This is a genomic window from Streptomyces sp. CNZ287 (genome assembly GCF_007827615.1).
Window position 1 is genome coordinate 114302 of sequence record NZ_VISV01000016.1, and the last position, 56608, is coordinate 170909.

Sequence of the window (56608 nt, forward strand, 5' to 3'; positions counted from 1 at the left end):
CTGGAGCTGGCGACGGAGCTGGAGGGCCACCCGGACAACGTCGCGGCCTGTCTGCTCGGCGGGTTCACCCTGGCCTGGACGGACGACGGCACGGGCGGCGCGGGCACGGCCCCCGGGGACGCCCCCGCGGCGGTACGGGCCATCCGGCTGGAGCCCGCCGGGGGCGTGGTCCCGGTGGTCTTCGTGCCCGGCAACCCGCTCTCCACCGCGGAGGCCCGCGGCCTGCTGCCCCGTACGGTGCCGCACGCGGACGCGGCGCTCACCGCCGCCCGCGCGGCGCTCTTCGTCGAGGCCCTGACCAGGCGCCCCGAACTGCTGCTCACCGCCACCGAGGACCGGCTCCACCAGGACTACCGGGCGCCCGCGATGCCGGAGAGTACGGCGCTGGTGGCGCGGCTGCGCGCGGACGGCGTGCCCGCGGTGATCTCCGGCGCGGGGCCGACGGTGCTGGCGTTCGCCGAGGACGGCGCGGCCGAGAAGGTCGCCCGTTCGGCGGGCGAGGGCTGGGCCGCCAACCGGCTGGCCCTCGACCGGGAGGGGGCGAGCGTGCTGCCGCTGGCCTGACGGGCCGCGGCGGCCGGGCCACGCGCCGTACGCGGGCACATTGCGCAGGTCAGCGGGCCCGCGCGGACGGCCCGCGCACGGTGACCCGCACCACTGGCCGCACAACACGGAACCGGCCTCCCGGCACCGGGAGAGGGGGAATGTCTGCAGGATCCGATAGTGTTAACCTCAAGGCAGCACCAGCGCACTTCAGTCGTAGGTTCCACGCGGCCGTGCTGTGTGCTGGGGTCTCTCCGGGCCGCAGGGCCCGGGGGCAGGTCCCACAAGGGGAATTCCCCGCCGGGGCAGCCTTTCTTCCGGGAGCCTTCCACATTGCCTGAGCAGCCTGCCGGTGCAGTGACGCTCCCGAATCGGCACCGCTGTCGTGCGTGACACCCACCCGAGTGCCTCGCGCCATCAGCATGCCGACCCTGCACAGTCTTCACCGCCGTACGGCGGACCACCGCACCGACGCGGACCCGCGGACGCAAACGCACGGGCCGCAGCCGGAGAGCACGACCGGTCGCCGAGCCAGACAGGCCGACGCACCGCTCCAGGGAAGGACCCTTCGTGAGCGACACCACCGATCTGATGGGCGTCAACGCAGAGAACGCCGCCAGCCCAGCTTCTGGGGGTGCCTCCCAGCAGGAGACTGGGGGAGCTCCCGCAACCACCGCCGGTTCGACCAGGCGCCGTCGCGGCGCCGGCCTGGAGGGCATGGTCCTGGCGGAGCTCCAGCAGATCGCATCCGGCCTCGGGATCCGGGGCACCGCTCGGATGCGCAAGAGCCAGCTCATCGAGGTGATCAAGGAGAGGCAGGGCGCCGACGGCGGCAAGCCCGCCGAGGCCAAGGCGGAGAAGGCCGCCGACAAGGCGGGCAAGGACGCGCAGGCCGACGGCGGCGCGGCGCGGCCGAAGCGCCGGGCCACCTCCCGGGCCCGTACCGACGCGGCCGAGCAGGCCGAGGGCGACGGCCGCGGCGACGACGGCGACTCGCGGATCGACATTCCCGGCCAGCCCGTCAAGATGCAGGACGCCGGTGCCGAGCAGAACGGCGGCGAGAAGGCCGACAAGGCGGAGAAGGCCGACAAGGCCGACAAGGCGGAGAAGGCCGAGAAGGCCGACAAGGCTGCCGAGAAGACCGGCGACGCCAAGCAGTCCGGCGACGGCGGCCGGCAGAAGGGCGACCGCCAGGGCGGCGGCGACCGGCAGGGCGGCGGGCGCCGCGACCGGCAGAACCGCCGCAACAAGGGCGACGACGGCGGCGGCCAGGGCGGTGGCGGCGGCCAGCAGAACCAGGGCGGCGGCCGGCAGCAGCAACAGCAGCAGGACGACGACTTCGACGGCGGCAGGCGCGGCCGCAGGGGCCGCTACCGCGACCGCCGCGGGCGCCGGGGCGGCCGCGAGGACTACAGCGAGCCGCAGATCGCCGAGGACGACGTCCTGATCCCGGTCGCGGGCATCCTCGACATCCTCGACAACTACGCCTTCGTCCGCACCTCCGGCTACCTGCCGGGCCCCAACGACGTGTACGTCTCGCTGGCCCAGGTGCGCAAGAACGGTCTGCGCAAGGGCGACCACGTCACGGGCGCGGTGCGCCAGCCGCGCGACGGCGAGCGCCGGGAGAAGTTCAACGCGCTCGTCCGGCTCGACTCGGTGAACGGCCAGGGTCCCGAGCAGAGCCGTGGCCGGGCGGAGTTCGGCAAGCTCACGCCGCTCTACCCGCAGGACAGGCTCCGCCTGGAGAGCGACCCGGGTGCGCTGACGCCGCGGATCATCGACCTGGTCTCGCCCATCGGCAAGGGGCAGCGCGGACTGATCGTGGCGCCGCCGAAGACCGGCAAGACGATGATCCTGCAGTCGATCGCCAACGCGATCACCACGAACAACCCCGAGTGCCACCTCATGGTCGTCCTCGTCGACGAGCGGCCCGAGGAGGTCACCGACATGCAGCGGTCGGTGAAGGGCGAGGTCATCTCCTCGACCTTCGACCGCCCGGCGGAGGACCACACCACGGTCGCCGAGCTCTCCATCGAGCGGGCCAAGCGGCTCGTCGAGCTGGGCCACGACGTCGTCGTGCTCCTCGACTCGATCACCCGGCTCGGCCGCGCGTACAACCTGGCGGCGCCCGCCTCCGGCCGCATCCTCTCCGGCGGTGTGGACTCCACGGCGCTCTACCCGCCGAAGAAGTTCTTCGGCGCCGCGCGCAACATCGAGGACGGCGGCTCGCTGACCATCCTGGCCACCGCGCTGGTCGAGACCGGCTCGCGGATGGACGAGGTGATCTTCGAGGAGTTCAAGGGCACCGGCAACATGGAGCTGCGGCTCGACCGCAAGCTCTCGGACAAGCGCATCTTCCCCGCGGTCGACGTGGACGCCTCCGGCACCCGCAAGGAGGAGATCCTGATGGGCAGCGACGAGCTGGCCATCGTCTGGAAGCTCCGCCGGGTGCTGCACGCGCTGGACCAGCAGCAGGCCATGGAGCTGCTGCTGGACAAGATGAAGCAGACCAAGAGCAACGCGGAGTTCCTGCTCCAGATCCAGAAGACCACGCCCACGCCCAACGGCGACTGACGCGCAACCCGGCGCCGGTCCCACGCGAACCGGTGCAGGTCGGACGGTTTTCGTAGGCAAAAGCCTCCCCTTGGAACGAGGGGAGGCTTTTGCGCGTTCAGCAGTACGTGTGTAACCCTTTTAGGTGATCCCTGTCGGGGAATGTGGGGAAAAGTTCGGATATACCCGCGACAAACCAGGGACCTGAGCGGCTGAGGTGAGGAGCCGATGACGGAACCGTACGACGACGGGGATCCCGGCCACCGGCCGCGCGGCCGCCGCCGCAAGGCGGTCCTCGTGGCGGTCTGGACGCTCGTCGGGGTGATGGTCCTCGGCGGGGCCGGTTTCACGTACCTCTACTTCCGTCTCAACGGCAATCTGACCAGCGTCGACCTCGACGCCAAGCTCGGCGGCGACCGGCCGGAGGACCTGCCGAACGGCTCCACGGACATCCTCGTCCTCGGCTCCGACTCCCGGGCCGGCGACAACGCGAAATACGGCCGCGACGGCGGCGGCGCCCGCTCCGACACCGCGATGATCGTGCACGTCTACGAGGACCGGAAGCGCGCCAGCGTCGTCAGCATCCCCCGCGACACCCTCGTCGACCGCCCCGAGTGCAGCCGCGACGACGGGGACACCGCCCCCGCCGCGAAGCGCGCGATGTTCAACGAGTCGTATTCCGTCGGCGGCCCGGCCTGCACGGTCAAGACCGTGGAGAAGATGACCGGCGTGCGCATGGACCACTTCGTCGAGGTCGACTTCAGCGGCTTCAAGCGGCTCATCGACCAGCTCGGCGGCGTGGAGATCACCACCCGCCAGGACATCGACGACCCCGACAGCCACCTCGACCTCAAGGCCGGCACGCACACCCTGGACGGCGAGGAGGCGCTCGGCCTGGTCCGTACCCGCAAGGGCGTCGGCGACGGCAGCGACCTGGGCCGGATAGAGCTGCAGCAGGTGTTCGTCAAGGCGCTGGTGCAGCAGGTCGGCCAGGTCGACCTGCTGACCAGCCCCGGGAAGCTCATCGGGCTCGCCGACACCGCCACCAAGTCGATCACCACGGACGACGGTCTCGGCACGGTGAACAAGCTGCGCCGGCTGGCCGAGAGCCTGGGCGACATAGGCCCGAACGACATGCGGATGGCCACCCTGCCGGTGACGGCCGACAAGCAGGACAGCAACCGCGTGGTGCCGAAGGAGAAGGAGGCCGCGCAGGTCTGGAAGGCGCTGCGGGAGGACCGGCCGATACCGAAGTCCGCGCTGAAGGGGGACGCGGGCGGGCAGGGGGAACGCGACGTGGTCGCCGCCCCGCCGGCCCCCGGCGACGGCCTGGAGGAGGTCGCGCCCGGCGGCGGTGCACAGGCGGCGGCGGACTGACCCCGGAGCGTGAGCGCCCCCGGGACCCGCCCCCGCCGGCTCGGTACCGCGACCCGGCGGCCGCCGGGTCGCCGCCGCCCGCGGCGTCCGGCGTGGAATAAAGCGGGCCCGGGACCCGTTTTGGCGAGCACGACCGGTCCTCGTAGACTGGTACGTCGGCCCCGGTTCACGTGACGCATCCCGCCGATCGACCCGGAGCCCTCCCGAACCTAGGAGAATCCCTTGAAGCGCGACATCCACCCGGAGTACGTGGAGACCACGGTGAGCTGTACCTGTGGTAACTCCTTCACCACCCGGAGCACCGTCACCTCCGGCACCATCCGCGCGGACATCTGCTCCGCGTGCCACCCGTTCTACACGGGCAAGCAGAAGATCCTCGACACCGGTGGCCGCGTGGCCCGCTTCGAGGCCCGCTTCGGCAAGCAGGCCGCGGCGAAGAAGTAGCCCGTCCGCGTGCGCCGGGCCGGCCGCCCCGAAGAGGGGCGGACCGGGCCGGCGCACGTTTTTCGTCCCGCCCGGCCGGCACTTCTCCTCCCGCCCGGCCGCCCGCGCCTGGTCCTGCTACTTCCCCCTACGGAGCGCCCCACGATGTTCGAGGTCGTCAAGGATCTCATCGGCGAGCACGCCACCCTCGAGCGGCAGCTCGCCGACCCCGGCGTGCACGCCGACCAGCGCCGCGCCACCCGGCTCAACAAGCGCTACGCCGAGCTGACCCCGATCATCGCCGCCTACCGCGCCTGGGAGCGGGCCGGCGAGGACGCCGCCGCCGCCCGGGAGCTGGCCGCGGAGGACCCGGACTTCGCCGCCGAGGCCAAGAGCCTGGAGCGGGAGCGCGAGGAGCTCACCGAGCGGCTGCGGCTGCTGCTCGTACCGCGCGATCCCAGTGACGACAAGAACGTCATCCTGGAGGTCAAGGCGGGCGAGGGCGGCGAGGAGTCGGCGCTCTTCGCCGGCGACCTGCTGCGGATGTACCTGCGCTACGCCGAGCGGCAGGGCTGGAAGACGGAGCTGCTGGACGCCAACGAGTCCGACCTCGGCGGCTACAAGGACGTCTCCGTCTCGGTGAAGCTCAAGGGCGGCGCCGGTCAGAGGGCCGCCGAGCCCGGCCAGGGCGTGTGGGCGCGGCTGAAGTACGAGGGCGGCGTGCACCGCGTGCAGCGGGTCCCGGCCACCGAGTCGCAGGGCCGTATCCACACCTCCGCCGCGGGCGTGCTGGTGCTGCCCGAGGCCGAGGACGTCGACGAGGTCGAGATCGGCCCCAACGACCTCCGCATCGACGTCTACCGCTCCTCGGGCCCCGGCGGGCAGTCCGTCAACACGACGGACTCCGCGGTACGCATCACGCACCTGCCCACCGGCATCGTGGTCTCCTGCCAGAACGAGAAGAGCCAGCTTCAGAACAGGGAGCAGGCGATGCGTATCCTGCGGGCGAGGCTGCTCGCCGAGGCGCAGGAGGAGGCGGAGAAGGAGGCGGCGGACGCGCGCCGCAGCCAGGTGCGTACCGTGGACCGGTCGGAGCGCATCCGCACGTACAACTTCCCGGAGAACCGCATCTCCGACCACCGGGTCGGGTTCAAGGCGTACAACCTGGACCAGGTGCTCGACGGGGAGCTGGACGCGGTGATCCAGGCATGCGTGGACGCGGACGCCGCGGCCAAGCTCGCGGACGCGGGCTGAGCACCGCACGGGATACGGCCGAGGGACCGGAGGGAACGTGAACCTGCTGCTCGTCGAAGTGGCCCAGGCCACGCGGCGGCTCGCCGACGCCGGCGTGCCCTCCCCGCGGTTCGACGCGGAGGAGCTGGCGGCGTACGTGCACGGCGTGCCCCGCGGCGAGTTGCACCGCGTCGCCGACGCCGACTTCGACGCCCGCTACTGGGAGGCCGTCGCCCGCCGCGAGGCCCGCGAGCCGCTGCAGCACATCACCGGCGTCGCCTACTTCCGCTATCTGGAACTCCAGGTCGGCCCCGGCGTCTTCGTGCCCCGCCCGGAGACCGAGTCTGTGGTGGACTGGGCCATAGCGGCCGTCCGCGCCATGGACGTCGTCGAGCCGCTCATCGTCGACCTGTGCACCGGCTCCGGCGCCATCGCGCTGGCCATGGCGCAGGAGGTGCCGCGGGCCGCCGTGCACGCGGTCGAGCTGGAGGAGACGGCGCTCAACTGGGCGCGCAAGAACGCCGCGCACAACGACGGCGGCGCCCGCGTCGTGCTGCACCATGGAGACGCGCGCACCGCGCTGCCGGAGCTGAACGGCCAGGTCGACCTGGTCATCAGCAATCCGCCCTACATCCCGCTGACCGAGTGGGAGCATGTCGCCCCGGAAGCCCGCGACCACGACCCGCAGGCCGCGCTCTTCTCGGGCGAGGACGGCCTCGACCTCATCCGCGGTCTGGAGGTCGCGGCCCGGCGGCTGCTGCGCCCCGGCGGGGTGCTGGTCGTCGAGCACGCCGACACCCAGGGCGGCCAGGTGCCGTGGCTCTTCACCGAGGAACGCGGCTGGGCGGACGCCGCCGACCACCCCGACCTCAACAACCGGCCTCGATTCGCGACCGCCCGCAGGGTCCGTACCTGAGAAGGAGATTGACATGGCACGGCGCTACGACTGCAGCGATGCGGCCGATCGCAGGACCGGGCTGCGCGAGGCCGCGTCCGCAGTCCGCCGCGGCGAGCTGGTCGTCCTGCCCACCGACACGGTCTACGGCATCGGCGCCGACGCCTTCGCCGGCGAGGCGGTGGCGGCGCTGCTGGACGCCAAGGGCCGCGGGCGCAGCATGCCCACCCCGGTGCTCATCGGCTCGCCGAACACGCTGCACGGGCTCGTCAAGGACCTCAGTGAGGAGGCGTGGGAGCTGATCGACGCCTTCTGGCCGGGCGCGCTGACCGTCGTCGCCAAGCACCAGCCGTCGCTCACCTGGGACCTGGGCGAGACCCGCGGCACGGTGGCGGTGCGGATGCCGCTGCACCCGGTGGCGCTCGAACTGCTCAAGGAGGTCGGCCCGATGGCCGTCTCCAGCGCCAACCTCACCGGCCACCCCGCCCCCCAGGACTGCGACGCCGCCCAGGAGATGCTGGGCGAGTCGGTCTCGGTCTATCTCGACGGCGGCCCGACGCCGGCCGCGGTGCCGTCCTCGATCGTGGACATCACCGGCCGCACGCCGGTGCTGCTGCGCGAGGGCGCGGTGACCGCGGAGCAACTGCGCGAGGTCGCAGGCGGGCTCGAGGTCGCCAGTTGACCGCGCCCGAAGGGCGCACGGGGGACATACAGGGATTCCGGATCCTCCACGTCAGCACCGGCAACGTCTGCCGCTCGCCGATCACCGAGCGGCTGACGCGGCATGCCCTCGACGTGCGCCTCGGCCCGCGGCCCGCGGCGGGCATCGCGGTGGAGAGCGCGGGCACCTGGGGGCACGAGGGGGCGCCGATGGAGGCGCACGCGGCGACGGTGCTGCGGGAGTCGGGGGCGGACCCGGACGGGTTCGCGGCCCGGGAGCTGCGCGACGAGCACGTGATCCGGGCGGATCTGGTGCTCACCGCGACCCGGGACCACCGGGCGCAGGTGATCTCCATGGGCCACTCCGCGGGGCTGCGCACGTTCACGCTCAAGGAGTTCGCCCGGCTGGTACGGGCCATAGATTCCGCCACGCTGCCGCCGGCCCGCGAGGGCCCCGTGGCGCGCGCGCACGCGCTGGTCCAGGCCGCGGCGGCGCTGCGCGGCTGGCTGCTGGCGCCCAGCCCGGCGGCGGACGAGGTGTACGACCCGTACGGGGCGCCCGTGCCGTACTTCCGGCGCATCGGCGAGGAGATCGGCCAGGCGCTGGACCCGGTGGTGACGGCGCTCACAGGGGTGCCGGCGGCCGCCTGACGATGGCCGGATGCAACCGGTCGGGCGTCTGAGGGGTCTCTTTCTTCAGGGCCCGGACGGGCCCTGCGTCCGTACCCGGAGAACGGAGGGCCGGGAGCGGGCTAGTGTGTGTGGCTGAACGGAACAGCGAAACCTCTGGGGCAGCTTGTGCGTGAATACCTGCTGACGCTGTGCATCGCAGCCGCTGTCACGTATCTGCTGACCGGCCCGGTGCGGAAGTTCGCGATCGCGGCCGGCGCGATGCCGGAAATCCGGGACCGTGACGTGCACAGCGAGCCGACGCCGAGGCTCGGCGGCATCGCCATGTTCGGCGGGATGTGCGCCGCGCTGCTCGTCGCGTCGCAGTTGCAGGCATTCGAGCGGGTCTTCGAGCTCAACGAGCCGAAGGCGCTGCTCTCCGGCGCCGCGCTGATCTGGCTGATCGGCGTCCTCGACGACAAGTGGGGCGTGGACGCCCTGCTCAAGCTCGGCGCGCAGATGATCGCCGCGGGCGTCATGGTGCTGCAGGGCCTGACGATCCTGTGGATCCCGGTCCCGGGCGTGGGCACGGTCGTGCTGACGCCGATGCAGGGCACGCTGCTGACCGTCGCCCTCGTCGTCATCTCGATCAACGCCGTCAACTTCGTGGACGGCCTCGACGGGCTGGCCGCCGGCATGGTCGGCATCGCCTCGGCGGCGTTCTTCATCTACGCGTACCGCATCTGGTTCGGCTACGGGATCGAGGCCGCCGCCCCCGCCGCGCTCTTCTCCGCCGTGCTGCTGGGCATGTGCGTCGGCTTCCTGCCGCACAACGTGCACCCGGCGCGGATCTTCATGGGCGACTCGGGATCGATGCTGCTGGGCCTGGTGCTGGCCGCCGGGGCGATCTCCATCACCGGGCAGGTGGATCCGGACGCACTGAAGGTCTTCGCGGGCAGCGAGAAGGAGGCCGTGCGCTCGACGGTGCCGGTGTTCATCCCGCTGGTGCTGCCGCTGACGATCCTGGCGATCCCGATGCTGGACCTGGTGCTGGCCGTCGTACGGCGCACCTGGCGCGGCCAGTCGCCGTTCGCGGCCGACCGGGGGCACCTGCACCACCGGCTGCTGGAGATGGGCCACTCGCACATGCGGGCCGTGCTGCTCATGTACTTCTGGTCGGCGCTGGTCGCGTTCGGGATGGTGGCGTTCTCGGTGCAGGCCGACAACGTCTGGGTGGTGCTGGGCGCGGTCGGGCTGAGCGCCGCGGGGCTCGTGCTGTTGCTGATGCCGCGGTTCGCCCCGAAGACGCCGTCCTGGGCCAACAGGCTCGTACCGCCGCGCTACCGCCGCCCCGGGGACGCCGGTGACGCGCCAGGCGGCGAGGGCCCCGGCGGCGACCCGGCGCCGGCCGGCGGCACCGCGGTCAACGGGGCAAACGCAACAAGCACGGCAAGCGCAGCAGACGCTGCAAGCGGGGCGAACGGTGCGCAGGGGGCGCCCGGTTCACAGGGGCACGAGCTCATCCCCGCGGGCATCAGCGGTTCCACGGCCGTGGGGGAGCGCTCGCGCTGGCGCCGGACCGGACATTGACGCCGTAGCAGGCATATCTCCAGGTGAGCGGAGCGACGTGGCCGACATAGCCCTTTCGTGTGACGGGCAGCACACTTCCTGAGTAAAGCTCGGGTCAAGATGCTTGTGATACCGTTCACGAGAACCCGGTGCAGAGCCGAAGGACCGTAGTGCGACGGTTCTCTGGCGCGATGCCCCTCGACGCGGTGCACCCGCACCGGGGGACATGCTCGTCACCGTCGACCAGTTGCTCCCGACTCCCGCCGGAGACTCCTCATATGCAGGTCAACGACGCCCGGATCCTCCGTGGCGCCGCGATTCCGACCGCCCTCGCCGGCGTCGTCGCAGTGGTCATCAGCTCACTCGCGGCCGGTGTGAAGGGCGGTGTGGGAGCCGCCGCAGCCACCGTGGTGGTCCTTGCCTTCTTCTGTCTCGGCCTCTTCGCACTCCAGCACTTCTCGCGCAAGAACCCCGAGCTCTTCCTCGGGATCGCGCTGATCACCTACACCTCCCAGGTGCTGCTGCTCGCCGTCGTCATGGGCCTGTTCAAGGACACGACGCTCTTCAACACCAAGGCGTTCGGCTTCACGGTGCTCGCCGCGGCCCTGGTGTTCACCGCGGCCATGGGCCGTACCCACTTCCGGCTGAAGTTGCCGTACGTGGAGCCGGAGCGAGAAACCGGAGCGGGTGAACAGCGCTCCGGTACAGCCACCGAGGCCGGGCGATGACACCCGCCGGCCGAGCAGTGATCCGCGACTGCTATGGTCCCCCTGCCGCGCCGGTGCGCGCGTGCGCCGTGGGCCCCTGGGCCGCACCGCACCCCGCCGGCCGTATCCCGTCCTGTCACGTACCGCTCTCCAGCGGTGCACAACACCGACACATTGAGGTTGCCGTAGCCATGCGTCACGCCGAAGGAGCTCGCCGGTGAGTGCTGCTGATACGACGCTCGCTTTCGACGCGAGTTGCAAGATCTTCGTTGAAGGTGGTTGCGGCTTCCAGTCCCCCGGCCTGCACTCGTTCGTCTTCAAGCCGATGTTCACGATCGGCAGCTTCGAGTTCAACAAGCCGATCCTGCTGGCGCTGGTGACGACGCTGGTGCTCTGCGTCTTCTTCTGGAAGGCGTTCGCGAGCCCCAAGGTCGTCCCGGGCAAGCTGCAGATGGTCGCCGAGTCCGGCTACGACTTCGTCCGCCGCGGCATCGCGTACGAGACCATCGGCAAGAAGGAAGGCGAGAAGTGGGTGCCGCTGCTGGTCTCCCTCTTCTTCTTCATCTGGCTGATGAACCTCTGGTCGATCGTCCCGCTCGCCCAGTTCCCGGTGACCTCGATCATCGCCTTCCCGGCCGCCCTGGCGGGCGTGGTCTACGTGACCTGGATGACCCTGACCTTCAAGCGGCACGGCTTCGTTGGCGGGTTCAAGAACCTCACCGGCTACGACAAGTCGCTGGGCGGTGTGCTGCCGCTGGTCATGCTCATCGAGTTCTTCTCCAACGTGCTCGTGCGGCCCTTCACGCACGCGGTGCGGCTCTTCGCGAACATGTTCGCCGGCCACCTGCTGCTCGTGATGTTCACCATCGCCACCTGGTTCTTCATGAACAGCTGGGGCTTCGCCTACGCGCCCGTGGCCTTCGTGATGGTCATGGTGATGATCGCCTTCGAGCTCTTCATCCAGGCCGTCCAGGCGTACGTGTTCGTCGTGCTGACCGCCAGCTACATCTCGGGCGCACTCGAAGAGGCGCACTGAGCCACCGCACCACCCGCACCACCCCGATTCGTCCGGTGGCCAACCCCCACCGGCCCGTAGAAGAGAAGGAAGAAACACCCATGGCTGTCATGGAGACTCTCGCCGCCGTCGAGATCAAGGGCAACCTCGGCGCCATCGGCTACGGCCTCGCCGCGATCGGCCCCGGTGTCGGTATCGGCTACATCTTCGGTAACGGTGTGCAGGCCATGGCCCGCCAGCCCGAGGCCGTCGGCCTGATCCGGCAGAACATGATTCTGGGCTTCGCCTTCTGTGAGGCGCTCGCCCTCATCGGCATCGTCATGCCGTTCGTTTACCCGTCCTGAGCGGACTCCTTCCGACGAAAGGCACCGATGTGAACCTCCTGCAGATCGCGGCCGAAGAGGAGCAGAACCCTCTCATCCCGCCGATGCCGGAACTCGTCATCGGCCTGATCGCCTTCCTCATCGTCTTCGGCCTGCTGGCCAAGAAGCTCCTGCCCCGCATCAACGAGGTGCTGGAGGAGCGCAAGGCGGCCATCGAGGGCGGCATGGAGAAGGCCGAGGCCGCCCAGATCGAGGCGGAGCAGACGCTGGACCAGTACAAGGCCCAGCTCGCCGAGGCCAGGCACGAGGCCAACCGGCTGCGCGAGGAGGCTCGCGAGCAGGGTTCGGCCCTCATCGCCGAGATGCGGGCCGAGGGCCAGCGGCAGCGTGAGGAGATCATCGCCGCCGGTCACGCCCAGGTCGAGGCCGACAAGAAGGCCGCTTCGCTGGCGCTGCGCCAGGACGTCGGCGCGCTGGCCACCGAGCTGGCCGGCCGGCTGGTCGGCGAGTCCCTGGAGGACCACGCCCGGCAGAGCCGCGTCGTCGACCGGTTCCTGGACGAGCTGGAGGCCAAGGCCGCCGCCCAGTCCGGGACGAAGGCCGAGGCCGGGGCATGAACGGAGCGAGCCGCGAGGCGCTGGCCGCCGCCCGGAACCAGCTCGACGCGCTGACCGACAGCACCTCGGTCGACGCGGCGGAGCTGGCCGGGGAGCTGGCCGCCGTGACCGCCCTGCTGGACCGTGAGGTGACGCTGCGGCGGGCGCTGACCGACCCGGCGCAGCCCGGTGAGGCCAAGGCCGAGCTGGCCGGCCGGGTCCTCGGCGGGCAGATCGGCGGCGAGGCCGCCGACCTGGTCGCCGGGATGGTACGGGCCCGCTGGTCGCGGGCGCGTGACCTGGTCGACGTGCTCGAGGAGCTCGCCGACACCGCGGACCTCACCGCCGCGCAGCGGGCGGGGGAGCTCGACGAGGTGGAGGACGAGCTGTTCCGGTTCGGCCGGATCGTCACGGGCGACAAGCAGCTCCGCGGGGCGCTCACCGACCGGGTGGGCACCGGCGCCGCCAAGGCCGGGCTGCTGCACACGCTACTGGGCGGCCGGGCCAACCCGGTCACCGAGCGGCTGGTCGTGCGGCTCGTCGAACGGCCGCGGGGCCGTAGCCTGGAAGGGGGCCTGGAGGCCCTCTCCAAGCTCGCCGCGGAGCGCCGGGACCGGATGGTCGCGGTCGTGTCCACCGCCGTGCCGCTCAGCGACGGGCAGAAGGAGCGCCTGGGCGCCGCGCTGTCCCGGCTGTACGGCCGGGACATGCACCTGAACCTGGACGTGGACCCCGCGGTCCTCGGCGGGATCTCGGTGCGGGTGGGCGACGAGGTCATCAACGGCTCCGTCGCCGACCGCCTCGACGAGGTGAAGCGCGGTATGGCGGGCTGACGGTCACCGATCGTCACACACCAACTCCAGAGCATCACCAGCGGCCCGAGTTGGGCCGTGGACGCAAGAACTTACGGGCCCAACAAGGAGAGCAGGGAACCCAGATGGCGGAGCTCACGATCCGGCCGGAGGAGATCCGGGACGCGCTGGAGAGCTATGTCCAGTCGTACCAGCCGGACGCGGCCTCGCGCGAAGAGGTCGGCACGGTATCGCAGGCCATGGACGGCATCGCCAAGATCGAGGGGCTGCCCTCGGCGATGGCGAACGAGCTGCTGAAGTTCGAGGACGGCACCCTCGGCCTCGCCCTCAACCTGGAGGAGCGGGAGATCGGTGCGGTCGTCCTCGGCGAGTTCAGGGGCATCGAGGAGGGGCAGCCGGTCACCCGTACCGGCGAGGTCCTCTCCGTGCCGGTCGGCGACGGCTACCTGGGCCGGGTCGTCGACCCCCTGGGCAAGCCGGTGGACGGCCTCGGCGAGATCGCGACCGAGGGCCGCCGTGCGCTGGAGCTGCAGGCTCCCACGGTCATGCAGCGCAAGTCGGTGCACGAGCCGATGGAGACGGGTTACAAGGCCGTCGACGCGATGACCCCCATCGGCCGCGGCCAGCGCCAGTTGATCATCGGTGACCGGCAGACGGGCAAGACCGCCCTCGGCATCGACACGATCATCAACCAGCGCGACAACTGGCGCTCCGGCGACCCGAACAAGCAGGTCCGCTGCATCTACGTGGCGATCGGCCAGAAGGGCTCCACGATCGCCGGCGTGCGCGGCGCGCTGGAGGAGGCCGGTGCGCTGGAGTACACCACGATCGTGGCGGCCCCGGCGTCCGACCCGGCGGGCTTCAAGTACCTGGCCCCCTACACCGGCTCGGCCATCGGCCAGCACTGGATGTACCAGGGCAAGCACGTCCTGATCATCTTCGACGACCTGTCCAAGCAGGCCGAGGCGTACCGCGCCGTGTCGCTGCTGCTGCGCCGCCCGCCGGGCCGCGAGGCGTACCCCGGTGACGTCTTCTACCTGCACTCCCGGCTGCTGGAGCGCTGCGCCAAGCTCTCCGACGACCTGGGCGCCGGTTCGATGACGGGCCTGCCGGTCATCGAGACCAAGGCGAACGACGTGTCGGCGTACATCCCGACCAACGTGATCTCCATCACCGACGGTCAGTGCTTCCTGGAGTCCGACCTGTTCAACTCGGGCCAGCGCCCGGCGCTGAACGTCGGTATCTCGGTCTCCCGCGTCGGCGGTGCCGCCCAGCACCGGGCGATCCGGCAGGTCTCGGGACGGCTGAAGCTGGACCTGGCGCAGTTCCGCGAGCTGGAGGCGTTCGCCGCCTTCGGCTCCGACCTGGACGCCGCCTCCAAGGCGGCCCTGGAGCGGGGTCAGCGGATGATGGAGCTGATGAAGCAGCCGCAGTACGCGCCCTTCCCCACCGAGGACCAGGTCGTGTCCGTGTGGTCCGGCACCAACGGCATCCTGGACGACGTGCCCGTCGCGGACGTCAAGCGGTTCGAGCGCGAGCTCCTCGACCACCTGCACCGGGAGAACAAGGACCTGCTCACGGGCATCCGTGAGGGCGGCAAGATGCCCGACGAGACCATCGAGGCGCTCCGCGAGGCGGTCGAGTCCTTCAAGCGGCAGTTCGAGACCTCGGACGGCAAGCTGCTGGGCGAGGGCTGAGCATGGGCGCCCAGATGCGGGTCTACAAGAGGCGGATCCGTAGCGTCTCTGCGACCAAGAAGATCACCAAGGCGATGGAGATGATCGCCGCCTCGCGCGTCGTCAAGGCGCAGCGCCAGGTGGCGGCCTCCACGCCGTACGCGACCGAGCTGACCAGCGCCGTCACGGCGGTGGCCGCGGGCTCCGAGACCAAGCACCCGCTCACCACCGAGGTGGAGCGGCCGGTGCGGGCCGCGGTGCTGATGATCACCAGCGACCGCGGTCTGGCCGGCGGCTACAACTCCAACGCCATCAAGCAGACCGAGACGCTGACGAACCGGCTGACCGGCGAGGGCAGGCAGGTCGACCACTTCATCGTCGGCCGCAAGGGCGTCTCGTACTTCGGCTTCCGCGAGCGGCCGGTGGCCGAGTCCTGGACCGGCTTCACCGACAACCCGACCTACGCGGACGCGAAGCGGGTGGCCGCGCCGCTCATCGAGGCGCTGAGCAAGGAGACCTCGGAGGGCGGCGTGGACGAGATCCACATTGTCTACACCGAGTTCCACTCGATGATGACGCAGACCGCGGTGGACAGGCGGCTGCTCCCGATCGTCTTCGAGAAGACCGCCGCGGACTCCGCGGAGGTCTTCGAGGAGGCGCGCAAGAAGGAGCAGGAGTACCACGCGCTGTACGACTTCGAGCCGTCCGCGGACGGCGTGCTCGACGCGCTGCTGCCGCGGTACGTCGAGAGCCGGATCTACAACGCGCTGCTGCAGTCGGCCGCCTCCAAGCACGCCGCCACCCGCCGTGCGATGAAGTCGGCGACGGACAACGCCGAGGAGCTCATCAAGTCGCTCACGCGGCTAGCCAACCAGGCCCGCCAGGCCGAAATCACCCAGGAAATCAGCGAGATCGTCGGTGGCGCGAACGCCCTGGCCGACGCCTCTGCGGGGAGTGACCGATAATCATGACCACTGCTACGACCACCGAAGCGAAGGCCACGGCGACCGGCCGCGTCGCGCGGGTCATCGGCCCGGTCGTCGACGTGGAGTTCCCCGTCGACGCGATGCCCGAGATCTACAATGCGCTGACCGTCGAGGTCGCCGACCCCGCCCAGGCGGGCGAGATCAAGGTGCTGACCCTGGAAGTCGCGCAGCACCTCGGCGAGGGCCTGGTCCGCGCCATCTCCATGCAGCCCACCGACGGCCTGGTCCGCCAGGCCCCGGTGACCGACACCGGCGAGGGCCTGACGGTCCCCGTCGGCGACGTCACCAAGGGCCGCGTGTTCAACACCCTGGGTGAGATCCTCAACGACGAGGTCGACGAGTCGGAGATCCAGGAGCGCTGGGCGATCCACCGCACGGCGCCCCCGTTCGACCAGCTCGAAGCCAAGACCGAGATGTTCGAGACCGGTCTGAAGGTCGTCGACCTGCTCACCCCGTACGTCAAGGGCGGCAAGATCGGCCTCTTCGGCGGCGCGGGCGTCGGCAAGACCGTGCTCATCCAAGAGATGATCATGCGTGTGGCCAAGCTGCACGAAGGCGTCTCGGTCTTCGCCGGCGTCGGCGAGCGCACCCGTGAGGGCAACGACCTGATCGCGGAGATGGCCGAGTCCGGCGTGCTGCCGCAGACCGCGCTGGTCTTCGGGCAGATGGACGAGCCGCCGGGCACCCGGCTGCGCGTCGCCCTGGCCGGTCTCACGATGGCGGAGTACTTCCGCGACGTGCAGAAGCAGGACGTGCTGTTCTTCATCGACAACATCTTCCGCTTCACCCAGGCCGGCTCCGAGGTCTCCACCCTGCTCGGCCGCATGCCCTCCGCGGTGGGCTACCAGCCGAACCTGGCGGACGAGATGGGTCTGCTCCAGGAGCGGATCACCTCGACCCGCGGCCACTCGATCACCTCGATGCAGGCGATCTACGTGCCCGCGGACGACTACACCGACCCGGCCCCGGCGACCACCTTCGCCCACCTCGACGCGACGACGGAGCTGTCCCGTCCGATCTCGGAGAAGGGCATCTACCCCGCGGTGGACCCGCTGGCCTCCACCTCCCGGGTGCTCGACCCGCGCTACATCGCGCAGGACCACTACGAGTGCGCCACGCGCGTGAAGGCGATCCTGCAGAAGTACAAGGACCTGCAGGACATCATCGCCATTCTGGGTATGGACGAGCTCTCCGAGGAGGACAAGCTCACCGTCTCCCGCGCCCGCCGGATCGAGCGCTTCCTGTCGCAGAACACCCACGCGGCGAAGCAGTTCACCGGTCTCGACGGATCCGACGTGCCGCTGGACGAGTCGATCGCCGCGTTCAACGCGATCGCCGACGGCGAGTACGACCACTTCCCCGAGCAGGCGTTCTTCATGTGCGGTGGCCTGGAGGACCTGAAGGCCAAGGCGAAGGAGCTGGGCGTCTCCTGACGGATGCGCCCGCGGTTCTCACCGGCTCCGAGCCACCCGGGGGCGGGGTTCGCCCCGCCCCCGGCCCGCAAACCCGTTATTCTCTGCTAAACCCCAGTTGAGGAGCCATCGTGGCCGAGCTGCACGTCGAGTTGGTCGCCGCGGACCGTAGCGTCTGGTCCGGCGAGGCCACCCGGGTCATCGCGCGCACCCCGTCCGGTGACATCGGCATCATGCCCGGACACCAGCCGCTGCTCACGGTGCTGGAGTCCGGCCCCGTGACGATCCGTACGACGGGCGCCAGCGGCGAGGGCACGGTCCTGGCGGCCGTGCACGGCGGCTTCATCTCCTTTGCGGACAACAAGCTCTCGCTCCTCGCCGAGATCGCCGAGCTCTCCGACGAGATCGACGTGGAGCGCGCGGAGCGCGCCCTGGAGCGGGCCAAAGCCGACGCGGACGCGGGAGCGGAGCGGCGCGCGGAAGTGCGGCTCCTGGCCGTGGCGGGTCGCTGAGGCCACGCGAGAGGAGCGGCGAGGAGGTCTGTGGAGATGATCCTCGCTTTGCTGCTGGCCGGGGCGGTGGTCGCCCTGCTGCTGCTCGGCCTCTTCCTCTTCGGTTTGCGCCGCCGCCTCATCCAGCGGGCCGGCGGCACCTTCGACTGCAGTCTGCGCTGGTCAGCCCGCGCCGACCGGCCCGGGAAGGGCTGGGCGTACGGCGTCGCCCGCTACAGCGGTGACGTCATCGAGTGGTTCCGCGTCTTCTCGTACGCACCGAGGCCGCGCCGCGTGCTGCGGCGGGACGGCATCGAGGTGCTGGAGCGCCGGGCCCCCGCGGGCGAGGAGGAACTCGCCCTGCTCTCCGACGCCGTCGTGCTGGCCTGCCGGCACGACGAGGACCGGATCGAGCTGGCGATGAGCGAGGACGCGCTCACCGGCTTTCTCGCCTGGCTGGAGGCGGCCCCCCCGGGGCAGCGTGTCAACGTGGCGTAGCGCGTACGGCCACCCGTCCGTGGGAACGGGAAAGGGCCTGAACCCGGGGCGGGGAGGCGAGCGCACGCCGGACACCCCGGGCTCAGGCCGTCTGGGGCCCTAGCCGAGACCGTTGTGGACCGCGGTCATCAGCTCGCCGTTGGCGGTGTCACCGCTGAGTTCCCAGATGAACGCGCCGCCGAGGTTCTGGTTCTTGGCGTAGGTCATCTTGGCGGTGAGTGTCGCCGGGGTGTCGTAGCTCCACCACTGGTTGCCGCAGTGGGCGTACGCCGTGCCCGCGACCGTTCCGGTGGCCGGGCACCTGCCTTTCAGCTCCTTGTAGTCGTCGATGCCCTGCTCGTACTTGCCGGGTGCGGGTCCCGTCGCGCTGCCGCCGGGCGCGCTCTGCGTCACGCCGGTCCAGCCGCGGCCGTAGAAGCCGACGCCGAGCAGCAGCTTGGCCGGCGGGATGCCCATGCCCTTCAGCTTCTGGATCGCGGCGTCGGAGTGGAACGCGGCGATCGGGATGCCGTTGTACGAGGTGAGGGGCGAGTGCGGGGCGGTGGGGCCCTGGGCGTCCCAGGCGCCGAAGAAGTCGTACGTCATGACGTTGTACCAGTCGACGTACTGGGCGGCACCGGCGTAGTCGGCCTTGTCGATCTTCCCGCCGCTGGAGGCGTCGGCCGTGATGGCGGCGGTGACGAGCTTGTTGCCGAACGTCGCGCGGAACGCCTGCATCATGTTCTTCATGACGGCCGGGCCGCTGCTGTCACAGGTGAGACCGCAGGCGTTGGGGTACTCCCAGTCCAGGTCGATGCCGTCGAAGAGGCCCTGCCAGCGCGGGTCGTACACGAGGTCGTAGCAGGACTGGGCGAAGGCGGCGGGGTTCTGCATGGCCTGGGTGAAGCCGCCGGACCAGGTCCAGCCGCCGAAGGACCAGAGGATCTTGATGTGCGGGTGCTTCTTCTTCAGCTTGAGGAGCTGGTTGAAGTTGCCGCGCAGGGGCTGGTCCCAGGTGTCGGCCACGCCGTCGACGCTCTCGCCGGCGCCGTACGCCTTCTCGATCGCGGCGTAGGAGTCGCCCATGGTGCAGCGGCCGTTCTGGACGTTGCCGAAGGCGTAGTTGATGGTGTTGATCTTCTGCGCCGTGCCGGAGATGTCGAGGTTCTTCGCGTGGTAGTTGCGCTGGTAGACGCCCCACTCGGTGAAGTACCCCATCTTGATCTTGCCGCCGCCGGGGCCGCCGCCGCCCGTCGTGGTGACGGTCCGCGAGCCGCTGGCGGGGCCGACCTGGTCCGCGGTGTCGCGGGCGCGGACGCTGTAGGTGTACGGGGTGCCGGCGCTCAGGCCGGTGTCCGTGTACGTGGTGCCGGTGACCGTGGCGACCTTGGTGCTGCCGCGGTACACGTCGTAGTTCTTGATCCCCTTGTCGTCGGTGGCCGCCGTCCAGCTCAGCGCGATGGAGGTGTCGGTGATGTTCCCGGCGCTGGGCGTGCCGGGAGCCGAGGGCGCGCCGTCGCCGGGGATGCCGCCGCCGTCGCAGGGGTCGCCGTTCAGGGTGCAGTCGGTGACGTTGCCGCCGCCGCTGCCGGAGCCGTTGAAGCCGAAGGTGAGGCTGGCGCCGGGGGCGAGGCTGCCGTTGTACGACTTGTTCTTGGCGGTCCAGCGGGTGCCGGTGTTGGTGACGTCCGCGTCCCAGGCGGACGTGACGCTGGTGCCGGCGGGGAAGTCCCAGGAAATGGACCAGGAGCTGAGGGGCGCGGTGCCGGTGTTCTTCACCGTCCACCTGCCCTCGAAGCCGGTGCCCCAGTCCGATGCCTTCTGGTACGTCGCGGTCGCTCCTGCCGCCTGGGCGGGGCTGGCGAGTCCGACCATGGCGGCGAGCGGGATGGCCACGGCGGCCACGATGGCCGTGGCGCGTCTCAGCAGGCGACTGCCGGTGGGGGATCTCAAGGTGTGTCTCCCTCGTCGAGTGCCGTTCCGTCAGGTGCGGGCGGCGCGTCCGCGCGTACGGCCGCCCGTCGTACATGAGCCGGGTACTTGTTCATGCCATGACACTCACTCGCCAGGGAGGTTATTGGTACATACCAATGCGGTCAAGAGGTCTGGACCAAATGGAAGAAGCCCGGGTCGGTGGGGGCGACACCACCGTCCCGGGCTCCGGCCGGCGCGGCGGCCGGCCGAACGGCCTCAGCCGAGGCCGCTGTTGACGGCGGACATCAGCTCGCCGTTGGCGGTGTCACCGCTGAGTTCCCAGATGAACGCGCCGCCGAGGCCCTGCTCCTTGGCGTAGGACATCTTCCCGCCGATGGTCTGCGGGGTGTCGTAGCTCCACCACTGGTTGCCGCAGTGGGCGTACGCGGTGCCGGCGACGGTGCCGGTGGCGGGGCACTTGCCCTTCAGCTCCTTGTAGTCGTCGATGCCCTGCTCGTACCTGCCGGGTGCGGGTCCTGTCGCGGTGCCGCCGGGCTCGGCCTGGGTCACGCCGGTCCAGCCGCGGCCGTAGAAGCCGATGCCCAGCAGCAGCTTGTTCGCCGGGACGCCGGCGGCCCTGAACTTCTCGATCGCCGCGGTGGAGTCGAAGCCCTGCTTCGGGACGCCGTCGTACGAGGTGAGGGGCGAGTGCGGGGCGGTGGGGCCCTGGGCGTCCCAGGCGCCGAAGAAGTCGTACGTCATGACGTTGTACCAGTCGACGTACTGGGCCGCGCCGGCGTAGTCGGCCGCCTCGATCTTCCCGCCCTCGGAGGCGTCGGCGGTCACGGCCGCCGTCACGAGCTGGTCGCCGAACTTCGCGCGGAACGCCTGCATCATGTCCTTCATCACCGCGGGGCCGCTGCTGTCACAGCTCAGCCCGCAGGCGTTGGGGTACTCCCAGTCCAGGTCGATGCCGTCGAAGAGGCCCTGCCAGCGCGGGTCGTTGACCAGGTCGTAGCAGGACTGCGCGAAGGCGGCGGGGTTCTCCATGGCCTGGGTGAAGCCGCCCGACCAGGTCCAGCCGCCGAAGGACCAGAGGATCTTGATGTGCGGGTGCTTCTTCTTCAGCTTGAGCAACTGGTTGAAGTTGCCGCGCAGGGGCTGGTCCCAGGTGTCGGCCACGCCGTCGACGCTCTGGTCGGCGGTGTAGCTCTTCTCCGTGGCCGCGAAGGAGTCGCCCATGGTGCAGCGGCCGCCCTGGACGTTGCCGAAGGCGTAGTTGATGGTGTTGATCTTCTCCGCCGTGCCGGAGGTGTCCATGTTCTTCACGTGGTAGTTGCGGTCGTAGACGCCCCACTCGGTGAAGTAACCCATCTTCACGCCGGCGGCCCTGGGGCCCGCGGGGGTCGTCGCGGCGCCGGCGCTGCTCGACGGCGCCAGGGTGGCCAGCACGGTGAGCGGAATCGAGAGCGCCAGGGTCAGCAGGATGCCGATGACGCGCGTGCGGGTGCGTACGTGGGGGGATCTCAAGGGCGTGCTCCTCGAGCTAGGTCCGGATACGTGTGGGGGTGGGACCTGCGTCGCCCGGTGGGCATGTGAATGTCATGCTCACCGCAGTGAGGGGGGAGCGTAGGGAAGGTCTGCACCAATCGTCAATAGGTCTGGACCACGGGGAGTTTGCGCGGTCCGCCGCGACCGGTGCCGTACGGGCAGGTGGGAGTGGGTGTCAGTGGCGCGGTGCGCCGGGTGGTGCCGGTGGTGCGGGCTGTCAGTGGCGCGGGGCGTTCCGAGAGCGCTGCGGCCGGGTGCCGCGGCGGTCGCGCGCGTTCCAGCAGGCCGTGTGCCAGTGCCGGCGCAGGTCCGCGCCGCGGTGCTCGGGCCAGGCCACCACATGCGGCGTGCCGGGGCGGATCTCCTGGTCGCAGCCCGGGCAGCGGTAGCTCTTGTCGGTCGCGGAGCCGGCGACGCGGCGGACGAGGTACTCCTCGCCCCCGTAGTCCGCCGCGTCGGGCGTGCCGATGCGGCCGGCGAGGTCGTCGTCCGCGGACGGACGGGCGGCGCCGCGGGAGCGCGGCTTGTTCCGGCGGGGGGACACGTCGGCACCTCGGAAGATCGTCGTGAAGGAGATCCCTACCAGGGTAAGGGCGCGAAGTCCAGCCCTGGGCACAAAGAATGACGATTCACCCCTCGATCGCCAACAATGAAGACGACTTCGGGGTTGCCCCCGTCGCCGCAGGTGACGGGCCGCCGGTACCCCGCGCACGACAGCGCCATCGGTACACAGGGGGCAGGATGCACATCGGCTCGTTCGTGCTCGGCGCCCAGTTCCCCGGCCAGGGACAGGGCGACGCCCTGCACCGCGCCGTGCGGACGGGCGTCGCGGCGGAGGAGGCGGGTCTCGACTCCGTCTGGCTCGCCGAGCACCACTTCATCCCGTACGGCACCTGCCCCTCGGCCGTCACCCTCGCCGCGCTGCTCCTCGGCCGCACCAGCCGTATCAGCGTCGGCACCGCCGTCAGCGTGCTGCCCACCCAGCACCCCGTCGCCCTCGGCGAGCAGGCCGCGCTGCTGCACCATGCCGCGCAGGGGCGCTTCGTCCTCGGCGTCGGGCGCGGCGGGCCGTGGGTGGACCTGGAGGTCTTCGGCACCGGGCTGGCGGCGTACGAGAGCGACTTCCCCGAGTCGCTGGACCTGCTGCTGCGCTGGCTGCGCGAACCGCGGGTCGGGGCCGGCGGCGACCGCTACGCGTTCCGCGAGGTCGCCGTCGTGCCCCGGCCGGCGGAGGCGCTGCACGGCGCGGGGGACGTACCGGTGCTCGTCGCCTGCACCTCGCCCGGCACCGTCCGGCTCGCCGCGGGCCGCGGGCTGCCGATGCTGCTCGGGATGCACTGCGGCGACGAGGAGAAGGCGGAGATGGTGCGGCTGTGGCGGCGCACCGCGCGGGAGGCCGGGATGAGCCCGGAGGCGATCGACGCGGCGGGCCACGTCTCGGCCGGCGTCGCCCAGGTCGACGACACCCCCGAGGACGCGGCGAAGCTGCTGCGCACGGCCCTGCCGGGGGCCTTCCGCAGCGGCGTGGGGGCGATGGAGACGGTGGACGGCAGAAGGCGCCCGATGCGCGATCCGGAGGCGTACACGGAACTGCTGTGCGCGCTGCACCCGGTGGGCCCGCCACGGCTCTGCGCCGACCGGCTGGCGGCGACCGCGGAACGTACCGGCATCACGCGCTTCGCGCTGCTCGTCGAGGGTTCGGGGGAGCTGGGCGCCACCGAGCGGAACGTACGGCGTATCGGTGCGGAGGTGCTGCCGCTCCTCGCTCGCTGACCGGTGGGGCGGCGCGAGCGGACGGCGTGGGGAGCGGCAGCGCGGGGGGTGTCCTGGGGCCCGTCAGCAGTCACGCAGCTCCGGTGACTGGTTGAGCAACTGCGCCCGCACGGAGGTGAAGCGGGTCAGGGGCTCCTCTGCCGAGGCTTCCAGGGGGAAGACCGCCACGCGATGACAGTTCTGGAAAGCGAGCCGGACGCCGAAGTGGCGCTCCAGCGCCCCCCGTATCGCATTGCTGGCGAGCGCGCGCAGGAGCTGGCCGCGGGCGTGCTCGTCCGGGGGCGGTACCTGGTTGTCGGCGAAGTTTCCGCCGTCGACCTTGAGTTGTGCCACCAGGGAACTGATCATGTCCCAGGCATAGGGGAGCGAGGTCCGGACGCAGTCGACAAACTCGCGTTCGTCGACCTCGCCCCGCTCAGCTTGATCGAGCAGAGCAGGTGGGACGTCCAGCGACATGGATTCTCCTCTCGCAGCCCCGCGGGGTTCGGGCGGGGCCTGACCGGACAGATAAGGCGATCACCACTCTCGGTGTCCATATGGCGACCGCCTGCTTCCACCGTAGGGCGGAGGATGCCGCTCCACCACAAGAACGCGTACACAACTGGCCATTGCCGAAAGGTGCATCAGGGGTCAGATCGCTGGGTGCGCCGGGAGTCGAGTAGCGTGGTGCGCCATGCGCCTCGTCATCGCCCGCTGCTCCGTCGACTACGCCGGGCGGCTCACCGCCCACCTCGCCTCCGCGCCCCGGCTGATCCTGGTCAAAGCCGACGGCAGTGTCTCGGTCCATGCCGACGACCGTGCGTACAAGCCCCTCAACTGGATGTCACCGCCGTGCACTCTGAAAGAAGGTGAACAGGACGGTGTCGCTGTGTGGACGGTCGAGAACAAGGCAGGCGAAAAACTGATCATTACGATCGAGGAGTTGCTCCACGACTCGTCCCACGAGCTGGGCGTCGACCCGGGCCTGGTCAAGGACGGGGTGGAGGCGCACCTCCAGGAACTGCTCGCGGACCGCATGGAGGCACTGGGCGAGGGCTGGACCCTCATCCGGCGCGAGTACCCCACGGCGATCGGCCCCGTGGACATCCTGGGCCGCGACGAGAAGGGGACGACCGTCGCGGTGGAGATCAAGCGCCGCGGCGAGATCGACGGGGTGGAGCAACTCACCCGCTATCTGGACCTGCTCAACCGCGACCCGCTGCTGGCGCCGGTGCGGGGGGTGTTCGCGGCGCAGGAGATCAAGCCGCAGGCGCGGGTGCTGGCGGCGGACCGCGGGATCGAGTGCGCGGTGCTGGACTACGACGCGCTGCGCGGCACGGACGACGGCAAGCTGAAGCTCTTCTGACGCGGGCGCCCGCCGCGCCCGCCGGCGGCCCCGTACGGCTTCGCGGGCGGTACGGGGCCGTTGGCGTACCGGACCCGCCGGGCTGCGGGCGTACGGGGCCGTCGTGGGGGTGTCAGGCCGTCTTGCCGGGCGGGGCGCCGGCCGCTTCGCCGGAGGCCGCCGAGTCGGTGCCGGTGGTGGTGCCGCCCTGGGGCGTCGTGCCGCCGTCGTCCGTCGTCGTGCCGCCGTCGTCCGTGGTCCCGCCGTCGTCGGTCGTTCCGCCGTTGTCCGTCGTGCCCCCGTCGTCGGTCGTCGTCCCGCCGTCGTCGGTGGTGCCCCCGTCGTCGGTCGTGCCGCCGTCCTGGGCCGTACCGCCGTCGGTCGTCGTGCCGCCGTTCTGCGTGCCGCCGGCGCCGCCCGTGTCCGTACCGCCGCCGTTCGACGAACCGCCCTTCGAGGACCCGCCGTCCGACGACGAGCCGCTGTCCGACGGCGTGCCCGGCGAACTGCTCGACGGGCTCTGCGGCGGCGCGCTGCTCGTCTCGTCGCCCGGGTCCGTCCACGCCTCCGACGGCTCCGGAGCCGATGACTCCGGCGACGGCGGCGCCGACTCCGAGGACGGGCCGCGGGACGGCTCCTCGGTGGGCAGCCCGTCGTCGTCCGCGGCGGCCGAGCGCTCCACCTCGACCCGGTCGGCGGGCGGGTCGTCGCCGCCCGCCATCCCCAGGGTGACCACCGTGCCGAGCACCGCGACGAGCAGCGCACCCGCGCCCGCCGCGATCAGGTTGCGCTTGGACGCGGACGCCGCCTCGGCGCCGGGCCCGCGGACCGTGGGCGTCACGGTCGTCTCCGTACCCCCGGAGGACGGGGAGATGAGCGCGGTGGGCCGCTCGGCGCCCGCGCCCGGCTCGTCGAACGCCGCCGCCCCCTCCGGTACGGGGCCGGTGCCGGCCGGCACCACCGGCAGCGCCGCCGTCACGGCCTCGCTGCCGGCACCGTCCGTGACCAGCGCGAGCGCCCGCCTGCTGGCGATCTCGCCGCCGCGGTCGGAGATCGCCCCGCGCAGCGCGAGCGCCGCCTCCAACTCGGCCCGCGCCCGGGCGGTGTTGCCCGTGCAGAGCGCCAGCACGCCCAGCTCGTGGTGGAAGTACGCCTCCGCCGCGACCTCGCCCGCGCGCCGGGCGGCCTCCTGCCCGTACCGCAGCGCCCGCTCCCAGGCGCTCCAGCGCAGCGCCGCGGCGAACGCGGGTGCGGCGGCGCGTGCGAGCAGCACCGCGGTGGAGGCGGTGGCACCCTCCCGGTCGGCGACGAGGCCGCCGAGCGCGGCGAGGATGGCGTCCGCGTCGTCGGCGACCGTCTCGGGGGTCACCGAGCGGTGCGCGGACCACCAGGCGTAGTGCTGCGCGGCGGTGAGCGCCGGGTCCTGGCCGCCCTCGGCGGGCCGGTCGTAGCCCGCGGCGGTCAACTGGGCGGAGACGCCCGCGGCCAGCCGGTAGCGGCCGAGGCCGCCGGAGACCAGACCGCAGCCGGCGAGTTCGGCGAGCGCGGTGTCGGCCAGCGCCTCGCCGGCGAGCGCGGGCAACTGCGCGTGGTGCGGGAAGACGCCGCCCAGCGCCACGGCGAAGCGCAGCGCGGTACGGGCCGCGTCGCTGAGCCGCGACGCCAGCAGCGCGGCCGGCGCGGCGCTCTCGGCCAGCGTCGGCAGCGGCTCGCCCGCGCCCGGACCGGCGAGCCGCAGCACCGCGCCGGCCTGGACGAACCGCAGCGGCAGCCCCTCGGACTCGAACCACAGGTCCGCCGCCCAGGTGCGCTCCTCGTCACCGAGCGGCAGCCGCCCGGCGCGCTCCAGCAACTGCATGCAGGCGGCCCGGCCGAGGCCCGGCAGCGCGACCTCTTCGAGGTACGAGGCGGCCGTCGGGCCGGTCACGTCGGGGGTGACGGCGATCAGGTACGCGCACTCGGGGGTGGCGTCCAGCAGCTCTTCGAGCGCGGTGCCGCCGAACTCGGCGTCGTCGAGCACCACGACCGCGCCGATCTGCGGCAGCAGCTCGGCCAGTTGGCCGGGGCCGGGCCGCCGGCCGGTCAGCTCGTAGACGGCGGCGCAGAGTTCGTACCGCAGATCGGTGGGGGTGCGGCCGCGGCCGTTCAGCCGGATGACGCCGTCCGGCGCCAGCTCGGCGCAGTCGGCGGCGACGGCCTCGAGCAGCACGGTGCGGCCGGAGCCCGGGGGACCGGTGAGGCGGACGGACCGGCCGCGGGAGAGCAGGCGCACCAGCCGCTCGCGGATCTCGTCGCGCTCCAGCAGCGGCAGTTGCGGCCCCGCGGGGCCCGGCGGCGGCGACGGCGGCCGGCGGTGCGCGGCGCGCTCCTCCGGGGTCATCCGGCGCGGCGGCCCCGGGCGCTCCGCAGGAGGGCACAGCTCGGCGTGGGTGCCGTCGACGGGGTTGACCGTGAGCCGGTACTCGCCCGCGATGACACGGGCCGTACGGGCCGGTCCCGGGCGGGCGCCGGCGGCGGGGGTGAGGCCGTCGCCCGGCCGCCCGCGCCCGGCGGCCCTGCCGCCGGAGCCGGGGTGCGGGCCGGGGAAGGAGCCGGGGGCGGAGCCGGCGGGCGGGCCGTCCGGCCCGGCCGCCGCGTCGGGTTCCCCGACGTAGGGGCGGAGCGCCTCGTCGGCGTACGGCCGCACCGGCTCCTCGCCGGGGAACGCCCCCGTGCCGTCGTCCCCGAACCCGCCCGCGCCGCGGTCGTCTTCCGGGTACATGGCCCCCGGTTCTTCCGGATCGGGGTGCGTGTGCGCCGGCTCGCCGGGGTACGAACCCGGGGAAGCGCCCGCGGGCGGAGATATGCCCTCGGGTGTGTCGTCCTGTCCATGGCCCGTGTTCGGGTCCATCGCGAAGCCCCCTGCCCGCCGTCCTGCGCCGTGCCGCTCCCCGGCCCGGAAACCCTATGACCTCCGCCGGGCGATCTCCGAGGGGGGACGGCCCGACGACGCCGTTTGTTCACTGAATCGTGAGGATGCGGTGGAGTCGCGTGGCCACCAGCAGCCGCTGCATCTGCGGGGGCACCCCGCGCAGCACGAGCCGGCGATCGGCCCGTCCCGCCCTGCGGTGTGCCCCCATGATGACACCGAGCCCGGTGGCGTCCCAGGAGTCCAGGTCGGTGAGGTCGAGGACCAGGTCGCCGCGGCCCTCGTCGACGGCGCGGTGGAGGGCGACCCGGGCGTCGGCCGCGCTGCGCACGTCGAGGCAGCCCCCGACGGTCAGTTCCGCGCAGTCCCCTTTGATGTACGCGGGCGCCCCTGCGCCCGTGCCGTCCGGGGCGCCGTCCCGGACGGGGCGGCGGGCGGTCCTGCGTGCGGGGCCCGCACGATGGCGGGCCGGGTGGTGGTAGGGCGGGGCGCTGTCGCGGCCCTCCGCCTCAAACATGTGCGCTCCCCGTCTGCGGGTTCTCGTTGTGGTGATGCGTCGTGATGCCGAGTCCGTGCCGGCTCCTCTATGGATATGACTGTCCCGGACGGTGCCGGGTTGCCGTCTGTACGGGTATCCGTACCGATTTCACCCCTGCGGGGGACGCCGGTACCTACCCACGGCCGCACCGGGCGGCCGTGGGCGGCGGACGGCCCGGGGTCAGTGCTCGTAGAAGCCGCGGCCGCTCTTGCGGCCGATGTCGCCGGCGTCGACCATGCGGCGCATCAGCTCCGGCGGCGCGAACTTCTCGTCCTGGGTCTCGGTGTAGATGTTCTCGGCGGCGTGCAGCAGGATGTCGACGCCGGTCAGGTCGGCGGTGGCGAGCGGGCCCATGGCGTGGCCGAAGCCGAGCCGGCAGGCGACGTCGATGTCCTCCGCGGTGGCGACACCCGACTCGTAGAGCTTGACGGCCTCGACGACGAGCGCGGTGATCAGCCGCGTGGTCACGAAGCCGGCCACGTCGCGGTTGGCGACGATGCAGGTCTTGCCGGTGGATTCGGCGAAGGCCCGGGCGCGGGCGAGGGTGTCGTCGCTGGTCTTCAGGCCCCGTACCAGCTCGCAGAGCCCCATCATGGGGACCGGAGAGAAGAAGTGCGTGCCGACGACGCGTTCGGGGCGGGCGGTCACCGCCGCGATCTTGGTGAGGGGGATCGCGGAGGTGTTGGAGGCGAGCACCGCGTCGTCGCGTACCAGGCCGTCGAGCGTGCGGAAGATGTCCTGCTTGACGTCGAGCCGTTCGAAGACCGCCTCGACCACGATGTCCGCGTCGGCGGCGGCGTCGAGGTCGGTGGTCGTGGTGATCCGGGCGAGCGCCTCCTCGGCGGTGGCCGCGTCCAGCTTGCCCTTCGCGACGAACTTCTCGTACGAGCCCTTGATGCCGTCGGTGCCGCGCGCCAGCGCCTCGTCGGTGAGGTCGCGCAGCACGACGTGCCAGCCGGCCTGGGCGGCGACCTGGGCGATACCGGACCCCATGAGTCCGGCTCCGACGACGGCGAGCTTTCCGGCGGATTCCACGGTGGTTCCCTCGCTATACGGCTCGTTCACGTGCTCTGAAGCGGACACTAGCGCTCCCGGCCCGTTCGCGGAGCGCTTAGAGATGCGCGTCACGTCTCAGATGACGGACATCACACGTGCGGGGCTCAGTCTCCGGTCCTGCGTGCGTAGTTGAGCACCTTTTCGCCCAACAGCTCCTTCATCTCGTCCAGCAGGCCGAGCGCGTCGCGCGAGACGGCCGCCGGGTCGCGGCCGGCGGTCATCTCGCGGCGGATGAGGGCATGGAGCGTGTTGTCGGCCCAGGAGAGCTGACCGGCGATCAGCTCGGGGAGCGGGTCGTCCGCGTCGCGCCTCCGGGGCGGTGACGCTGGGCACACGCGGGTTCCGCTCCGCCGGGGCGCAGGGCCGCGGGCATACGCTGGGCGCATGGTCAACCTCACGCGGATCTACACCCGTACCGGAGACAAGGGCACCACCGCCCTCGGCGACATGAGCCGGGTGCCCAAGACCGACCCGCGGATCTCCGCGTACGCCGACGCCAACGAGGCCAACGCCGTCATCGGCACCGCCCTCGCGCTCGGCGGGCTGTCCGAGGAGGTCGCCCGCGTCCTCACCCGGGTGCAGAACGACCTCTTCGACGTCGGCGCCGACCTCTCCACGCCCGTGCGGCCCGACCCGGAGTTCCCGCCGCTGCGGGTCGAGCAGGAGTACGTCGACCGGCTGGAGGCCGACTGCGACCGCTTCCTCGCCGGTCTGGAGAAGCTGCGCAGCTTCATCCTCCCCGGCGGCACCCCGGGCGCGGCGCTGCTGCACCAGGCGTGCACGGTGGTGCGCCGGGCCGAGCGGTCGACGTGGGCCGCCCTGGAGGTCCACGGCGAGACCATGAACCCGCTGACGGCCACGTACCTCAACCGGCTATCGGATCTGCTCTTCATCCTTGCGCGCACCGCCAACAAGGCGGTCGGGGACGTGCTGTGGGTGCCCGGCGGCGAACGCTGAGCCGTCCCGCCCGTCCTCCGGCTCCACCGCGCCCGCGGGACGCTGCTTGGGGAAGACCGTGTAGCTCACGGCGATGACCAGGTTGATGCCGATGACGAAGAGCATCCGCATCTGCCACGCCCGCAGCGACTCGGTTCCGCCGTCGTCGCCCACGTACCAGACGGCGCCCTGCAGCAGCGCGATCGCGATGCCGCTCGCCAGGATCCAGCGGACGGCGACCGACCACTCGTGCCGCGCCCGCGCCATCCCGTACCTCGGCGGCTTCACCGGCGGCGGCCCGCCCGCGAAGCGGTGCGCGAAGCGGGCGTCGACCCAGCGGATCGTCGACGGGCCGAGCGCGACGGAGAAGCCGATGTACACCGCGGCGAGACCGTGCTTCCAGTCCGGCTCCGCGCCGTTCTTCAGGTCGATCGCCGTGACGACCAGCAGCACGACCTCCAGGAGCGGCTCGCACAGCAGCACGGCGGCGCCCAGCCGCGGCTTCCGCACGAGATAACGCAGCGCGAGCCCGGCCGCGAGCAGCACCCAGAAGGCGACCTCGCAGACGATGATGAGCGTGACGACCACGGTGTGCTCTCCCTTCCCCGTCCTCCCTTCCAGGCTCCCGCCCGCCGCGCGCGGGCACGTCGTCGTACGCGACGATCCCGGACTGCATCCTTCGATGTAGCCCCCGCCCGCCCGAAGCCGCCCGCGATACGGAGGCCGCCGGGGCCCCGGCCGTGTTTGATGGGGGAGTGACCAGCGCACGCCCCTCGCTCCGGCCGCACCGCGACGACGTACTCATCGCGGTCGCCGGCCTGCTCGGCGGGGTGGCGCTGTGGGCGCTCGGGCTGCACACCCAGGGCGGGCGGCCGTTCCACGACTCGCGGCTCACGCTGATCCCGCTCGCCGTCATGTGCGGCGCGGAACTGCTGCGCCGGAGCCGGCCGGTGACCGCGCTGGGCATCGCGCTCGTCGCCGTCGTCGCCGACCAGTTCACGTGGGGCACGCTGGCCACCATCCTGATGTTCACGGACCTGATGTACGCGGGCGTGCTCTACGGCACCGCGACCGCGGCCCGCTGGATCCCGCGGGCCTCCGCCGGGCTCACCGTGGTCTCGACCATCGTCGTGCTGGCCGTCTTCCAGGACCGGGCCGCGATCCTCATCGGCGTCGCCGTCGGCCTCATCACGCTCGCCCCCGCCACCACCGGCGTCGCCGTACGCTCGCACCGCCAGGCCGCCGACGCCGCCCGGCTGCGGGCGCAGCAGACCGCGCTGCTCGCGGAGCTGGACCGGCGCGAGGCCGTCGGCGCCGAGCGCGCCCGGATGGCCCGCGAGCTCCACGACATGGTGGCCAACCACCTCTCCGCCATCGCCATCCACGCCACCGCCGCCCAGTCCATCGACGACCGGACGGCGTCCCGGGAGGCGCTGTCCGTCATCCGCGAGAACAGCGTGCAAGGGCTGGCGGAGATGCGCCGCCTCATCGGCCTGCTGCGCGCCGCCTCCGACGCCGGCGGCGCGGATGCCGCGCCGGCGGCGGCCCCGACGCTGGCCGGGCTGGCCGCGCTGGTGGAGCAGGCCCGCGTCAACGGCGCCGCCAGCGGCCTCGGCTTCGCCCTCGACGACGCCCGCGACCCGGGTGCGCCGCTGCCCGCGCCGGTGGAGCTGGCCGCGTACCGCATCGTGCAGGAGTCGCTGACGAACGCGCTCAAGCACGCCGCCCCCGGGGAGGTACGGGTCGCGCTCGCCGGGCCCGAGCCGCTGACGGTGGCGGTGACCAGCCCGCTGGGCGAGGGGCGGCAGCAGGACGGGCGGCCGGGCGCCGGGCCCGTGCCGCGGGCGCCCGGCTCGGGCGCCGGGCTGATCGGCATGGAGGAGCGCGTGGCCCTGCTGGGCGGCTCGTTCACCGCCGGACCGGAGGACGGCGGCGCCGGACCCGGCGCCGGCAAGCGGTGGGTCGTGCGGGCCGGGCTGCCCACCGGCGAGGACACCACCGCACCGCAACGGAGGAACCATGGCTGAGAAGTCATCCGCAAACCCCCGGCGTTCGCCCGGAGGGCGGGCGCCGCAGGGGGCACCGCCCACGCACCCCGGGTGTAGGGGGAGTCTGGTGCCGTGCATCGCAAGGCGGAGGGTCGCCCTCATGCCGGGCGTATTCGGGCGATCCAGACAAGGCGGCGAGGTGCGGTGCCAGGCGTCGCGGCGCAGGCGGGGGTTTGCGGATGGCTTCTGACGCCGCCCCGCCCGTCCGGATCCTCGTCGCCGAGGACCAGCGGGCCGTACGCGCCGGGCTCGTGCTCATCCTGCGCTCCGCCGCGGGCCTCACCGTCGTCGGCGAGGCCGCCGACGGCGAGGAGGCCGTGCGGCTGGCCCGCGAACTGCGGCCGGACGTCGTGCTGATGGACATCCAGATGCCCAAGCTCGACGGGGTGGCCGCGACCCGGCGGATCAGCGCCGAGGGGCTGGCGGACGTGCTGGTGCTGACGACGTTCGACCTCGACGAGTACGTCTTCGGCGCGCTGCGCGCCGGCGCCGCCGGCTTCCTGCTGAAGAACACCGAGGCGGACGCCCTGGTGGAGGCGGTACGCACCGTCGCCCGCGGCGAGGGCCTGATCGCCCCGGCCGTGACCCGGCGGCTGATCGCCGAGTTCGCGGGCGGTCGGCGGGCCCCGTCGCCGGACGGCCCCGACCCGGCGGTCCTCGACGCCCTCACGCGGCGCGAGCGGGAGGTGCTGGCCTGCCTGGGGCAGGGCATGTCCAACGCGGACGTCGCGGCCCGGCTCGACATGGCGGAGGCCACGGTGAAGACGCACGTCAGCCGGCTGCTGGCGAAGCTGGGGCTGCGCAGCCGGGTGCAGGCGGCGGTGCTGGCGCAGGAGCTGGGTGTCTGAGCGGCCGGAAGCGGATCCCTTACGGCCGTTCCCGTACGGTCTCCGCCCCCGGCCGTCCGCGTGCGGTCAGACGTCGCGCTTCGACAGCAGCGCGAACGCCAGCAGGAGCATCCCGCCGGTGACGGCGGCCAGCAGGCCGAGGAGCCCCCAGCCGCCGATGTCCCCGTCGTCGAAGAACGGGATGCCGTAGAGCGAGGCGAGACCGCTGAGCGGGGAGAACTCGATCAGCTTGCGCTGGACGTCCCGCAGGCTCTCGGCCTGCATGAAGAGCGCGATGATCAGCGGCAGCAGGATGAAGCCGACCATGGTGGTGATGGCGCCCGCGGAGTGCCGCAGGATCGCGCCCACGGCCAGCGCGAGCAGGCCCAGCAGCGACACGTACAGGGCCGCGCCCACGGTGGCGTCGAACCACTGGCTGCTCGTGGCGATCAGCTCGCCGCTGTCGGAGACCGAGTCCTTGAACATCGGCTCGTTCATCTCGTACTCCGGCACGGTCTGGCCGCCGAGGACCGCCGCGTGGACCAGCGCGGTGATCGCGCACGCCGCGGTGGTCAGCACGAAGGCCAGCACGAAGAAGACCACGGCCTTCGCCGCCAGCACCCGCCAGCGCTGGGGCGAGGCGGTGAGCGTGGTACGGATCATGCCCGTGCCGTACTCGGAGGTGATCACCAGCACGCCGAGGGTGACGATGCAGATCTGGCCGAGCATCAGGCCGAAGAGGCCGCCGGAGAGCAGCGGTGCGCCCACCCACTCGTCGCTGCTCATCGCCAGCGCGATGAGGAAGCCGACGCCGACGACGAGCAGGAGCATGACGCCCAGCGTCCACATGGTGGAGCGCACCGAGCGGATCTTGGTCCACTCGGAGGCGAAGGCGTGGCCCAGGTGCGTCCTGACGATCGGGATGGGCGAGGAGTAGCCGCCGCCCGGGGGCGGGCCGGCCGGCGGCGCGGCGCCGGGGACGGGACCGGGAGCGGCGCCGGGCACCGGGGGCGCGCCGGGGGCGGGGGCGGAGGGCTGCGGAGGGTAGCTCATCGGGGGGTCTCACCTTCGCGCGGGGCGGGAGCGGCGGCGCCGGCCGGGCCCTGCGGCGCGGCCGGGGGTGGCGGCGGGGCGTACCCCTGCGGCGGGGGCGGGGCGTAGCCGGGCTGCACGCCGGGCGGCGGCATGCCGGGGCCGCCCTGCGGCATCCCGGGGGCGCCCATGGGCGGCGCGTAGCCGGGGCCGGGGGGCGTGTAGCCCTGCGCGGGCACCGGGCCCGCGGGCTGCTGCAGACCGGCGCGGTGGTCGACGGTGGAGCGGAAGTCCACCGCGCCCTGCGTCATCCGCATGTACGCCTCCTCCAGCGACGCCTCGTGCGGCGACAGCTCCCACAACTGGATCCGCGCGTCGTGAGCCAGGTCGCTGATCCGCGGCAGCGGCATCCCGCCCACGCGCAGCGCCCCGTCCTGCTCCTGCTGCACCTGCGCCCCCTCCTCGGTGAGCAGGGCGGTCAGCTTCTCCCGCAGGCCCTGCTCCCGGTCGGGGACGCGGACCCGGGCGAAGCTCGCCGAGTGCGTGCTGATGAAGTCCCGCACGCTCATGTCGGCCATGAGCTGGCCGCGGCCGATGACGATGAGGTGGTCGGCGGTGAGCGCCATCTCGCTCATCAGGTGGCTGGAGACGAAGATGGTGCGGCCCTCGCTCGCCAGCCGCTTCATCAGGTTGCGGATCCACAGGATGCCCTCGGGGTCGAGGCCGTTGACCGGCTCGTCGAAGAGGAGGATCTGCGGGTCGCCGAGGAGCGCGCCGGCGATGCCGAGGCGCTGGCCCATGCCGAGCGAGAAGCCCTTGGAGCGGCGCCCCGCGACCTCGCGCAGCCCGACCACGTCGAGCACCTCGTCGACGCGGCGCTGCGGGATGCCGGAGAGCTGGGCGACGCAGCGCAGGTGGTTGCGGGCGCTGCGGCCGCCGTGCACCGCCTTGGCGTCGAGCAGGGCGCCGACCTGGCGGGGGGCGTTGGGCAGCTTGCGGTACGGGTAGCCGCCCACGGTGACGCTGCCGCTGCTCGGCTCGTCGAGCCCGAGGATCATGCGCATCGTCGTCGACTTGCCCGCCCCGTTGGGACCCACGAAGCCGGTGATGACGCCCGGTTTGACGGTGAAGGAGAGGTTGTAGACGGCGGTCTTCCCGCCGTAGGTCTTCGTCAGACCCTGTGCTTCGATCATGTGGCCCCCTGCGTCGGACACGGGGGCGCAGCGACTTCCCGTCCCCCCTCAGGCTAAGAGGTTATCGGGACGCCTCCGGTTCCCGGCGGGCAGCCCGCCGGGCTGCCGGAAGAGGCATCGGGGGAGCGGCGAGGGGGCGACGGCCGGGGGTCAGGCGTCGCGCTTCTTCAGCACGAGGTACCCGCCGATCAGCGCAGCCGCCGTCCACGCGCACATGATGCCGAAGCCGCCCCACGGCCCGTACGGCGTCTCGTCGCTGTTCAGCGCGCCGGGCACCACCTGCATGACCCGCGATCCCGCCTGGTCCGGCAGGTACTGCGCGACGTCCCTGGTGGCCGGGACGCCCGCAAGGATCGAGGAGATCAGGAAGAAGAAGGCCATCAGCAGGCCGAGGGAGAGCACGGTGCTGCGCAGCATCGCGGCGACGCCCATGGAGAACATCGCGATCACGCCCATGTACAGGCCGGCGCCGATGACGGCCCGCAGCACGTGCTCGTCGCCGATCGACGCCGCGTGGTCGCCGAGCAGGGACTGGCCGAGGAAGAACGTGAGGAAGCTGGTGAGCAGCCCGACGATCAGGGCGAGCAGGGTGGCGACGGCGATCTTCGAGACGTAGAACGTGGCACGCTGCGGTACCGCGGCCAGCGAGGTCTTGATCATGCCGGAGCTGTACTCGGTGCTGATCACGAGCACGCCGAAGACGACCATCGCGAGCTGGCCGAGCATCATGCCGAAGAAGCTCACCAGGGTCGGGTCGAAGGTGAGCCGCTCGGCCTCCGAGAGGTCGTCGAAGGTGGCGTTCATGACGCCGGAGAGGAGCGCGCCCACCGCGGCGGTGAGGACCAGCGCGGCGGCCAGCGTCCAGATCGTGGAGCTGACCGTGCGGATCTTGGTCCACTCCGACTTGAGCACTGCCGAGGGTGCTGCCATGGCCGTCAGTCTCCCTTGCCCCACTGCGGACCCGGTGCGGGCGGCGCGTTCGGCGCGGGCGGCCCCGGGGGCGCGGCCCCGGCCGCCGCGGCGGCGTCCGGGTCGCTCAGATCGTGCGCGTGGTACTCGACCGCCTGGGCGGTCATCTGCATGAAAGCCTCCTCCAGGGAGGCCTGTTGCGGGCTCAGCTCGTGCAGCGTCACCCGGTGCTGCGCGGCCAGCTCGCCGACCGGCTCGGCCATGTCGGCGCCCTCGACCTCGAACGCGCCGTCCTCGCGGAGGCTCACGGTCATCCCCGCCGCGCTCGCGGCGTCCTTGAACTGCTCGGGCTGCGGGGTGCGCACGCGCACGTACGACCGCGAGTTCTCCCGGATGAAGCCGGCCATCGAGGTGTCGGCGAGCAGCTTGCCCTGGCCGATGACGACGAGGTGGTCGGCGGTGAGCGCCATCTCGCTCATCAGGTGGCTGGAGACGAAGACCGTGCGGCCCTGGGCGGCCAGGCTCTTCATCAGGTTGCGGATCCAGTGGATGCCCTCGGGGTCGAGCCCGTTGACCGGCTCGTCGAACATCAGGATCTCGGGGTCGCCCAGCAGTGCGTACGCGATGCCGAGGCGCTGGCCCATGCCGAGCGAGAAGCCCTTGGACTTCTTCTTCGCCACCGCCGTGAGGCCGACGGTCTCCAGCACCTCGCTCACCCGGGCGGCCGGGATGCGGTTGCTCTGGGCCAGGCACAGCAGGTTGTTGTACGCGCTGCGGCCGCCGTGCATGTTCTTCGCGTCCAGGAGGGCGCCGATGTACTTCAGCGGCTCCTGGAGCTCGCGGTAGTGCTTGCCGTCGATGCGCACGGAACCGGACGTGGGGTTGTCGAGGTCGAGCATCATGCGCATCGTCGTCGACTTGCCGGCGCCGTTCGGACCGAGGAATCCGGTGATCATGCCCGGCCGCACCTGGAAGGTCAGGTGGTCCACGGCGAGCTTGTCGCCGTACCGCTTGGTCAGCCCCTCCAGTTCGATCATGCGCTAACCCTAGGCGGCGAGGTCATCGAACGCATCTCCTGGGAGCAATCGACACAACCGGATTGGCGCCCTCCGCCAGTGGGGCGGAGGGCGCCGGAGACGTACCGTGCGGCCGGGCGGGGCGATCCGCCCGGCCGCACCGGACTCAGCGGGACTGCTGGGCGGGCACGCCCGGCTTGTCCTCCACGTCGTCCATCCCGGTCTGGGCGGCGACCTGCGCGCCGGTCAGCGTCGCCAGCATCTCGCGGACGTTGGTGAGCTGGGCGTTGATGCTGTCGCGGCGGTTGGTGAGCGCCGCCAGCTCGCGCTCCGACTCGCTGCGGATCCGCTCGGCCTTGGCGTTCGCGTCCGCCACGATGTCCTCGGACTGGCGCTGCGCGGTCTCGACCGTCTGCCGGGCACGGCGCTCGGCGTCGGTACGCAGCTTCTCGGCCTCCAGGCGGAGCTGCTCGGCGCGGTGCTCGATCTCCGCGAGCCGCTTCTCGGCCTTGGCCTGACGGGAGGCGAGGTCGCGCTCGGACTGCTCCCGGCGCTTGGCGAGGTTCGTCTCGAAGTCCGCGGCGGCCTGGGCGGCCTTGGCGCGGGTCTCCTCGAAGAGGGTGTCCGCCTCCTCGCGCTTCGACTGCGCGTCCTTCTGCGCCTCGGCACGCAGCCCGCTGGCCTCGCCCTTCGCCTTCTCGACGATCCGGGCGCCCTCCTCCTCGGCCTTCGCCTTGCGCTCGGCGGCGAACGCCTCGGCGTCGTTGCGCACCTGCTGCGCGGCCGACTCGGCGAGCTCGCGGTGCTGGTCGGCGGCGCGGCGGGCCTCCTCGCGCAGGTCCTTGGCCTCTTCCTCGGCGAGCCGCAGGATCTTCTCCACCCGGGCACCGAGGCCGGCGTACGACGGCTCGGAGTCGGCGATCTGCGCCTGTGCGTTCTGCGTCTCGAGGTGAAGCTCCTCGATCCGCTTCTCAAGAGAGGTGATGCGCGAGAGGGCACTGTCGCGGTCGGCTACGAGCTTGGTGATCCGTTCGTCCACCTGCTCGCGGTCGTATCCGCGCCTTGCGAACTCGAAACCGAAGGGGTTGGCAGTGTCGCTCATGGGGTTCCTGTCGAAAGAGACCGAGTGAGGTGATAAGGGGAATCCTAGGGGTGCTGACGGCGTGTCACAGCGTCAATCCAGGTTTGATCTGGAGAATGTCCGCTCAATCGAGTGGTCTGCCACCGGACTGTTTGCCCCCCGACCGGGCCGCGGCGGCGGCGGGGGCCTTCCCGCCGCCGTCCTTCCCCTTGCTGACCTGGCTGTTCTTGCCCTCTCTGGCGTCCTTGCCGTTCGCCCCCGCGGTGCCAGGGCTCTCGAAGGACTCCAGGGCTTCGAGGACGTCCTGCACGCGGGAGATCTCCGCGTTGATGTCCTCGCGTCTGCGGGTGATCAACTCCAGCTCGCGGCGGCCCTCGTCGACCATCCGCCTGGCCTCGGCGCGCGCCTCGGCCTTCGTCCGCTCGGCCGCGTCGAACGCCTCCGCCTGCTTCTGCTCGGCCTCGTTGAGCAGTCCCTCCGCCTTCTTCACCGCGGCGATACGGACCTTGCCGGCCTCGCCCTTGGCGTCGGCGAGCATCTGCTGGGCACGCGCCTCGGCCGCGTTGAGCTGCTCGTGAGCTGCGGCGACGAGCTTGTCGACGCGCTCGCCCGCGGCCTTGGTGGCCTCGGCGGCCTCGCGCCTGGCGCGGTCGTGCAGCGCGTCGGTCTCGGCCTCCGTGCGGGTACGCAACTCCTCGGCCCGCTCGCGGATCGCGTGGGAGTCCCGGCGGGCCTCCTCCAGCATCCGGTCGGCGTCGGCGCGGGCCTTCTCCACCAGACCGCTCGCCTCCGAGGTGGCGTCGCGCACCAGCCGGTCGGACTCCTTGCGGGCGGCGGCGACCATCACGTCGGCCTGCTCCTCGGCCGCCGCGGTGGCCCTGGTGGCCTCCTCGTGCGCCTTCTCGACCAGCTTGTCGGCCTGTTCCGCGGCCTCCGTGCGGCGCTTCGCGGCATCGCTGCGGGACTCGTCCCGGACCCTTTCCGCCTCGGTACGCAGGCGTTCGGCTTCTGCTAGCGCGTCGTTGACGGTCGATTCCGCCAACTCCTTGGCGGCGTCGGTCTCTTCCTTGGTCTCCCGGCGCAGCGTGGCAGCCGCGTGCTCCGCGGCCGACCGCAGGCCCGCGATCTCCTCGTCGGCCTGCGCCCGCAACTCGCTCACGGAGTCCCGCACCTGCCGGGCGGTCTGCTCGGCCGCGGTCACCAGCTCGCGCGCCCGGCGCTCCGACTCCTCGGTCACCCGGGCGGCTTCGGCCTGCGCCTCCTCGACCCGCTTGCGCGCCGAGGCCAGCAGCTCCTCGGCCTGCCGGGTGGCCTGCGTACGCTCGCGCTCCGCCTCGCCCCGGGCGGCGGTCAGCATCTCCTCCGCCTCGCGCCGCCGGCGCGCGGCCTCCTCCTGCGCCGCCGTCAGCGCCTCCTGCGCCTCCGCCGCCAGCCGCTCGGCGGCGGCGGACGCCTCCGAGCGGATCCGGTCCGCCGCCTCCTGGGCCTCGCGGCGCAGCCGCTCGGACTCGCCGGTGGCGTCCTCGTGCAGCCGCTGGGCGGCGGCCTCGGCCTCGGCGCGGGTCGCGGCCGTCTCCGCGGCGGCCTCCTCGCGCATCCGGGTCGCCTCGGCCTGCGCCTGCTGCTGGAGCGTACGCAGCCGCTCCGCGGCCTCCGCGCGCAGCCGCTCGGTCTCCTCCGCGGCCTCCCGGCGGATCCGCTCCGCCTCGCCGCGGGCCGCGGCCAGCGCCTCGTCGGCGGCCGTGACCCGGGCGGCAGCCTCCTGCTGGAGCCGGTCCAGCTCCGTCTGCACCTCGGCCCGGCGGGCGGCGACGGCCTCGTCGGCCTCGGTACGGGACTTCCGCGCGGCCTCCGCGGCCGCCTCGGTGATCTTCGCGGCCTGCGCCTCGCCCTCGGCGCGCAGCTCGTCGGCCTCGGTGCGGGCCTTGGCCAGCGCCTCCTCGGCCCGCTCGCGCAGCGTCGCGGCCCGCTCCGCGGCCTCGCCGCGTACCCGCTCGCCCTCGGCCGTGGCGGCCTCGCGCAGCTCCTCGGCGTCCGTGCCGGCCTTCGCCAGCAGCTCCTCGGCGGACTTCGCCGCCTCCTCGATCTGCGCGACCGCGTCCCTGCGGGCCTCGCCGCGGATCCGCTCGCCCTCGGCGGTGGCCTCCGCGCGCAACTGCTCGGCCTCGTCCCGCAGCCGCCGCGCCTCGCCCTGCAGCTCGACCGTCTTGGCCCGGAACTCCTCGGTGTCGTCCTTGGCCGCGCCCTTGAGCTGCTCGGCCGCCGCCGCGGCCTCGTCCCGCAGCCGCTCGGCCTCGGCCTCCGCCTCCCGGCGGATCCTGTCGGCCTCCTCGCTTGCGGCCGCGGTGGTGTCCTCGGCCTGCTTGGACGCCTTGTTGAGCACGTCCTCGGCGGTCTTGGCGGCCTTGGCGATGGCGTTCGCGCTGTCCTCCGCGGAGCGCGTACGGGCCGTCTCCTCGGCCTCCGCGATCAGGGCCTCGGCCTGGGTACGGGCGTCGGCCCGCACCTGCTCGGCCTCCGCCTTGATCGCCTCGGCCTCCTTGGTGGCCTCGCCGACCAGCCGCGCGATCTCGTTGCGCGTGGTGCGCATCCGCTGGTCCGCGCCCGCCTCGGTCTCGGCGATCTTCTTGGTCGCCGCCTCCTGGGCCTGCGCCACCAGCCGGTCCGCCTCGGTGCGCGCGGCGCGCAGCGCGGTCTCGGCCTCCGCCAGCTTCTCCTCGGCCCGGCGCTGCGCCTCGGTCGCCTCCCGGCGGGCCTCCTCCGCCTCCCCGGCCGAGGAGCTGCGCAACTGCTCGGCGTGGGTGGTGGCCTCCTGGGCCTGGGTGGACGCGGCGCTCAGCAGCCGCTCGGCATCGGCGCGGGCGCGCCGCAGCAGGTCGTCGGCCTCCGCCCGGGCGGCCTCGGCCTCGCTGCCGACCCGCTGGCGGGTCTGCTCCGACTGGCGCTGCGCCTCGGCCCGGGCGGCGGCGATGAGCCGGTCCGCCTCGGTCCTGGTCTCGTCCATGAGCCGGCGGGCCTGCGCCTCCGTACGGGAGCGCAACTGCTCGGCCCACGCCACGTTCTCGTTGACGTGGGTCTCGACGGTGGTGCGGCGCTCCGCCAGCTCCTCGTCCAGCCGCTGCCGCCGGGCGATCGCCTCGGCGTGCAGGTCCGCCTCCATCCGCGCCTGGCGCTCGGCGTGCTCCTGGAGCAGCCGCTGCGCCTGGGCGCGCGCCTCGCGCAGCTCGCGCTCGACGTCGGCGCGCAACTGGTCCGCCTGGGCCTGGGCGTTGCGCAGCAACTGCTCGGCCTGGTGCGAGGCGCTGTCGAAGGAGGTGCGGGCGCCGAGTCCGCGGCGCGCCTCGTGCAGCTTGGCGCGCAACACCTCGACCTGGTAGCCGAGGTCCTCGGCGTGCTGGACGGCCTTCTCCCGCTCCTTCTTCAGCCGCTCGATCTCGGCCTCGAACTGCGAGAGCCCGTCCATGACGGCGTCAGGCTCGTAGCGGTCGTAGCCCCGCACTGCGCGGTCCCATCCGTCCCCGGGTCGTTTCTGCCTGCTGGCAATGGCGATGACGTGTGCTGCGTCGTGTGCTTTTCGTGTGCTGGTATCGATGGTGTCAGATGATCGGGCCGCCCGGGACGCGGGCGGCCCCCTGCACTCTACCGGCCACGGGAATCAAAGGTCAGTGTGCGCCCGGGGCCGATGCCGAAGTGACCAATTCTGTCAGCACGCCGTGGCAGTCCTTGGGGTGCAGGAAGGTGATCCGCGAGCCCATCGAGCCGCGCCGCGGCTCGTCGTAGAGGACGCGAACGCCCTTGTCACGGATGGCGTCGGCGTCGGCGTCGACGTCCGCGGTGCCGAAGGCGATGTGGTGGACGCCCTCGCCGTTCTTCGCCAGCCACTTGCCGACCGCGGAGTTCTCGCGGATGGGTTCGAGCAGTTGCAGGTACGAGGCGCCGCCGTCGGACGTCTCGTTGATCTTCAACATGGCCTCGCGGACCCCCTGCTCCTCGTTGACCTCGGTGTGGAACACCTCGAAGCCGTAGGTGGCGCGGTAGAACTCGACGGTGGCGTCCAGGTCATGACAGGCGATTCCGATGTGGTCGATGCGCGTCAGCATGCGCACAGTCCACCGCCGCCGGGAAGGTTACGCAACGTGCGCACGGTCACACCGAACGGACCGTGACCCGGGCGCGAACCGCTCAGTACGCTGAAGTTAACCCTCATTCACTCCTCCCCGAAGGGGACGCGCATGACCGGCAGCGGCACTTCAGGCACCACGTCCGTGATCGTCGCGGGCGCCCGTACCCCCATGGGGCGCCTCCTCGGCTCCCTGCGGGCCTTCTCCGGCGCGGATCTCGGCGGCTTCGCCATCGAGGCGGCCCTGGCGCGTGCGGGCGTCGCGGCCGACCAGGTGGAATACGTGATCATGGGGCAGGTGCTCCAGGCCGGGGCCGGGCAGATCCCGGCGCGGCAGGCCGCGGTGAAGGCGGGCATCCCGATGACCGTGCCCGCGCTGACCGTGAACAAGGTCTGCCTCTCCGGGCTCGACGCCATCGCCCTGGCCGACCAGCTCATCCGCGCCGGCGAGTTCGACATCGTCGTCGCCGGCGGCCAGGAGTCCATGACCAACGCCCCGCACGTGCTGCCGAAGTCCCGCGAGGGCGTGAAGTACGGCGCCCTGCAGATGCTCGACTCCATGGCGCACGACGGGCTCACCGACTCCTTCGAGGGCATCGCCATGGGCGAGTCCACCGAGAAGCACAACGCCCGCCTCGGCATCGCCCGCGAGCCGCAGGACGCCTTCGCCGCCGCCTCCCACCAGCGGGCCGCCGCCGCGCGGGAGCGCGGGATCTTCGCCGAGGAGATCACCCCGGTCGAGCTGCCAGCGCGCCGGGGTGCGGCCGTCGTCGTCGACACCGACGAGGGCATCCGCCCGGACACCACCGCCGAGGGCCTGGCCAAGCTGCGCCCCGCCTTCGCGCCCGACGGCACGATCACCGCGGGCACCGCCTCGCAGATCTCCGACGGCGCCGCCGCCGTGGTCGTCATGAGCCGCGCCAAGGCCGAGGAGCTGGGGCTGACCTGGCTGGCCGAGATCGGCGCCCACGGGAACGTGGCGGGCCCGGACAACTCCCTGCAGTCCCAGCCCTCGAACGCCATCCTGCACGCGCTGAAGAAGGAGGGCATCGACGTCGGCGACCTCGACCTCATCGAGATCAACGAGGCATTCGCCGCCGTCGCCGTGCAGTCCATGAAGGACCTCGGCGTCACCCCCGAAAAGGTGAACGTCAACGGCGGCGCCATCGCGCTGGGTCACCCGATCGGGATGTCCGGCGCCCGGCTCGTCCTCCACCTCGCCCTCGAACTGAAGCGCCGCGGGGGCGGCACCGGCGCCGCCGCCCTCTGCGGCGGCGGCGGCCAGGGCGACGCGCTGGTGGTGCGGGTCCCGCGGGCCTGAGGCCCGGCGCCACGGGCGCGGCGGCCCCGGTCCGTACGGTGACCGGGGCAGGGGAGGGGCCGGGGAGCAGGCCCCGCACGGACGCAAGGAGCGATCACACATGCCAGCCGCAGACGTAGCCGCGCTCGTGGCCGCCGCCCGCGAGGGCGGCCCGCGGGCCGTCGCCCGGCTCATCACCCTGGTCGAGGGCGCGTCGCCGCACCTGCGGGAGGTGATGGCCGCCCTCGCCCCGCTGGCCGGCCGCGCCTACGTCGTCGGGCTCACCGGAGCGCCCGGCGTCGGCAAGTCCACGTCCACCTCCGCCCTGGTCACCGCGTACCGCAGGCGCGGCAAGCGGGTCGGCGTGCTGGCCGTCGACCCCTCCTCGCCGTTCTCCGGCGGGGCGCTGCTCGGCGACCGGGTGCGGATGGGCGTGCACGCCTCCGACCCCGGCGTCTACATCCGCTCCATGGCCACCCGCGGCCACCTCGGCGGGCTCGCCTGGTCCGCGCCGCAGGCGATCCGCGTGCTGGACGCCGCCGGCTGCGACGTCGTGCTGGTGGAGACGGTCGGCGTCGGGCAGTCGGAGGTGGACATCGCCGGGCAGGCCGACACCTGCGTGGTGCTGCTGGCGCCCGGCATGGGCGACGGCATCCAGGCGGCCAAGGCCGGGATCCTGGAGATCGGCGACGTGTACGTGGTCAACAAGGCCGACCGCGACGGCGCCGACGCCACCGCCCGCGAGCTGAACCACATGCTCGGCCTCGGCGAGGCCCGCGCCCCCGGCGACTGGCGCCCGCCCATCGTCAAGACCGTCGCCGCCCGCGACGAGGGCACCGACGAGGTCGTCGAGGCGCTGGAGAAGCACCGGGCCTGGATGGAGGAGCACGGCGTGCTGGCCGCGCGCCGGCTGCGGCGGGCGGCGGGGGAGGTCGAGACGATCGCGGTCACGGCGCTGCGCGAACGGATCGCCGACCTGCACGGCGACCGGCGGCTGTCGGCGCTCGCCGAGCGGATCACCGCGGGTGAGCTGGATCCGTACGCCGCCGCCGACGAACTGCTGGAGGGCCTCACCGGCGGCTGACGGCGCGGGGTCCTCCGGGGCGCGTACGGACCGGGCCTCCGGTCCGTACGCGCCCCGCCGCCTCCGCTACCTGCCGTACGCCGCAGGCGTGCCGCCCGGCACGCCCTGCTGATGCGGCACGGCACCCGTCGCCAGCCCGGCCTGCATCGTCTCGGTCGACTGCAGCAGCACCTGCCCGGCGCCCGTGAACTGGAACTGGTGCTCCTCGCCGGACGCGCCGCCGATGCCGGTCATCGCCCGGATCCCGCCGAGGAGGCCCTGCATGTACCCGTGGTCGTAGTGGTGGCACGGCGACGGGCAGTCGGCCCACCCCACCAGCGCCTGCGGGTCCACCCGGATCGGCGGCTCGACGAAGACGACGGCGCCGTTGGAGACGGCGACGAACTTGCCCGTGCCGATCAGCGTCAGGAAGCCCGGCACGATGGACTGCTTCAGCTCCAGACCCGGCTCGAAGGCGAGCAGGTTCCCGGAGCGGATGGTGAGGTTGCCGTCGTCCAGGTCGAAGGAGTTGACGTCGAACGCCCGGTCCGCGAGCACCATCACGCCGCTGCCCCGCGCCACCACCCAGTCCGCGGCGTGCAGCGGCGAGTGGAAGCTCCCGGCCACCAGCCCGTCGAACGCCCCGTGGCCGACGCCCTCGAAGGAGATCTGCCCGTAGTAGGCGATCATCTTCCCCTTCTGCAGGAACCACTGCCCGTCGAGCGCGACGCTGAAGGCGTACGGGTGGACGTTGTCGTTGCGCGGCAACGTGTTCATGTCGTGGACGACGGGTCCGGCGGTCATCTGACACCTCCGAGGATGCCCCAGCCTTTGCACTGGGGAGGAATCGGACTCCTGCGCAGCAGGGCAGGGGTGGCCGAATCGTGCTCAGGACGATCCGGCGTCTCCACTCGCGGGGCCGAGCGTGATCTCAAGCAGGTGGACGATCTCGGAGTTGAGGGATCTCCGGTCCGTGCGCGCCTGCTCAACAAGGCGCTCATGCAGGTCTTTCGGTAGGCGGAGCGAGATCCGCTTCTCATTGTCCACGCTAGAATGATGCCATGGCGACATCGTGGCAGCAGCGGGACGGTGCCGGATACGCCCGGTACACCTACCGGCTGCGCGTGTCGTCGTCCGCCCGCGCCGCTCTGACGGGGGAGTGGGCCCGGTGCCGGTGGGTCTGGAACGAATGCGTGGCCCGTTCCAGAAAGGCGCACGCCGAGGGTGACAAGTGCGGGCCCGCCCGGCTGGACAAGATGCTGACCGAGGCCCGCTCCACCATGGAGTGGCTGAGCGCCGGCTCCTCTGTGCCGCAGCAGCAGACCATCCGCGACTTCGGTAAGTCCCGTGCCAAGGCCTTGAAGGACATCAAGGCCGGCATCCCGGTGCGGCGGCGGTCCGGCATGCCGAGAATCAAACGGAAGCGTGACGCGCTGCCCAGCCTCAACTACACCAGGCGCGGCTTCCGCCTCAAGGACGGGCGTCTGCACCTCGCCGGGAACATTGTCCTGACCGTGGTGTGGTCCCGTGAACTGCCTGCCGAGCCGTCGTCGGTGCGCGTCTACCGGAACGCGGTGGGGCACTGGCACTGCTCGTTCGTCGTCCCCGCCGCAGTGGTGCCCTTGCCCGCGACGGGCGCGGTGATCGGCATCGACTGGGGTGTGAAGCAGATTGCCACCACGACCTCCGACGACTACGACCTTCCCCAGCCCGGGCATGGGAAGAACGCCGCGCACCGACTTGCCCGCTACCAGCGGATGGCCCGCCGTCGCCCCGGAAGGGGCCGGGCCGCCTCCAACGGTTACCGCCAGGCGCAGCGGCAGGCAGCCAAGCTGCACGAGAAGGTAGCCCGGCAGCGGCAGGACACTGCCCGCAAGTGGGCGAAGAAAGTCGTGGCGGATCACGATGCGATCGCCGTGGAGGACTTCCGGCCCAGGTTCCTCGCGAAGTCGACCATGGCACGCAAGGCGGCTGATGCCGCCGTCGGCGCCGCCAAGAAAGCCCTGATCGAGATGGGCCGCAAGTACGGGCGGGACGTCCGCCTCGTACACCCCGCGCACACCACCATGGACTGCGCGTCGTGCGGAGCGAGAACCAAGCACGCACTTCCTCTTTCGGAACGCACCTACACCTGCACCACGTGCGGAGCCCTCTGTCCCAGGGACAAGAACTCCGCCCGCGTGATGCTGCTCCGGGCTGGTCTCAACCCGGCTGGTGCCGACGGCGTAAGACCCACGGGGGCGCCGCCCCTGGAGGCAGCCTGAGCCAGGAATCCCCTCCCGCAAGGAAGGGGAGGATGTCAAAGCTTCTCCTCCGATGCCTGCACGTAGACCGTGCCGTTGCCCGACAGTTCCAGTTGGAACGCCTCGCCCGACCCGCGGCCCACCATGTCGCGCCAGCCGAGGGCGGTGGAGAGTTTGTTCCGCACCTGGCCGCGGTGGGCGACGTACGCCTGCGGGTCGACGTGCACCGGGTGCTGCGGGGTGATCGGCAGTTCCAGGACGCCGCCGTGGGCCATCACCGCCACCGCGCCGTGGCCGGCGAGGGTGGTGGTGAAGAGTCCCTGGCCGGTGACCTGGCCGCGGACCATGCCCATGACGCCGCCCTGCGAGCCCATGAACATCGTCCCCTGCTGGAGCGAGCCGTCGAAGGCCAGCAGCCGGTCGGCCTCCACGTACAGGGTGTCGCCGGCCATCTCGATCACGTGCACCTCGTGGCCGCCGTGCCCGAACATCACCGTGCCCGAGCCCTCGACGGTCATCAGCGGCGTCGCCTCGTTCGCCACCCGGCGGCCGATCATCGACGTCAGCCCGCCCTGGCCGCCCTGGATGTTGGGCGTGAAGCTCACCTGCCCGGTGTACGCGAGCATCGCGCCCCGCTGGCTGAACATCGTCTGGCCGGGCAGCACCTGCGCCTCGGCGATCTTCGAATTGAGCATCCGGAACGGCATCTAGACCGCACCCCCCACCGTGTTGCGCTCGCTGGGCTGTACGTAGACCAGCCCGTCCCCCTCGAAGCGGATCTGGAACCCTTCGCCGCCCCCCTCGCCTATGAGGGTGCGGAACGTCGCGCCGGACTGGAAGTGCTGCTGCACGTGCCCGGTGTGCGCGACGTACGCGCCCGGGTCGACGACCAGCGGGGTGCCCGGCGTGACCCGCAGCACCACCGCGGGCCCGTCCGACATGATCGCCGCCTGTCCCGTGCCCTCCACCGTGGTGGTGAAGAGCCCGGTGCCGGTGCTCGCGCCGCGCATCCCGGTGAAGCTCGTCCCCGTCTTCAGCCCGCCGTCGGTCGCCAGCAGGTTGCTCGATTCCACGTACAGCTTGTCGGCCTGGAGGCCGACAAGATTGATCACGCTGGCCCGGTCGGCGAAGTAGCAGGTGCCCTGCCCCTTCACCTCCATCAGCTCCATGGACTCGCCGGTCAGCCGGCGCGTCACCATCCCCCGTATCCCCTCGCCGCCCCCCGTGAGCTTCTTGAACGCCATCTGGCCGTCGTAGGCGACCATCGAGCCGTTCTTCGCCTTCACCGCGTCGCCGGCCATGTCCACGGCCAGCACCTTGCTGCCTTGCAGTCGAAACTGAGCCACGGGGCGACGCTAGCGGCTCGGCCACCCCTCCCGGAAGGCCGGGTATGGGCGGCTGACACAATGGGGTCCAGTTTGCCCGGGGACATCCCCCGGATTCCGGACGATCCGAAGGCTGCTCCCATGGACCCTGTGGACATCGACACCGCATCCGCTCTCCGCCGCCTCCGGCTGATCTCGGCCCCCGAGGCGGTCTCCTTCCTCCTGCTGCTCCTGTGCTCCGTGCTGAAGCGGACCACGGACTTCGACGCGGTCCCGGTCATGGGCATGATCCACGGACTGCTCTTCATCGGGTACGTGCTCTTCCTCGCCGACGCCTGGAACCGCACCCGCTGGCCGCTCAAGCGCGCGGCGCTCTACTTCGTCCTGGCCGTGCTGCCCGGCGGCGGCTTCGTCGCCGAGCGCATGCTGCGCCGCGAGCTGGAGGCCGGGATCATCGCCGACCGCGCCCGCCGCGAGGGTGTCGTCGGCACCTGACCGCCGCCCGCCGGCTCCTCTTCCGGCCCCTTCGCGGGACGGAAACCCCCGCACGGCCCTCTCCGGTTCGACACGCAGTCAATTTCCGCTTTTGGTGGGATATGTCGGCGTTGTCGTATCTGCGGAGGGACCGTGCGGCCGGAAGGCTATGACTACGAGAAGTTCAGCCGCCTCGCGGGGCCGCTGACGGATCCCGATCCGTCCCGGCCCTACCGGGTGCGCTACACGCGCCTGCTCTCCCGCGAGCCCCACCGGGTCCGGGCGGTCCTGCTCATGGCGCTCGCGCCGGTGCTCTCCTGCGCCCTGCTGCTCTACCTCGTCTGGCCCTCGCACTGGACCGAGCGCACCGGCGCCCCGCCCTGGCTGCTCACCGCGGACGCGGTGATGCTCATATCGATCGGGCTGATCGAGTCGTTCCGGCTGGTCAACGTCGTCTCGATCGCGCACGCCACGATGGTCGCCCGGGACCCGGTCCCGGTCACCGCGGAGCCCGGCACCCGGGTCGCGTTCCTCACCACGTACGTGCCCGGCAAGGAACCCCTCGCCATGGTGCGCGCCACGCTCACCGCCGCGGTCGCGCTGCGGCACGACGGACCGCTGGACGTCTGGCTGCTGGACGAGGGCGACGACCCCGAGGCCCGGGCCCTCTGCGCGGAGCTGGGCGTACGCCACTTCAGCCGCAAGGGCGTGCCGCAGTGGAACGCCGAGGAGGGCCCCCACCGCGCGAAGACCAAGCACGGCAACTACAACGCCTGGCTGGCCGCCTACGGCGACGGCTACGACTTCTTCGCCTCGGTCGACACCGACCACGTGCCGCTGCCGAACTACCTGGAGCGGATGCTCGGCTACTTCCGCGACCCCGACATCGCCTTCGTCGTCGGCCCGCAGGTCTACGGGAACTACGACACCGCCGTCACCAAGTTCGCGGAGAGCCAGCAGTACCTCTTCCACGCCCTGATCCAGCGCGCCGGCAACGCCTACGGCTCGCCGATGTTCGTCGGCACCAACAACGCCGTGCGGATCACCGCGCTCCGGCAGATCGGCGGCCTCTACGACTCGATCACCGAGGACATGGCCACCGGCTTCGAGCTGCACCGCACCCGCAACCCGGCCACCGGCCGCCACTGGTCCTCGGTCTACACCCCGGACGTGCTGGCCGTCGGCGAGGGGCCCACCTCCTGGACCGACTTCTTCACCCAGCAACTGCGCTGGTCGCGCGGCACGTACGAGACGCTCATCGGCCAGTACGGGCGCGGCAGGGGGCGCTTCCCCCTGCGGCGGCTCCTCAACTACTCGCTCATGCTCGTCTACTACCCGATGACCGCGGTCAACTGGCTCCTCGGCGCGCTGAGCTGCGTCCTCTTCCTCTGGCTCGGCTCCTCCGGCACCCAGGTGCCGGCCTCGATCTGGCTGATGCTCTACAGCGACGCGGCGGCCCTGCAGATCGGCCTCTACCTGTGGAACCGGCGGCACAACGTCTCGCCGCACGAGCCCGAGGGCTCCGGCGGCCTCGCCGGGATGCTGATGTCAGCGATGTCGGCGCCGATCTACTTCACCTCCTTCAAGGCGGCGGTGCTACGCCGGCCGTGCCGGTTCGTGGTCACGCCCAAGGGCGGCGACGCGAGCCCGGACCGGCTGGCGACGTTCCGTATCCATCTCTTCTGGGCGGGGCTCCTCGCGGCCTCGTTCCTGGCGTCGCTGGTCCTGGGCCACACGCATGTCGCGATGCGCACGTGGACGGTGCTCGGGGCGGGCATCGCGCTCGCGCCGGTGGCGATCTGGGTCTGGTCCGCGTGGCAGGTGCGGAGCGCGAACCGGCGCGAGGACGCCCGGCGCCGGGCGGATGTGGCCGCCGCCGCTGCCGTACGCGGCCGGGCCAGGGGGCTGCGGACGAGGCTGTGGAAGCCGGCCAGGGCGGCCGAGGACGCGGCCGCGGGCGCCGGCGGCACCGCGGCACCGGCCACGGCCGCCCCCGCCGCCACCACCGCGACGACGGCCACCGCGACGACGGCGACCACCACAGCGACGACGAGCGGGAGGAGCTGATCCATGGGGTACCGGCCCGGCAAACGGTTCAAGAAGGCGGCGATGGGCACGGGCGTGGTCATGGTGCTGGCGGCACTCAACGCCCCCGCCGCCATCGGCTTCGCCGAGGAGCAGTACCACGAGTACCGAATATCCCGGCCGGGGTACCAGCGGCAGTACGGCTCCTGGCAGGTGCAGGACACCCCGGACTCGTACCACCTCAACGCCATCCACGCCACGCTGCTGCACACCGGCAAGGTGCTGCTCATCGCCGGCTCGGGCAACGACCAGAAGCAGTTCGACGCCGGCACCTTCCGCACCGTCCTGTGGGACCCGGAGAAGAACAGCTACGAGGAGATACGCACCCCCGCCGACCTGTTCTGCGCCGGCCACACCCAACTCGCCGACGGCCGGCTGCTCGTCGCCGGCGGCACCGCCCGCTACGAGCTCCTCGACGGCGACGTCGAGCGCGCCGGCGGCCGGATGCTGGTGAAGAACGAGAACCCGGACAAGCCCGTCAGGCTCAAGAAGGGCACCGGCTTCATCGCCCCCTCCGGGCTCGTCTACCGCACCACCGCCGCCGTCACCGTCCCGGCCGCGGAGAAGAAGACGGCCAAGCGCGGCAAGACGGTCGTCACCGCCGCGGAGGCCAACGTCTTCGTCGAGGCCGAGGAGGAGGGCCGCGGCTACGTCCAGGACCGGCAGGCGCAGTACGCCGTCGAGGGCCTGACGGGCAAGCAGGCGGACAACGTCTACGGCCTGGCGCAGAAGCTCACCATGGACAAGCAGGACTTCCAGGGGATCAAGGACACCTTCGAGTTCGACCCGGTCCGGGAGCGCTACGTGCGCGTCGACCCGATGGACAAGGCCCGCTGGTACCCCACCCTCGTGACGCTGCCCGACGGCAAGGTCCTCTCGGTCTCGGGACTCGACGAGGCGGGCGAGATCCTCTACGGCGACAACGAGGTCTACGACCCGGAGACCAAGAAGTGGTCCAAGGCGCCGAACCGGTACTTCCCCACGTACCCCGCGCTCTTCCTCACCGCGGGCGGCAAGCTCTTCTACTCCGGCGCCAACGCCGGCTACGGCCCGGCCGACCGCGGCCGCAAGCCGGGCATCTGGGACCTGAAGGACAACTCCTTCACCACCGTGCCCGGCATGACCGACCCCGACCAACTGGAGACCGCGGGCTCCCTGCTGCTGCCGCCCGCGCAGGACCAGAAGGTCATGGTGCTCGGCGGCGGCGGGGTGGGGGAGTCGGCGAAGTCGACGCCGCGCACCTCGATCATCGACCTGACCGAGGACCGGCCGGCGTACGCGGACGGCCCCGACCTGCCGCAGGGCACCCGGTACCTCAACAGCGTGATCCTGCCCGACGACACGGTCTTCACCAGCGGCGGTTCCGCCGACTACCGCGGCCGCGGCGACAGCGACATCCACAAGGCCCAGTTCTACGACCCGGGCACCAACTCCTTCACCCGCGCCGCCGACCCGGAGGTCGGCCGGAACTACCACTCCGAGGCCGTGCTGCTCCCCGACGGCCGGGTGGCCACCTTCGGCTCCGACCCCCTCTTCGGCGACAAGGCCAACACCCGGCCCGGCACCTTCGAGAAGCGCATCGAGATCTTCACGCCGCCGTATCTGTACAAGGCCGAGGAGGGCGAGCGGCTGTCGATCGGCGCGGGTCCCGGGCGGCCGGGCCGCGGGCAGCAGGCGACGTACGAGGTCGAGGGGGCCGGGCGGGTGGCGAAGGCGCGGCTGATCCGGCCGGGCTCCGTCACCCATGTCACGGACGTCGAGCAGCGCTCGGTCCAGCTGGACGTGAAGAAGAGCGCCGGGAAGGTGACGGTGACGGTGCCGGCGGACCCGAGCCTGGTGCCGCCCGGCTGGTACATGCTCTTCGTCACCGACGGCAAGGGCGTGCCGTCCGAGGCGAAGTGGGTGCACGTGCCCTGAGAAGCCCGTCGGCGGGGCCGCTGCCCCTCGGCCCCGCCGGCGTACCACCCTGCGGGCAGGCGCCTCCCGTCGTCCGGGGGCGCCTCCCGCTCGCACGGGGAGCGTCTTTCCGCCGTACGCGCCGGTCCGCCCGTACGCGCCGGTCCGCTCAGCCCGCGCGGCGGGCCAGGCCCAGGGCGTACTCCGGCCACCAGGCGCCGGCCTCGGGGCCCCCGCGGCACGGCCCGTCCGACTCCCCGGGGCGCTTGACCCACAGGAACGCGTCGGCCCGCTCGTCGCCCGTCCGCGTCGTCGGCGGCTCGCCGAGCGCCCGGCCCGGGGGGTTGCACCACACCTTGTCCGGGGCGCCGGAGAGCGGCCCGTTGCCGTTGCGGCTGGTGTCGACGACGAAGTGGGCGCCGTCCAGGTGGTCGGAGAGCCGGCGGCCGTAGGCGAGCTGCTCTCCGGTGCGCTGGAAGTTGGAGACGTTGAGCGCGAAGCCGTCGGCCGCGCCGATGCCGGCCTGCCGCAGCGCATGGGCGAGCTTGCCCGGGTCGGCGATCCAGGAGGAGTTCCCGGCGTCGAGGTAGACCATGACGCCCGGGTGCTGCTTGAGCCGGGCGATGGCGCCGGAGATCAGCCGGTAGCGCTCCTCGTGCAGCTCCGGCGGGGTGCAGCCGTCCACGACGTGCGGGATGGCGTCGGGTTCGAGGATCACCAGCGCCTTCGCGTCGCCGATGCCGTCGGCGAAGGAGCCGATCCACCGCTCGTACGCGGCGGCGTCCGCGGCGCCGCCCGCGGAGTGCTGGCCGCAGTCGCGGTGCGGGATGTTGTACGCCACGAGCACCGCGGTGCGCCCGTCCGCCTCCGCGCCGCGCACCGCGGTGCGCACGTCGCCGCCGGGGTCGTGCCCCGCGGGCCACTCGGCGACCGGCCGGCTCGCGATCCGCTCCAGCAGCGCGGCGTCCTCCGCCCGGCCCTGCTGCTTGTACGCCTGCACCTGGCGGGCCGCCGGGGAGCCGGGGTCCACCCAGAACGGCGTCTTCGCCGCAGTGGCCGGCCGCGCCCGCTCGCCGTCCCGCGCCGCGTCCCCGTCCCCGTCGCCGCCGTCGGGCGCGCAGCCGAGCAGGACCCCGAGGAGCAGGAGGCTGAGGAGCGTACGGATCCGCACCGACATGCACTTCTCCCGCGGGAGGCGACGAAAGAGAACCCGTCGATCGTGACATGAGCGGATCTTTCCCTACAGAACGCCGCGCCCGCGCGGCCGGTGCCGCGTTCCCGAGGCGTCCGGATGGGCGTCAGCCGCCCGCGGCCAGCGCGCCGCCGAGCGGCGTGCGCTCGTAGAGCACGCGGTGGCGCTCGCGGTGGGACGTCAGCAGGCCGGCCGCCTTCAGCACGGTCAGGTGCGCGGAGACCGAGGAGGGGGCCAGGCCGAGGCGGCGGGCCAGCGCGGAGGTGGAGGCCGGCTCGTCGAGCGCGGCGAGGACCGAGGCCCGGCCGCCGCCGAGCAGCTTCGCCAGCGCCTGCCCCGCCCCGGGGCCCGGCTCCGCCCACAGGCTGCCGACGCCGCGGGCGGGGTAGATGACGGTGGGCTGCCAGGGCGGCTGGAAACCGGTCACCACGTCCGGCCAGACGAAGGCGCTCGGCATCAGCAGCAGGCCGTCGCCGGCGAGGTCGCGCTCGTAGCGGTCGCGGCTCTTGGTGCTCACGGTGAGCAGGCCGTCCGCGTACGACAGCCGGTGGTGCAGCAGCGCGAACAACTCGCCGAGACCGGCGGAGGCGAGTTGCCGGGCGCGGTAGTCGATGTCCGCCTCCAGCAGGTCGCGCAGCCGCGGCCAGAACGGCTCGACCAGCATGTGCCAGGCGCGCTCGGTGAGGTCGGCCATCAGGCTGATCGCGGCGGCGGGATCGGCGAGCAGCTTGCGGCCGAGCGGGGACTCGGCGGCGCCGGGAATGGTGCCGAACGACATGGTCATCTCGGCGTGCGCGAGGGCCGGGTCGGTGGCGCGCAGCCGGGCGAGGCCGTCGGCCACCGAGGTGTACGTGTCCCGCGGCGGGCCGCCGAGGAAGTCCGGGGTGTAGCCGGGACCGGGGTTCGGCATGAAGATCCACAGCGGGGCGAGGTCGAGCCCGGCGGCGGCGTCGCCGAGGCTGCGCAGCCACGGCCGGTGGTAGCCGTGGCGCTCGGTGCGGCGCAGCGTCCGTATCGCCTCGTGGGTCTCGAAGACCGGGGAGATCGCGAAGCGGCAGCGCAGCAGGTCCTCCGGGCCGAAGCGCATGTACATCGGCACGGCGGGTCCCCTCGCGGCTGACTGATTCGGCTGGTGCCGAAAGACTACGGCCCGCCACCGGCAGCGGGCGAGGCTCCGGGGATGAGCGACACCACAGCCCCGGACGGCGCGGCCGCACCCGTGCCCGCGGCCCCGCCGTCCGGCCGGGACGGCACCGGCGTACGCGCCGCCGCACCCCCCGGCACCCCCGCCGGCCCGCGCGCCCGCTACGCCGACGTCTTCCGCGTCCGCGAGTTCCGCTTCGTCTTCGCCGCGCACGTCATGTCGATCCTCGGCGAGGTCGTCGCCGCCATCGCGCTGACCGTCCTCGTCTACGACCGCACCGGATCCCCGCTGCTGAGCGCGCTCACCCTGGGCGTCGGCCTGCTGCCGTACCTCGTCGGCGGGACCCTGCTGTCCTCGATCGCCGACCGCCTCCCGGCCCGCCGGGTGCTGGTGACCTGCGACCTGCTGGCGGCCGTCTGCTTCGCGCTGATGGTGCTGCCCGGGATGCCCGTCGCCGCGCTGCTGGCGCTGCGCTGCGTCGCGGGCGTCATCTCGCCGGTCTTCACCGGCACCCGGATCGCCACGCTGGCCGACATCCTCGGCACCGGCGACCGGTTCGTCCTCGGCCGCTCCGTCATCCGGCTCACCGCGCAGGCGGCGCAGCTCGCCGGCTTCGCCCTCGGCGGGCTGCTGGCGGCGTTCTCCCCGCGCGCGACGCTCACCCTGACGGCGCTGGGGATGCTCGGCTCGGCGCTGGTGCTGCGCTTCGGCACCCGCGCCCGCCCGGCCCGTACCGCCGCGGGGACGCCCGGCCGCGCGAGCACCGTCGGCGCCTCGCTCGCCGCCGCCGGCACCTTCCTGCGCGACCGCCGCATCCGCGCGCTGCTGCTGCTCACCTGGATCCCGCCGACCTTCGTCGTCGCCCCCGAGGCGCTGGCCGCCGCGTACGCGGACGACCTCGGCATCGGCGCCCTCGGGCTCGGCCTGCTCATGACCGGCATGCCGATCGGCGCGGTCACCAGCGAGATCCTGGCCGGCTCGCTGCTCGGCCCGCGCGGCCGGGAACGGATCGTCTTCCCGGTGGCGGTGCTGTGCACGGTCCCCGCGATCGGTTTCGTGACGCACCCGTCGTTCGGCTGGGCGCTGCCGCTGCTGGTGCTCACCGGCTTCGGCATCTCGTACTCCCTCGGGCTCGACCAGTGGTTCGTCGCGGCCGTGCCCGAGGAGATGCGCGGCCGGGCGATGACGCTGCAGACCGCCGGGCTGATGACGTTGCAGGGGGTGGGCATGGCGGGCGCGGGCGCGGTCGCGGAGTTCGCCCCCGTGCACCTGGCCGTCGCCGCGGTCGGTGTGACGGGCACGG

General features: G+C 72.3%; 52 protein-coding genes and 1 pseudogene (2 of these 53 cut by a window edge). 31 read left to right on the top strand and 22 right to left on the bottom strand.

The window, feature by feature from the left end; translation table 11 throughout:
• From thrB to FB457_RS25880, 19 genes are all read left to right on the top strand, one after another.
• Positions 1-564, top strand: partial view of a homoserine kinase gene (thrB, locus tag FB457_RS25790; protein ID WP_047018139.1) — the 3' portion only. The gene continues 408 nt to the left of window position 1, outside the view; only the last 564 of its 972 coding nucleotides appear in the window; its start codon lies beyond the left edge, outside the window; the stop codon is at positions 562-564.
• Positions 565-1113: 549 nt separating this feature from the next.
• Positions 1114-3117 carry a transcription termination factor Rho gene (rho, locus tag FB457_RS25795; RefSeq protein WP_047018140.1) on the top strand — a complete coding sequence of 668 codons (2004 nt, stop codon included), beginning with the start codon at positions 1114-1116 and terminating at the stop codon, positions 3115-3117.
• A gap of 207 nt (positions 3118-3324) precedes the next feature.
• Positions 3325-4473: an LCP family protein gene (locus tag FB457_RS25800; protein WP_047018141.1), complete on the top strand. Its 1149-nt coding sequence runs from the start codon at positions 3325-3327 to the stop codon at positions 4471-4473.
• 222 nt (positions 4474-4695) lie between these two features.
• Entirely contained in the window at positions 4696-4917 is a 222-nt protein-coding gene (gene rpmE, locus FB457_RS25805) for a 50S ribosomal protein L31 (protein ID WP_047018142.1), read from the top strand.
• Between the two features lie 144 nt (positions 4918-5061).
• Entirely contained in the window at positions 5062-6150 is a 1089-nt protein-coding gene (prfA, locus tag FB457_RS25810; protein WP_047018143.1) for a peptide chain release factor 1, read from the top strand.
• A gap of 37 nt (positions 6151-6187) precedes the next feature.
• Positions 6188-7045, top strand: coding sequence for a peptide chain release factor N(5)-glutamine methyltransferase (gene prmC, locus FB457_RS25815; RefSeq protein ID WP_047018144.1), 858 nt, complete (start codon positions 6188-6190; stop codon positions 7043-7045).
• 13 nt (positions 7046-7058) lie between these two features.
• A complete protein-coding gene (locus tag FB457_RS25820; protein ID WP_047018145.1) occupies positions 7059-7706 on the top strand; it encodes an L-threonylcarbamoyladenylate synthase in 648 nt (215 codons plus the stop codon).
• Positions 7703-8335: an arsenate reductase/protein-tyrosine-phosphatase family protein gene (locus FB457_RS25825; RefSeq protein ID WP_047018146.1), complete on the top strand. Its 633-nt coding sequence runs from the start codon at positions 7703-7705 to the stop codon at positions 8333-8335. Before FB457_RS25820 ends, FB457_RS25825 begins: the two co-directional genes overlap by 4 nt.
• A 147-nt stretch (positions 8336-8482) precedes the next feature.
• Positions 8483-9883 (top strand): MraY family glycosyltransferase, encoded by a 1401-nt coding sequence (locus tag FB457_RS25830; RefSeq protein WP_047018147.1) that lies wholly within the window; start codon positions 8483-8485, stop codon positions 9881-9883.
• Between the two features lie 257 nt (positions 9884-10140).
• On the top strand, positions 10141-10590 hold the full coding sequence (locus tag FB457_RS25835; protein WP_047018148.1) for a Cg1360 family ATP-synthase-associated protein: 450 nt from the start codon (positions 10141-10143) through the stop codon (positions 10588-10590).
• 196 nt (positions 10591-10786) lie between these two features.
• The gene (gene atpB, locus FB457_RS25840; RefSeq protein ID WP_047018149.1) at positions 10787-11605 is read left to right on the top strand and encodes a F0F1 ATP synthase subunit A; all 819 of its coding nucleotides are present in this window, start codon (positions 10787-10789) and stop codon (positions 11603-11605) included.
• Positions 11606-11685: 80 nt separating this feature from the next.
• A complete protein-coding gene (gene atpE / locus FB457_RS25845) occupies positions 11686-11928 on the top strand; it encodes an ATP synthase F0 subunit C (RefSeq protein WP_026276655.1) in 243 nt (80 codons plus the stop codon).
• A 29-nt stretch (positions 11929-11957) separates the two neighbouring features.
• Positions 11958-12524, top strand: coding sequence for a F0F1 ATP synthase subunit B (locus tag FB457_RS25850; RefSeq protein WP_078898450.1), 567 nt, complete (start codon positions 11958-11960; stop codon positions 12522-12524).
• Positions 12521-13336 carry a F0F1 ATP synthase subunit delta gene (locus tag FB457_RS25855; protein WP_047018150.1) on the top strand — a complete coding sequence of 272 codons (816 nt, stop codon included), beginning with the start codon at positions 12521-12523 and terminating at the stop codon, positions 13334-13336. Before FB457_RS25850 ends, FB457_RS25855 begins: the two co-directional genes overlap by 4 nt.
• A gap of 104 nt (positions 13337-13440) precedes the next feature.
• Complete coding sequence (gene atpA / locus FB457_RS25860) at positions 13441-15012, top strand: F0F1 ATP synthase subunit alpha (RefSeq protein WP_047018151.1); 1572 nt, start codon at positions 13441-13443, stop codon at positions 15010-15012.
• Positions 15013-15014: 2 nt separating this feature from the next.
• Positions 15015-15956: a F0F1 ATP synthase subunit gamma gene (locus FB457_RS25865; protein ID WP_145783467.1), complete on the top strand. Its 942-nt coding sequence runs from the start codon at positions 15015-15017 to the stop codon at positions 15954-15956.
• A 2-nt stretch (positions 15957-15958) separates the two neighbouring features.
• Positions 15959-17410 carry a F0F1 ATP synthase subunit beta gene (gene atpD / locus FB457_RS25870; protein WP_047018153.1) on the top strand — a complete coding sequence of 484 codons (1452 nt, stop codon included), beginning with the start codon at positions 15959-15961 and terminating at the stop codon, positions 17408-17410.
• A 107-nt stretch (positions 17411-17517) separates the two neighbouring features.
• On the top strand, positions 17518-17901 hold the full coding sequence (locus FB457_RS25875) for a F0F1 ATP synthase subunit epsilon (protein ID WP_047018154.1): 384 nt from the start codon (positions 17518-17520) through the stop codon (positions 17899-17901).
• A 36-nt stretch (positions 17902-17937) separates the two neighbouring features.
• The gene (locus FB457_RS25880; RefSeq protein WP_047018155.1) at positions 17938-18378 is read left to right on the top strand and encodes a DUF2550 domain-containing protein; all 441 of its coding nucleotides are present in this window, start codon (positions 17938-17940) and stop codon (positions 18376-18378) included.
• A gap of 99 nt (positions 18379-18477) precedes the next feature.
• Here the strand turns inward: FB457_RS25880 and FB457_RS25885 are convergent, their stop codons facing one another.
• The 3 genes from FB457_RS25885 to FB457_RS25895 all read right to left on the bottom strand — a co-directional run bounded on the left by FB457_RS25885 (position 18478) and on the right by FB457_RS25895 (position 22366).
• A complete protein-coding gene (locus tag FB457_RS25885; protein WP_486589136.1) occupies positions 18478-20232 on the bottom strand; it encodes a glycosyl hydrolase family 18 protein in 1755 nt (584 codons plus the stop codon).
• 315 nt (positions 20233-20547) lie between these two features.
• Complete coding sequence (locus FB457_RS25890; protein WP_047018157.1) at positions 20548-21801, bottom strand: glycoside hydrolase family 18 protein; 1254 nt, start codon at positions 21799-21801, stop codon at positions 20548-20550.
• A gap of 238 nt (positions 21802-22039) precedes the next feature.
• Positions 22040-22366, bottom strand: coding sequence for a hypothetical protein (locus FB457_RS25895; protein WP_047018158.1), 327 nt, complete (start codon positions 22364-22366; stop codon positions 22040-22042).
• A gap of 197 nt (positions 22367-22563) precedes the next feature.
• Here FB457_RS25895 and FB457_RS25900 point away from each other — a divergent pair, with 197 nt between their 5' ends.
• Positions 22564-23595, top strand: coding sequence for an LLM class flavin-dependent oxidoreductase (locus FB457_RS25900; protein ID WP_047018159.1), 1032 nt, complete (start codon positions 22564-22566; stop codon positions 23593-23595).
• Positions 23596-23658: 63 nt separating this feature from the next.
• Here the strand turns inward: FB457_RS25900 and FB457_RS25905 are convergent, their stop codons facing one another.
• Positions 23659-24051 (bottom strand): SCO5389 family protein, encoded by a 393-nt coding sequence (locus FB457_RS25905; RefSeq protein ID WP_047018160.1) that lies wholly within the window; start codon positions 24049-24051, stop codon positions 23659-23661.
• Positions 24052-24268: 217 nt separating this feature from the next.
• Here FB457_RS25905 and nucS point away from each other — a divergent pair, with 217 nt between their 5' ends.
• Positions 24269-24940, top strand: a complete 672-nt coding sequence (gene nucS / locus FB457_RS25910; protein WP_047018161.1) for an endonuclease NucS — start codon at positions 24269-24271, stop codon at positions 24938-24940.
• Positions 24941-25052: 112 nt separating this feature from the next.
• Here nucS and FB457_RS25915 read toward each other — a convergent pair whose 3' ends face one another.
• The 4 genes and pseudogenes from FB457_RS25915 to FB457_RS25930 all read right to left on the bottom strand — a co-directional run.
• A complete protein-coding gene (locus FB457_RS25915; RefSeq protein WP_145783468.1) occupies positions 25053-27680 on the bottom strand; it encodes an ATP-binding protein in 2628 nt (875 codons plus the stop codon).
• A 238-nt stretch (positions 27681-27918) separates the two neighbouring features.
• Positions 27919-28203: an STAS domain-containing protein gene (locus FB457_RS25920; protein ID WP_047020398.1), complete on the bottom strand. Its 285-nt coding sequence runs from the start codon at positions 28201-28203 to the stop codon at positions 27919-27921.
• 342 nt (positions 28204-28545) lie between these two features.
• Complete coding sequence (locus tag FB457_RS25925; protein ID WP_078898451.1) at positions 28546-29400, bottom strand: 3-hydroxyacyl-CoA dehydrogenase family protein; 855 nt, start codon at positions 29398-29400, stop codon at positions 28546-28548.
• Positions 29401-29525: 125 nt separating this feature from the next.
• Positions 29526-29723 (bottom strand): annotated as a pseudogene (locus FB457_RS25930) (TetR/AcrR family transcriptional regulator); the annotation flags it as partial.
• 82 nt (positions 29724-29805) lie between these two features.
• Here FB457_RS25930 and FB457_RS25935 point away from each other — a divergent pair.
• Positions 29806-30378 carry a cob(I)yrinic acid a,c-diamide adenosyltransferase gene (locus FB457_RS25935; RefSeq protein ID WP_047018163.1) on the top strand — a complete coding sequence of 191 codons (573 nt, stop codon included), beginning with the start codon at positions 29806-29808 and terminating at the stop codon, positions 30376-30378.
• On the opposite strand, the gene FB457_RS25940 is transcribed toward FB457_RS25935, so the two are convergent.
• Positions 30295-30945, bottom strand: a complete 651-nt coding sequence (locus FB457_RS25940) for a hypothetical protein (RefSeq protein WP_047018164.1) — start codon at positions 30943-30945, stop codon at positions 30295-30297. The two genes, FB457_RS25935 and FB457_RS25940, sit on opposite strands and share 84 nt — an antisense overlap.
• 167 nt (positions 30946-31112) lie before the next feature.
• On the opposite strand from FB457_RS25940, the gene FB457_RS25945 reads away from it, so the two are divergent.
• Both FB457_RS25945 and FB457_RS25950 read left to right on the top strand, forming a co-directional pair.
• Positions 31113-32384 (top strand): histidine kinase, encoded by a 1272-nt coding sequence (locus FB457_RS25945; RefSeq protein ID WP_145783469.1) that lies wholly within the window; start codon positions 31113-31115, stop codon positions 32382-32384.
• 200 nt (positions 32385-32584) lie between these two features.
• The gene (locus FB457_RS25950; protein ID WP_047018166.1) at positions 32585-33253 is read left to right on the top strand and encodes a response regulator; all 669 of its coding nucleotides are present in this window, start codon (positions 32585-32587) and stop codon (positions 33251-33253) included.
• Between the two features lie 66 nt (positions 33254-33319).
• Here FB457_RS25950 and FB457_RS25955 read toward each other — a convergent pair whose 3' ends face one another.
• The 7 genes from FB457_RS25955 to mce form a co-directional block, all read right to left on the bottom strand.
• On the bottom strand, positions 33320-34285 hold the full coding sequence (locus FB457_RS25955) for an ABC transporter permease (protein ID WP_047018167.1): 966 nt from the start codon (positions 34283-34285) through the stop codon (positions 33320-33322).
• Positions 34282-35457 (bottom strand): ABC transporter ATP-binding protein, encoded by a 1176-nt coding sequence (locus FB457_RS25960; RefSeq protein ID WP_047018168.1) that lies wholly within the window; start codon positions 35455-35457, stop codon positions 34282-34284. The genes FB457_RS25955 and FB457_RS25960 overlap by 4 nt, the downstream gene beginning before the upstream one ends.
• Positions 35458-35607: 150 nt before the next feature.
• Entirely contained in the window at positions 35608-36387 is a 780-nt protein-coding gene (locus FB457_RS25965) for an ABC transporter permease (protein WP_047018169.1), read from the bottom strand.
• 5 nt (positions 36388-36392) lie between these two features.
• Positions 36393-37403 carry an ABC transporter ATP-binding protein gene (locus FB457_RS25970; RefSeq protein ID WP_047018170.1) on the bottom strand — a complete coding sequence of 337 codons (1011 nt, stop codon included), beginning with the start codon at positions 37401-37403 and terminating at the stop codon, positions 36393-36395.
• Positions 37404-37548: 145 nt separating this feature from the next.
• Positions 37549-38484 carry a coiled-coil domain-containing protein gene (locus FB457_RS25975; RefSeq protein ID WP_047018171.1) on the bottom strand — a complete coding sequence of 312 codons (936 nt, stop codon included), beginning with the start codon at positions 38482-38484 and terminating at the stop codon, positions 37549-37551.
• Between the two features lie 103 nt (positions 38485-38587).
• Complete coding sequence (gene scy / locus FB457_RS25980; RefSeq protein ID WP_047018172.1) at positions 38588-41962, bottom strand: polarized growth protein Scy; 3375 nt, start codon at positions 41960-41962, stop codon at positions 38588-38590.
• Between the two features lie 163 nt (positions 41963-42125).
• Positions 42126-42563, bottom strand: coding sequence for a methylmalonyl-CoA epimerase (gene mce, locus FB457_RS25985; protein WP_047018173.1), 438 nt, complete (start codon positions 42561-42563; stop codon positions 42126-42128).
• Between the two features lie 132 nt (positions 42564-42695).
• On the opposite strand from mce, the gene FB457_RS25990 reads away from it, so the two are divergent.
• Both FB457_RS25990 and meaB read left to right on the top strand, forming a co-directional pair.
• Positions 42696-43904, top strand: a complete 1209-nt coding sequence (locus FB457_RS25990; protein WP_047018174.1) for an acetyl-CoA C-acetyltransferase — start codon at positions 42696-42698, stop codon at positions 43902-43904.
• Positions 43905-44004: 100 nt separating this feature from the next.
• Positions 44005-44967, top strand: coding sequence for a methylmalonyl Co-A mutase-associated GTPase MeaB (gene meaB / locus FB457_RS25995; protein ID WP_047018175.1), 963 nt, complete (start codon positions 44005-44007; stop codon positions 44965-44967).
• Positions 44968-45033: 66 nt separating this feature from the next.
• Here the strand turns inward: meaB and FB457_RS26000 are convergent, their stop codons facing one another.
• Both FB457_RS26000 and FB457_RS26005 read right to left on the bottom strand, forming a co-directional pair.
• A complete protein-coding gene (locus FB457_RS26000) occupies positions 45034-45750 on the bottom strand; it encodes an AIM24 family protein (protein WP_047018176.1) in 717 nt (238 codons plus the stop codon).
• Positions 45751-45834: 84 nt separating this feature from the next.
• On the bottom strand, positions 45835-45993 hold the full coding sequence (locus FB457_RS26005) for an Arc family DNA-binding protein (protein WP_173534887.1): 159 nt from the start codon (positions 45991-45993) through the stop codon (positions 45835-45837).
• Positions 45994-46007: 14 nt separating this feature from the next.
• Here FB457_RS26005 and FB457_RS26010 point away from each other — a divergent pair, with 14 nt between their 5' ends.
• Positions 46008-47210, top strand: a complete 1203-nt coding sequence (locus tag FB457_RS26010; protein ID WP_145783470.1) for an RNA-guided endonuclease InsQ/TnpB family protein — start codon at positions 46008-46010, stop codon at positions 47208-47210.
• Positions 47211-47245: 35 nt separating this feature from the next.
• On the opposite strand, the gene FB457_RS26015 is transcribed toward FB457_RS26010, so the two are convergent.
• The gene (locus FB457_RS26015; protein ID WP_145783472.1) at positions 47246-47896 is read right to left on the bottom strand and encodes an AIM24 family protein; all 651 of its coding nucleotides are present in this window, start codon (positions 47894-47896) and stop codon (positions 47246-47248) included.
• On the bottom strand, positions 47897-48535 hold the full coding sequence (locus FB457_RS26020; RefSeq protein WP_078898453.1) for an AIM24 family protein: 639 nt from the start codon (positions 48533-48535) through the stop codon (positions 47897-47899). It abuts the gene before it with no gap.
• A gap of 129 nt (positions 48536-48664) precedes the next feature.
• Between FB457_RS26020 and FB457_RS26025 the strand changes: the two genes are divergently transcribed.
• The 3 genes from FB457_RS26025 (at position 48665) to glxA (ending at position 52990) form a co-directional block, all read left to right on the top strand.
• Positions 48665-49009, top strand: a complete 345-nt coding sequence (locus FB457_RS26025) for a DUF3817 domain-containing protein (RefSeq protein ID WP_145783485.1) — start codon at positions 48665-48667, stop codon at positions 49007-49009.
• A 132-nt stretch (positions 49010-49141) separates the two neighbouring features.
• Entirely contained in the window at positions 49142-51055 is a 1914-nt protein-coding gene (locus tag FB457_RS26030) for a glycosyltransferase family 2 protein (protein WP_145783473.1), read from the top strand.
• A 3-nt stretch (positions 51056-51058) separates the two neighbouring features.
• Positions 51059-52990, top strand: a complete 1932-nt coding sequence (glxA, locus tag FB457_RS26035) for a radical copper oxidase GlxA (RefSeq protein WP_047018181.1) — start codon at positions 51059-51061, stop codon at positions 52988-52990.
• Between the two features lie 148 nt (positions 52991-53138).
• On the opposite strand, the gene FB457_RS26040 is transcribed toward glxA, so the two are convergent.
• Together FB457_RS26040 and FB457_RS26045 are read right to left on the bottom strand one after the other, a co-directional pair.
• A complete protein-coding gene (locus tag FB457_RS26040; RefSeq protein WP_047018182.1) occupies positions 53139-54146 on the bottom strand; it encodes a glycoside hydrolase family 6 protein in 1008 nt (335 codons plus the stop codon).
• Between the two features lie 121 nt (positions 54147-54267).
• The gene (locus tag FB457_RS26045) at positions 54268-55260 is read right to left on the bottom strand and encodes an ArsR/SmtB family transcription factor (protein WP_047018183.1); all 993 of its coding nucleotides are present in this window, start codon (positions 55258-55260) and stop codon (positions 54268-54270) included.
• 81 nt (positions 55261-55341) lie between these two features.
• Between FB457_RS26045 and FB457_RS26050 the strand changes: the two genes are divergently transcribed.
• Positions 55342-56608: the 5' portion of an MFS transporter gene (locus tag FB457_RS26050; protein WP_253911431.1), read on the top strand. 74 nt of this gene lie beyond the right edge of the window; 1267 of the gene's 1341 nt are visible here — the first part of the coding sequence; the start codon lies at positions 55342-55344; its stop codon lies off the right edge, out of view.

Excerpts from the sequence above, each read along its gene's own strand:
- prfA (WP_047018143.1), top strand. The coding sequence starts at position 5,062 with ATGTTCGAGGTCGTCAAGGATCTCATCGGCGAGCACGCCACCCTCGAG.
- FB457_RS26040 (WP_047018182.1), bottom strand. The coding sequence starts at position 54,146 with ATGTCGGTGCGGATCCGTACGCTCCTCAGCCTCCTGCTCCTCGGGGTC.
- glxA (WP_047018181.1), top strand. The coding sequence starts at position 51,059 with ATGGGGTACCGGCCCGGCAAACGGTTCAAGAAGGCGGCGATGGGCACG.
- FB457_RS25975 (WP_047018171.1), bottom strand. The coding sequence starts at position 38,484 with ATGAGCGACACTGCCAACCCCTTCGGTTTCGAGTTCGCAAGGCGCGGA.
- mce (WP_047018173.1), bottom strand. The coding sequence starts at position 42,563 with ATGCTGACGCGCATCGACCACATCGGAATCGCCTGTCATGACCTGGAC.
- FB457_RS25950 (WP_047018166.1), top strand. The coding sequence starts at position 32,585 with ATGGCTTCTGACGCCGCCCCGCCCGTCCGGATCCTCGTCGCCGAGGAC.
- FB457_RS25855 (WP_047018150.1), top strand. The coding sequence starts at position 12,521 with ATGAACGGAGCGAGCCGCGAGGCGCTGGCCGCCGCCCGGAACCAGCTC.
- FB457_RS25915 (WP_145783468.1), bottom strand. The coding sequence starts at position 27,680 with ATGTACCCGGAAGACGACCGCGGCGCGGGCGGGTTCGGGGACGACGGC.
- FB457_RS25965 (WP_047018169.1), bottom strand. The coding sequence starts at position 36,387 with ATGGCAGCACCCTCGGCAGTGCTCAAGTCGGAGTGGACCAAGATCCGC.
- FB457_RS25905 (WP_047018160.1), bottom strand. The coding sequence starts at position 24,051 with ATGTCGCTGGACGTCCCACCTGCTCTGCTCGATCAAGCTGAGCGGGGC.
- FB457_RS25800 (WP_047018141.1), top strand. The coding sequence starts at position 3,325 with ATGACGGAACCGTACGACGACGGGGATCCCGGCCACCGGCCGCGCGGC.
- FB457_RS25865 (WP_145783467.1), top strand. The coding sequence starts at position 15,015 with ATGGGCGCCCAGATGCGGGTCTACAAGAGGCGGATCCGTAGCGTCTCT.
- FB457_RS26015 (WP_145783472.1), bottom strand. The coding sequence starts at position 47,896 with ATGCCGTTCCGGATGCTCAATTCGAAGATCGCCGAGGCGCAGGTGCTG.
- FB457_RS25935 (WP_047018163.1), top strand. The coding sequence starts at position 29,806 with ATGGTCAACCTCACGCGGATCTACACCCGTACCGGAGACAAGGGCACC.
- FB457_RS25900 (WP_047018159.1), top strand. The coding sequence starts at position 22,564 with ATGCACATCGGCTCGTTCGTGCTCGGCGCCCAGTTCCCCGGCCAGGGA.
- FB457_RS25990 (WP_047018174.1), top strand. The coding sequence starts at position 42,696 with ATGACCGGCAGCGGCACTTCAGGCACCACGTCCGTGATCGTCGCGGGC.
- nucS (WP_047018161.1), top strand. The coding sequence starts at position 24,269 with ATGCGCCTCGTCATCGCCCGCTGCTCCGTCGACTACGCCGGGCGGCTC.
- FB457_RS26000 (WP_047018176.1), bottom strand. The coding sequence starts at position 45,750 with ATGACCGCCGGACCCGTCGTCCACGACATGAACACGTTGCCGCGCAAC.
- FB457_RS25835 (WP_047018148.1), top strand. The coding sequence starts at position 10,141 with ATGCAGGTCAACGACGCCCGGATCCTCCGTGGCGCCGCGATTCCGACC.
- atpA (WP_047018151.1), top strand. The coding sequence starts at position 13,441 with ATGGCGGAGCTCACGATCCGGCCGGAGGAGATCCGGGACGCGCTGGAG.
- FB457_RS26010 (WP_145783470.1), top strand. The coding sequence starts at position 46,008 with ATGGCGACATCGTGGCAGCAGCGGGACGGTGCCGGATACGCCCGGTAC.
- FB457_RS25955 (WP_047018167.1), bottom strand. The coding sequence starts at position 34,285 with ATGAGCTACCCTCCGCAGCCCTCCGCCCCCGCCCCCGGCGCGCCCCCG.
- FB457_RS25885 (WP_486589136.1), bottom strand. The coding sequence starts at position 20,232 with ATGGTCGGACTCGCCAGCCCCGCCCAGGCGGCAGGAGCGACCGCGACG.
- atpD (WP_047018153.1), top strand. The coding sequence starts at position 15,959 with ATGACCACTGCTACGACCACCGAAGCGAAGGCCACGGCGACCGGCCGC.
- FB457_RS25820 (WP_047018145.1), top strand. The coding sequence starts at position 7,059 with ATGGCACGGCGCTACGACTGCAGCGATGCGGCCGATCGCAGGACCGGG.
- FB457_RS25970 (WP_047018170.1), bottom strand. The coding sequence starts at position 37,403 with ATGATCGAACTGGAGGGGCTGACCAAGCGGTACGGCGACAAGCTCGCC.
- meaB (WP_047018175.1), top strand. The coding sequence starts at position 44,005 with ATGCCAGCCGCAGACGTAGCCGCGCTCGTGGCCGCCGCCCGCGAGGGC.
- FB457_RS25880 (WP_047018155.1), top strand. The coding sequence starts at position 17,938 with ATGATCCTCGCTTTGCTGCTGGCCGGGGCGGTGGTCGCCCTGCTGCTG.
- FB457_RS25960 (WP_047018168.1), bottom strand. The coding sequence starts at position 35,457 with ATGATCGAAGCACAGGGTCTGACGAAGACCTACGGCGGGAAGACCGCC.
- atpE (WP_026276655.1), top strand. The coding sequence starts at position 11,686 with ATGGCTGTCATGGAGACTCTCGCCGCCGTCGAGATCAAGGGCAACCTC.